We start from the raw sequence: 57671 nt of genomic DNA, 5'->3' as shown, positions 1-57671 counted from the left end.
TAATGCATATATCATTACGTACAACGTTAAAGAGTGTGCATAGGGTCCTAGTGCAACAAGTGTACACCGCTCATCTAATGTTTTTTCTATTAATGCGTCATTTTGTTCAAATGAGGCAATCCATGACGCTTCATTTCGGTAAAATGCCTTCGGTAACCCTGTTGTGCCGGATGTAAAGCCGATATGTAATAAAGGGCGCGTTTGTGTGTCGCATTGATAAGACGTGGCTTCGATACCTGACTCATTTAACACAAAACCGATATGATAACGTTCATATAACGCGTGAAGACGCGCTTCTGTCCATTTCGGATCAATAACACAAGGAATACCTCCCTTATGTAACACTGCCAAATAATGCACTACAAAGTCTTGAATTCGATTAAAAGAAAGCCCCACACGTTGACCTTTGCACGCATCTGGCAATTGCATTGCTTTCTGTTCTAATTGTTGTTGTAAGTGCTTATAATCTATGCGTTCATCATCAATATGTATAGCAATTGCATGCGGTTGACATGTCGCATACGTTTCAATACGTTCTAGTAATTGTGCCATCGTTTCACTTCTTTACTCACATTTGTTTCATTTTATCACACTGCATCTTAACCGCATATTAACGACATAAAAAACTTCTATCGCATGCCTTATATCGGCCTTATTGATAGAAGTTTGAGTAGTCTTTTATTCTAAATTGGCATGATTGTGTTGCATCGTTTCTTCAGAAATATTCAAACGTGTTTGTAAATTTAATACGAGACTATCTAAAAAGAGTTGCGCGCTTTGTTCAAATAAACTTCCTAACGGTTGGTCTGAACCTTCAGCATCATGTTTCGTGCCCGCCGGCAATTCAATTGCGAGATTCGCCAACTGTCCTATTGCAGAATCAGGTTTCGTAGTAATGAGTAACACGTCCGCTTCAACTTCTTTTGCTTTCTCAGCAAGTAATTTTAAATGCGCCGTAGAACCGGAACCGGATATAATGACAAAGACGTCTCCTTTTTGAATCGACGGCGTTGTCGACTCCCCTACAACATACGCTTTTTTACCAAGTTGATTTAAACGCATCGCAAAACCATTCGCCACAAATCCTGACCGCCCTTTACCTGAAACAAATACTGTAGGCGCATCAATCACCTGTTGTTCAAACTGTTGCGCTGATTCAGGATTCACTGAATTTAACGTCTGTTCGATTTCATTTAAAATGAGTTGGTAATTGAATACTGTCATTTTATTGACCATCCATGATTTCACGACATTGTTTAGCGGCTTCAGCAGGGTCATCTGCATTTGCGATACCCCCACCAACAATGATTAAATCCGGATTTTCAGCGACAACTTCTTTAATTGTGTCAGGCTTAATACCACCTGCAACAGCAACTTTGGATTGACTGATTGCTGATTTCACTTTACGCAAACTTTCAAGTGGTGATTGGCCTTGCGCTTGTAAATCATAACCTGTATGCACAGCAATATAGTCTGCACCCATTGCATCTATTTCTTTTGCACGTTTTTCTAAATCTTGAACTGCAATTAAATCCACAAGTAATTGTTTTCCATGTTTGTGTGCTTCCGCAATCGCATTTTTAATCGATTCATCTTCTGCAACACCTAAAATCGTTACAACGTCCGCACCAAATTTGATGGCTTGACTCACTTCGTAATCCGCAGCATCCATAATTTTTAAATCTGCTAATACTTTAACATCTCTATCTTCAACATTATCTTTTAAATGTTGGACTGCTGGGAGGCCTTCATTGATCACAATCGGCGTACCGATTTCTACAATATCTACATAATCTGTGACTTTTTTTGCTAATTCAGCCGCATCTTCTTTATTTAATAAATCAATCGCTAATTGTAATTCCATGTCTAGAATCAATCCTCCATATTTTTATCTTTACGAACTACATTTTCAGGATATACCCTAGAAATAGGAGTTTCAAACGATGCGCTTATAAGTTCGGCATTGCTTCATCATCAACAAAAACCTCCACATTGGGGTGGCGATGCAAAATAGAAGCTGGTAAATCTGGCGTCACTTCACCTGTCATCAAGCGTGTCATTGCCGCTTTTTTATGCGGACCCAGTGCGATTAAAATGATGCGTTTTGCTTTCATGATTGATTGAAGTCCCATCGAAATGGCCTGACGTGGTACATCACGCTTATTTTCAAAATAACGACTATTCGCTTCTATTGTACTTTCAGTTAAATTGACGCAATGTGTTTCTGTGTCAAACGGTGTCCCAGGTTCATTAAAACCGATATGACCATTTTGTCCGATACCTAAAATTTGAATATCAATGGGTCCTTCTTTATCTAAAATCGTCTCATATCGCATGGCTTCTTTATTAACGTCATCAACATCTCCATTTGGAATGTGCAAAAACGCTTCTGTAAATTTTGGATAATGATCAAACAAGATTTGGTGCATATAGTAATTGTAGCTTTCTGGATGTGTTGCATGTAAGCCTACATATTCATCGAGATTGAAAGTATGGATATGTGAGACATCGAGATTATTTTTATTTAATAAAGCTACTAAATGACCATACATATCGACCATCGTTCCCCCTGTCGCTAAACCGAGACGTGCATGTGGTTGGTGCAACATAAACTGATACAATTCAGTCGCAACATAACATGACACACGATCTTTCGTACCGAGATTTGTTACTTTCATTTGAATCATCCTCCGTGTAATGCATTTACAAAACGTTTCGTGATATCGCGCGGGCGCGTGATTGCTCCCCCAACAACAGACGCATAAACACCTTTATCCGTAACAATCTTTAGCATTTCCGGTGTCATGACATTCCCTTCAGCAATCACTTTTTGATTGACATGTTTTAAAATCTCATCTAAAAATTGAAAATCATTGGCATAGAGCACCTGTCCTTGTGTTTGTTCAGTATAACCATGTAATGTTGTGCCAATGTAATCAAATCCTAAATTTTCTGCATGTTGCGCTTCTTCAACCGTAGCGATATCTGCCATCAATTCAATATGCGGCGCTTGTTGACGCACATATGCCACTAATGTTTCTAAATCTTCTGCCGGTCGTTCGCGTAACGTTGCATCCATTGCGATCACTTCACAACCACTTTCTATTAATTCATCAATTTCCTTACGTGTCGCTGTGATAAACACGCTAGACCCTTCATAATCTCTTTTAACAATACCAATGACAGGTAAATCTACTTCTTGTTTAATCGCTAAAATATCTGCTTTCGTATTCGCTCGTATCCCTACAGCACCACCTTCTTTAGCTGCTAGCGCCATTTTACTCATAATAAACGATGAGTGCAGTGGCTCATCAGGTAAAGCTTGGCAAGATACAATTAATCCTTGAGGTAACATATACGTCGCTCCTTTATTTATAACTGTTCTTCAATTTCATTCTTAATACTTGTCACATGCGGTCCATACACAATCTGAACGCCATTACCTTGTTTAATAACCCCTTTCGCCTCGGTCATTTTTAATTGGGTTTCGTTTAATTTTCCACTATCATACAGTGTAACCCTCAAACGCGTTGCACAACAATCCACCACATTGATGTTGGCTTTACCTCCTAAAGCTTCTATAATGGTTTGCGCTCTTTCACTTTTACCGACAGAAACATTCATTTGCTCGTCTTCGCGGCCAGGCGTTTTAAAATTCATTTTAATAATGAGTAATTTAAATATGAAATAATACAAGCAAAACCACACGATGCCTATAGGTATCACATATAAGAAATTTGTCTTTTCATTTCCTTGTAAAACACCAAATAATATATAATCTATAAATCCACCACTAAACGTTTGACCAATTGTAATGTTAAAAATATCTGCCATCATAAATGCCAAACCATCTAATAACGCATGGATCACATATAATAACGGTGCAACAAATAAAAAACTAAATTCTAATGGTTCAGTAATCCCTGTCAGGAATGACGTTAGCGCCGCTGACAACATTAATCCACCCACAACTTTTTATTTTCGGGCTTCGACGTGTGGTAAATCGCCAGCGTTGCACCTAACAAACCAAACATCATAGTGATAAAACGACCAGACATAAATCTAGATACACCTTCATAATATTGGTGTACATTCGGATCACCTAATTGTGCAAAAAAGATGTTTTGCGTGCCTTGCACAAGATGTCCCTTTACTTCGAGCGAACCCCCTAAAGCTGTTTGCCAAAATGGAAGATAAAAAATATGATGCAAACCAAAAGGTCCTAACATTCTTAAAATAAACCCGTAAAAGAATGTCCCTATTACACCTGTTTTATTCACAATTCCACCTGCACCAAAGATAAGGTCTTGAATAAATGGCCATATAAAGTACATTAAGACACCCACAAATATAGCACTAAACGATGTGATAATAGGTATAAATCTCGAACCTCCAAAAAATCCTAAAAACTGTGGTAGCGTGACTTTATTATATTTATTATGTAAAAACGCAGTCATGATACCAATGATGATTCCTCCAAACACACCTGTTTCCACAGTTTGTATGCCTAGAACCATACCTTGTCCCTTTTTGGCAAGTTCTTCAGTTACCGCAAGATGATCATTGATAGTTAATAAAGCATTCATCGTTGCATTCATAATTAAAAAGCCTAATAAAGCAGCCAACCCAGCTGTACCTTTGTCACTTTTAGCTAATCCAATTGCAACACCTACCGCAAAAATAACGGGTAAATTTTGAAAGACAATACTACCCGCTGAACTCATTAAAACAAATATGTGCTGTAAAAATTGAACATCTAAGATGGGATAGGCTTTAATTGTGTTCGGATTACTTAAAGCACCCCCAATACCAAGTAACAAACCTGCTGCTGGTAAAATAGCAATTGGCAACATAAAAGACTTACCGAACTGTTGTGCCTTTTCAAACGCTTTTTTCATGATACCCCAAACCCCTTTCTCCCTTATGCTTCTAAGTTCAATATAGCACCGTGAAATAAACTGTCAATATGTTATATTGTTTTGAAAAAAATTTTCAATTATACTGAATAAAAGGAGCGCGATAAGATGAAACTTGAAAATCGTATTCAACATTTTTATCCTCATTTTACGAAATCTGAACGTATCATCGCAGCAGCAATTTTAAAATTAGACTGTGCTACGGATATTGGGAATATACAATCTTTTGCACGTGATATTGGTGTGTCTTCTTCAAGTGTGAGTCGCTTTGCGCATAAGTTAGATTATGATAGTTTTCAATCGTTACGTTTTGCGATTCAACATGAATTTCATCAAGATGTCATCGAAAACGAGCCTGCCATTCAAATTATGCATCAACATTATATGTCTATTTTGAATCATACAGGTGAATTTATTATTCAATCTGACTTGTTGGCACTCGTAGAAGCGATTCAACATAGTCAAAAAATCATATTTATTGGTATTGGTAGTTCTGGGTTAAGTGCCCAAGAATTTTATTTTCGTACCATCCGCATGGGCTTTAATGCGATGGCGATCACAGATGCACACTTAATGGCAGTAATTGAACAAATGTGTGATGAACAAACCACCGTCGTTGCCCTTACCAATAGTGGCGCAACAGCTGAAATATTAGATAGTTTAAGTCAGGCTCAAAAAGCAGGCGCTAAAATTTTAGCATTGTCACATTATAAAACCGCCGCATTAGAAAACGTGTGCGACCATATTATTTTGACAGCGGATCATCAATTTACCCACGATCATTATTTTATCAATTCACAATTAGCCACACATTTTATTATTGATTTGGTAAGCTATCATTTACTTCAAGACACATCCCGTTTACATCACTTTTCACAAAGTTATGAGACATTAGTTGCTAAGCGCAAACAGCGATAGGCTCAAATACTTTATGAATTTTGCAATATAAAATGAGCAGACATATACAAATTTGACACATTTTTTAGTAAAATAGAAAGATAATCATATCAGGGAGGCAGTGAACGCTTTGCAACCTATTCATGAAGACAAGCTTCAAGCTTTATTAAATCAATATGCAAATCAACCTGTCTATTTGCACGTTGAAACGACTAATGGTGCCTATGCCAACCATTTCGATCAACGTGTTTTCAATGCAGGGACATTTTTACGCAATATTCAAGTCAATTATCAACACGCACAATTAAAAGGCGGCGGCAAAGAGCCTTACCGTATTGGCCTTAAATTGGACAATCATGGCTGGGTGTATGTTCAAGGACTGACGCATTATGAAGTCGCTGACAATGATGCTTTGTTGATAGCGGGATTTAATTATGAAGGACAACTTGCGGCTGCACTTGAAATTAGTCGACAAGCGTTTGAAATTTAGGAGGGATGCATAATGGCTATGGAACGACATATTTTAGTGATATTTCCACATCCTGATGATGAAACATTTTCATCTGCAGGTACCCTTGCACGCTTTGTTGATGAGGGCGTCCCTGTCACTTATGCATGTTTAACATTAGGGCAAATGGGACGCAACTTAGGCAACCCTCCTGTAGCCACGCGTGAATCATTACCGCATATTCGTGAGCGCGAACTTGAAGAAGCGGCCAACGTTATTGGTATCACGCATTTGCGCAAAATGGGCTTACGTGATAAAACAGTTGAGTTTGAGCCTCATGATGAAATGGATGCAATGATACAAGGACTTATCGATGACACGAATCCTTCTACAATCATTTCATTTTATCCAGGTTATGCCGTTCATCCTGATCATGAAGCGACTGCAGAAGCTGTTGTTCGGACTGTTCAACGTCTCCCTGAAACAGAACGACCGAAATTGCAACTCGTTGCATTTAGTAATGACGCTGTAGATGCATTGGGCGAACCGGATATCGTCAATGACATTTCTGAGTATAAAGAACAAAAATTAAAAGCTTTTGAAGCACATCAATCACAAACAGGGCCGTTTTTAGAACAACTGGCAAATCCTCAAGGACGTGCTTCAGGCGTGCCGAGTGATGTGGCCGCATTTTTAACTACCGAAACATTTTGGACGTATCATTTTGATTAAATCCAAAACATTCGAATTGAAGGATTAAGCCAAAAATGATGTGTCTTAATCCTGAGCAAATATAGTGGAGGAAGTAACATGACTGAATTTGATTTATCAACCAGAGAAGGTCGTTGGAAACATTTTGGTTCTGTAGACCCTATCCAAGGTACAAAACCAACAACGAAAGCTGAAATGACCGATCTTCAAAGTACACATAAAAACTTTTTGTTTGAAATAGAAGAAGTAGGTATTAAAAACTTAGTTTATCCTGTATGGATTGATCAATTTCAAACAGCAGGCAACTTTAGTTTTTCTACAAGTTTAAATAAAGATGAAAAAGGCATCAATATGAGCCGAATTTTAGAAGCGGTTGAGGCTGAATATGATAATGGGATTCGACTTGAATTCGATACATTAACACAGTTGTTGAACCGTTTAAAATCGCATATGAAACAACATAGTGCAGGCGTCGATGTTTCAGGAAAATGGTTCTTTGAACGTAAAAGTCCTGTCACTGACATAAAAGCGGTTGGGCACGCTGATGTCACTTATGGCTTGGCGGTACGTGGAGATGAAATAACACGTAAAGAATTAACAATAGAAGCGGCTGTGACAACGTTATGTCCGTGTTCTAAAGAAATCAGTGAATATTCTGCGCACAACCAACGTGGCATTATTACGGTGAAAGCTTATATGAATAAAACTGCCAAATTATCAGATGACTATAAAGAGATTATTCTAGATGCGATGGAAGCAAATGCGAGTTCCATGCTCTACCCTATATTAAAGCGTCCAGATGAAAAACGTGTAACAGAGCGTGCATATGAAAATCCGCGTTTTGTTGAAGATTTAATTCGTCTCATCGCAGCTGACTTAGTTGAACTCGATTGGTTGGAGGGATTTGATATCGAATGCCGAAATGAAGAATCCATTCACCAACATGATGCCTTTGCTAAGTTAAAATATCGAAAATAAAAGAAAGGGTGAGTCACTTAAAATCGTGCTCACCCCTTTTTTATTACTGTGAATATCATGATATCACTTTCAATTTGCGTCATTTTATAAATATTGAAGGTGATTTTTTATTTTAAATGTTCATATGGACTATTTTTCGCAAACGATAAAATTTGATCAATAAATAATTTCGCACGTAGTTGAAATTCTTCATTAGATAGATATAACGTGCCATCTTCTAATTTGTCGTAATCCGAATCATGTGTTGCAATTTGTGTAGGTACAGCAATACCCAGTAATGAACGTACGATGAGTCTTAAGTGCGACAATGGTTCCGCACTTACGATACCTCCGCTATTATTCACTAATCCAACTGGTTTCATTTTGAAGTAATCCATATTCAAGTAATCTAGCGCATTTTTTAAACTTCCTGAATAAGAACCATGATAGTTTGGTGTACCGAGTATAAGAAAATCTGCTTCCATTGCTAAAGATTTTAATTGTTCTGCATTACGTTGATACGCCTCTGGTACTGGATTTTGTCCTGAAAAATCTAACATATGCAAAGGACGTTCAGCTAAATCAAAAATTTCAACTTCATGATGATGTGCTTCAATTTGTCCTTTTAGAAATTGAGCAAGTGCGCGTGTATGCGAATTGGGTGACGCACTTCCTACAATAATTAATCCTTTCATAATTGAACTGTCACTCCCTATTTCTTTGTCTCATCGATAATGTGATAAATCGCTTTCGCGACACCACTATTTTCATTAGTATCCGTCACAAATGACGCGATGTCTTTTAATTCCGGAAGCGCATTTGCCATCGCAACAGGATGACCCACTACTTCCAACATTGATTTATCATTTAAATTATCTCCCACCGCCATGACATCTTTCATTTCAATACCGAGTTGTTCCGCAATGGTGCGCACTGCTAATCCTTTTTGCGCATCAATATGTGTAATTTCGATATTTCCTCTTGCTGATGAAGATACAGCGAGGTTGCCACTTTTGGCCAACCGTTCTTTTGCACGATTAATTTTATCTAAATCAACATCGTGCGCTAATACTTTCATAATAAGCTCACCTGGAATATCTTCGACTTTATCGTAATTATCTACGACTTTTAAAGACCCCACTTCGATACGATGCTGAATATGTGCACGTATCTTTTCTACGTTAGGTATTTGCCCCATTTGTTTCGCAATATCAAGATATATCGCCAAGTCACGTTCAGGATCCTCAGTATAAATGCCTAAATTTGTATACACTTGATAAAAAATATTTTCTTCATCCAACACATTACGTATACGTTGGTATAATTCATGGTTTAAGTTTGATGTATGCACGATGTCGAAACATTCGTCTCGTACTTCGGCACCATTTAAACAAATATACGGTACCTTCAAACCCGTGGGCTGAATCGGGTCATGCGCTTCATAAAACGCACGTCCTGTTGCTATTACCACTGTAATCCCTAATGATTGTGCATATTGAATGGCTTTCACATTCTCTTCTGAAACTTCATGCCCCGCATTAAGTAATGTACCGTCCATATCTGTCGCAATTAATTTAATCATATGTTTACCTCACTCTATGCCAAATCATTTCACATTAAATTTGTTATATACATGTATCCATTAGCATCACATATTACATATGAAATGATTAATAACGTATTCACCTTTAATGAACCGCTTCGTACGCCATTCATTTTATCAAACTTTCGGTGGATTGTATTTTAATTTGTTTGTGCGCTTCTTATTTTCACGTAGACGTTTAAAAAACTGTTTTAATAATTCTCCACATGAATATTCTAATACACCTGTAATAAGATTAACGCGATGGTTCATTCGTGAATCTTGTATAAGGTTCATTAAACTGCCACTGCACCCACCCTTAGGGTCTTTCGCACCGTAGACTACGGTATCAATACGGCTCATAACAATCGTTCCAGAACACATGACACACGGTTCAAGTGTGACATATAGCGTACAGCCTTCAAGGCGCCAAGTTCCTAGTTTTTTTGCGGCACGCTCAATGGCTAAATGTTCCGCATGCGCCATTGGAAGTTGTGACGTTTCTCTTAAATTATAGGCTGTCGCAATAATTTCATCATCTTTAACAACGACTGCCCCTATAGGCACTTCCCCCAACTTTTCAGCCGCTCTCGCTGCTTCAATCGCGACTGACATATAAAATTCATGACTTCTCATACAGAAACACCCCAACATGTGATAAAATTTGTAATACTGATAAAATAAAAAATGGAGATAAAAAATATGGATAAACCTTTTATAGCAATTGAAGGCCCGATTGGTGTTGGCAAATCTTCGCTAGCACATAAGTTGAGTCAATCTTATCATTTTTATGAGGCAAAAGAAATTGTAGGTGAAAACCCATTTCTATCCGATTTTTATGAAGATATTTCTAAATGGAGTTTCCAAACAGAAATGTTTTTCTTATGTAATCGATATAAAGATTATCAAGATTTAGGTACGATGCATCAAGGTATTGTAAGTGATTATCATATTTATAAAAATAAAATTTTCGCACGAAATACCTTATCACCTATAGAATTTGATAAGTTTTCTCGAATTTATGATATATTAACTGAAGATTTAAGAATGCCAGATTATATCGTCTTTTTAGACGCCGAATTGTTCCGTTTAAAAGAGCGGATCAAAATTAGAAATCGTGATTTTGAAATACATATTGAAGATGACTATTTATTAAAATTAAAAGCGGATTATTTGGCTTATTATGAGTCATTAAAAGCAAATGGTCATCACGTAATACGTATCGATACCACTCATCTGGACTTTGTTAAAAACAGTCCAGATTATGACACAATTTTAAATCAAATTAATGAATTAATTGGAGGAAAAACATTTGAATAACTTTGGTATACCCTCAAATGCGGTCATCACGATTGCTGGTACAGTCGGTGTAGGAAAATCATCATTAACCCAAGCAATTGCTGACAAATTAAATTTTAGAACGTCATTTGAAAACGTCGATCATAATCCTTATTTAGATAAATTTTATGAGGATTTCACGCGTTGGAGTTTCCATCTACAAATTTACTTTTTAGCAGAACGTTTTAAAGAACAAAAGCGTATGTTTGAATATGGCGGTGGTTTTATCCAAGACCGTTCTATTTATGAAGATGTCGATATCTTCGCTAAAATGCATGAAGAACAAGGGACAATGACACCTGAAGACTTTGAAACCTATTCAAATTTATTTAATGCGATGGTGATGACACCTTATTTTCCTAAACCTGATGTTTTAATTTATCTTGAATCAGATTATAAAAGTGTCATTAATCGCATTCATGCGCGTGGGCGCGAAATGGAAATGAATACAGATCCAGAATATTGGAAAAAGTTATTTGCACGTTATGATAGGTGGATTAATCAATTTAATGCATGTCCTGTCGTACGTGTCAATATCAATGAATATGATTTATATGACGATCCTAATTCCATAGATGCTGTACTTGAAAAAGTTGGACATATTATTCAAACACACCGTCAAGTTGACCAACGTCAATAATTACGCAACCCATTGAAGCTATAACGCATTCAATGGGTTGTTTTTAATATACTCGGAAGTTCTGTAACTTCATTTAAAATAATATCCGCATCAGCAAAGGTAGCTTGATTTCCTAATCCTGTCCGCACACCGACGTTAAATAGTGCATGTGCATTTCGCCCTGTTTTCATATCATTATCGGTATCTACTATCATTATCATGTCGCGACCTTTTATCCCTCGCTCCCATAACGGCTCTAAAATACGTGGGTCTGGCTTTTCGTAATGATCACCATTGGTAGAAATAACGATGTCAAATAACGATTGCAGTTGTGTTTTCTCAAAAAAGTGCGCCATACCTGTACGATTGTCACTCGTCAAAATACCGAGGTGATATCCTTGTGATTTTAGCGTATGGAGCATAGAGACCACCCCTTCAAATAATATGACCTCGGGTTCACGTGCATGAATGAGCGCTTGGCTTCTTTGTGTCGTGTATGACGTCGTATCTTGATCTGTATATTGATTAAACACGGTCACCATTTCCTCTAACGTACCTGAAGCCATAATGCTTCCTGGTGAAAAGCCATCATTTACGATACCTAGTTCTTTTTTCACGTCATCTAACGCTTTAATATGAAAATGCGCACACACATTTTCAACGAGTTGAATACCAATTTTAATCCAACTTTGATCAAATTGAATTAATGTACCATCCTTATCAAACATTAACCATATCGCGTTTGGCATTTTGTCACCTCCATTACACATGAGATATTTCATTCTAAAGATGTTGTTAATTAAAAATCGCTTTATGTATATAGGTATGCCACTCTATGAAGCATATCATTACAGTGAATAGCTTGATAGTTATTAATATAAAGAGACTATATTTTATTACTCAAAACATTTAGTATCATTGTCTAAATGATTATAATAATTAATTCTATCCATCAGTGTTCCTGTATGAAGTTCTAATAAATAACCATCTGGATCCGTGAAATAAATAGAATTTTTCTCCTTAATATCTCTATTTCTCCCTTTTAAAATATTCACTTTGTTTACTTTTAACCAATAATACCAATCTTCAAAATCTTTTTCAGAAATAGATAATGCCAAATGTGTATAACCGATTTGCATATCATGTCTTGGGATATCTTTTTCTTCACTTTATATTCTTAATATCTTTATATTTTATGATAATAGTAATTAATTGTAAATTGTTGTTGCTGTATGCTTTTAGTAGTCAATTTGACGTGAATAACCGCTTCAATCTTACATATTTCTTTCAATATAATACTTGAAACTTACAGTATTGTAAGATATGTTGTTTGCTATTTAATTATTATCATAGTTGTGATTTAATGTGTTTGAGGAGGTGAATCATATGGAAACTAAAAGTAGCAAATTGCTATCCTGTATTAGTTATTGGAGCATTTTCTTCGCACCGTTTGTATTACCCATTCTTATATGGATTTTTTCAGATCGACCTACTTCTCATCATGCCAAGATTGCTTTATTGAATCATTTAGGAGGCGTAATATTTTATTTTTTAGGTATGACAGGCTTTTATTTTTCACAAGTCATATTAGAAAAACCGTATAATCATCAAATTATGTTCTCCAATATTCTATTAGGATGTACATTCATTTGCTTATTCATCGCTATTTCAATAGCAATTTACAACTTAGTGAAAGGTTTTCAATTATTACTACAAGGTTAATCGTCTTAAGACCATTGTTAAACGCCACAATAACTACATGGACGTCAATTTAACGACCACTCAAACGTTTTGATTGGTACGCTATGCGCCCATTCTAATAAAATTATTACTTACATGAATGCACTCATATTATATAATAATATTAACAATAAATTGTTTGTTTTTGATGTATGTCGTTGAGATGTATATAAGGGGGATAACAATGATTTTAATCAGTAGTTGTCTTGTCGGAGAAAATGTACGCTATGATGGTAAAAACAAATTACAACCTGCACTGCTAAAGTTAATAGAAGCCGGGCATGCTCGCGCCGTTTGTCCTGAGATATTAGGTGGCCTTCCTATCCCGAGAAACCCTGCAGAGATTGTCGGTGGTGATGGCTATGATGTATTAAATCATCATGCCCGAGTGATGGATAGTGATGGCAATGATGTGACGGCAATGTATTTAAATGGTGCTCAAAAAACTTTAGAACAATGTAAAGCCATGGCATGTAAGGCAGTCATTTTAAAATCAGATAGCCCTTCATGCGGGTCCAAACAAATTTACAGTGGTGCCTTTAATAGCACTAAAAAACAGGGTGTCGGCGTATGTACGGCACTTTTAAGACAAAACGGGATTGCCGTATATGATGAAGACGACTATTTAGCATTGTTATCACATAAATTATAAAAGCTAGAAACCTACGTAAATGAGGTTTCTAGCTTATATGTTCATCAATATTAATATTTCGGTACAACGACTCTCCAACCATATGGATCTTCTAACTTACCGCTTTGAATACCTGTATAGTGATCATACAATTTTTGAGTGATTGGTCCTGTTTGGTTGTCGTTGATGACTATTTTTTCATCTTTAAATAGTAATTCACCTACTGGAGAAATGACTGCTGCTGTTCCAGTTCCAAAAACTTCTTGAAGACGTCCTTCTTTGTGATATTGATAAAGTTCATCAATTGCCACACGACGCTCTTCAACTTCATAGCCTAATGATTTAGCGAGTTCAAGAACTGTTTTACGTGTAATACCAGGTAAAATACTACCGTTTAATTCAGGTGTTACTACTTTCCCATCGATTACGAAGAAGATGTTCATACTTCCAACTTCTTCAACGTATTTTTGTTCAACGCCATCTAACCATAATACTTGGTCAAAGCCTTCTGCATTCGCATTAGATTGTGCAAGTAAGCTTGCCGCATAGTTACCAGCGACTTTCGCATAGCCAACACCACCACGAACTGCACGAACATACTCGTCTTCAACATAAATTTTCGTTGGACGTAAGGAATCGCCACCATAATAAGACCCAGATGGAGACAAAATAATTAATAAACGATATTCATGTGATGGATGCACGCCAAGCCCTTCTTGCGTCGCGAAAACATATGGACGTATGTATAAAGATTGACCTTCCCCTTCTGGCACCCAGTCACGTTCGATATCAATTAATTGTTTTAAACCTTCGAGTAATAATGCCTCGTCCACTTCAGGCATTTTTAAACGTGATAGTGACATATTAATACGTTTAAAGTTTTCCTCAGGTCTAAATAAAACAACCTCATCGTCGTGCTTGTATGCTTTTAAGCCCTCAAAAACTGATTGGCCATAATGGATACATTGTGCTGCCGGTGAAAGTTCGATTGGACCATAAGGAATAATCTTTAAATCGTGCCACCCTTTGTCAATAGAATACTCAAAGCTAAGCATATAATCCGTAAATACTTTACCAAAAGTAAGTGAGGATTGATCTGGCTTTTCTTTAAGTTGTTCTCTTTGTTGAAATTGAATTTTGTCTGACATGATTATTCCTCCTATTTAAATGTAATATATGCATTATATCAATGTGCATACGACAATTCAATGAGTTTTCCGAAAATTAGAATTAGTCTGATTTCAAGAAAACGCTTACATAATTTAGACTCAAGCGATGAAACTGTTGATTTTATCATCACTCAGAATCCCATTATACAAATTTTGTCGAAGTTATGAAAATGATACGAAAATAAAAAGAGACATGCCCGTCACATGTCTCTTTGCTCTATATGAAATTGAGATTTTGCGCTTTAAATTTTAAATTGATGTACTACGTGTAATTAAGCTTTATGCGTTTCTTTTTCTTGAATGGCTTCAATCATACGTGATGTCATTGCTTTAAGGTCATATTTTGGATTAAAGCCCCATTCACCACGTGCACAGCTCGTATCAATACTATCAGGCCAGCTATCCGCAATACCTTGACGTACAGGATCAACATCATAATCTAATGTGAAGTTAGGCATATGTTCTTGAATCGCTTCTTTTACCATTTCGGGTTCAATACTCATTGCGCTTAAGTTATAGGCATTACGGTTAATTAATTTACCGCTATCTGCCTCCATTAATTGAATAATGGCGTCAATGGCATCGTCCATAAACATCATATCCATGTACGTATCTTTTGCGATATAACTTGTGTATTTACCTTCGCGTACGGCTTTAAAATAAATATCAACCGCATAGTCTGTCGTACCGCCACCTGGTTCTTTTACGTAAGAAATTAAACCTGGGAAACGAACGCTACGTGTATCAACACCAAATTTTGTAAAGTAATAATCGCAAAGCAATTCGCCTGAAACTTTGTTCACCCCATACATCGTGTTAGGACGTTGAATTGTGACTTGTGGCGTGTTTTTTTTCGGTGTATTCGGTCCAAATGCACCTATAGAACTTGGTGTAAAAAATTGTAAGTGATACTTACGTGCGACTTCAAGCGCATTCACTAAGCCACCCATATTCAAATGCCACGCTAAAAGTGGTTTTTGTTCCGCTGTTGCTGATAAAAGTGCAGCCATATGCATCATCGTATCTGGTTGGAACTTCTCTACTAATTGTTCCATTTTGTCAGCATCAGTCACGTCTAAAATTTCAAATGGCCCCTCAGCAACAATTGAGCCTGCTTCTGGCTCACGAATATCTGTTGCTAATACATTCTCATTCCCATAAATTTCACGACATTTTGCGACAAGTTCTGTACCAATTTGGCCCAGAGCACCTGTAATAAATATTTTTTTCATAAACACTCATTCTCCCTTTTTGTCTTTTTGAGACGGACATACGTCTATATCTTGCAGTCATTTTCTTGGTTTACAGGGACATTATAACATTTAAGCGCTTACTTGTACATCCTGAGAAAACAAAAAGCAAAGTAATTCTGCATGAATTACTTTGCTTATAAAATGATGATTATTGAATGACGTTCAGTTCTTTACCTACACGTTCATATACTTCTAATGCTTGATCTAACATGTCTTTAGTATGTGCTGCAGTAGGCATATTTCTCACACGACCTGTACCACGTGGAACTGTTGGGAAGACGATTGATTTTACATAAACACCTTCGTCCATTAAACGCTTACTAAATTCTTGCGTTTTCTTTTCATCGCCAATGATAACAGGCGTAATTGGTGTTTCTGAATCACCAATGTCAAAACCTAATTTTGCTAAACCATCTTTAAGGTATTTTGCGTTATCCCAAAGTTTATCGTGTAATTCTGTAGAAGCCATTAATTTATTTACCGCTTCAGTAATTGCTTTTGTATCTCCAGGTGCTAATGATGTAGAGAATAAGAATGGGCGTGATTGTGCTTTTAACCAATCAATTAATTGTTGTGATCCAGCAACATAACCGCCTACCACACCAATAGCTTTTGATAAAGTACCGATTTGGAAGTCTACTTTATCTTGTAAACCAAAGTGTTTCACTGTTCCAGCACCTTTACCCATGACACCAGAACCGTGCGCATCATCAACATAAATCATAATACCTAATGGCTCACAGATTTCAACAATTTCAGGGAGTTTCGCAACATCCCCATCCATACTGAAAACACCATCAGTAATGTACATCACTTTATTATATTGGCCTGATTCAACTGCTTCTTTCGCTTTTTCACGTAAGTCCTCCATATCAGAGTGTTTAACACGAATGATTTTCGCTTTAGATAAACGACACCCATCGATAATCGATGCATGGTTCAATTCATCAGATAAAATCGCATCACTTTTATTCATTACTGCAGAAATCGCAGCCATATTACAATTGAAACCAGATTGATAAGCGATAGCAGCTTCAGTACCTTTAAATTTTGCTAATGTTTGCTCGAGTTCATCATGTAAATCTAAAGTACCGTTAATTGTACGTACTGCACCAGCACCTACACCGTGAGAGTCAATCGCCTTTTTTGCTGCTGTTTTAAGATCTTCATTTGTTGCCAATCCTAAGTAGTTGTTTGATGATAGGTTAATATATGATTTGCCTTTGATTTTAATTTCCGGACCATTTGCCCCTTCAATTGAATCAATTTCATTATACAACCCATTGTCTTTAAGGTAGTTAATGTTTTCTTGTAAAAAGTCATTTAACTTTTGAACCATGTTCATTCCCCTTTCAATTTTCAATCACTTTAATAATAACGTATTTTGTACAAACTTCAAAGCATGTGTATAATATAAAGATAACGATTTAAAAAGGAGATGACACAGATGGATTGGTTCCAACTTGCACGCGAAAAAGAAGCGCGAATGATAGAAACGCGTCGTTATCTTCATCAATACCCTGAAGTTTCATTTTTTGAAAAACATACACACGCCTATATTGTTCAGCGTCTTGAACAACTCGACTTTGAAATTAATGACCATGTTGGGCAAAATGGGATCATCGCCAAAATCTCCGGGAATAAACAAGGCCCTACCATTGCCTTAAGAGCTGACTTTGATGCGCTACCGATTGAGGATTTAAAAGATGTACCGTATCGCTCTAAAGTGCCGGGCGTCATGCACGCATGCGGACATGATGGCCATACAGCGACGTTACTCACTGTCGCTGAACTCTTACATGAACATCAACAAAAACTTAAAGGTACTGTCGTTCTCATCTTTCAATATGGTGAGGAAGTAACGCCTGGTGGTGCACAAGAGATGATTGCTGATAATGCATTAATGGGCGTCGATAAAATATATGGCAACCATTTATGGAGCGGCTATCCTACGGGTACAATTCACACAAGACCCGGTCCAATGATGGCGCAACCTGATGAATTTAACATTAAGATCCATGGTAAGGGTGGACACGGTGCAAAACCGCATGAAACGATTGATCCCGTCGTCATTCTCGCTGAATTTATATTAAGTGCGCAAAAAATCGTTTCACGCACCATTGATCCTGTGAAACAAGCTGTCATCTCATTTGGCAAAATTCAAGCGGGTGAAGCTGATAATGTTATTCCAGATACTGCCATATGTAGAGGCACCGTCAGAACGTTTGAACCAGAAGTACAACAACATATTTATCATAAAATGGATAAACTGCTTCAAGGTTTGGCATTAGCAAATGATATCACATACGATTTTGATTACGTTAAAGGCTATTTACCTGTATATAATCATGAAGCATCTGCAAACATCGTTAAAGAAGCAGCCAATACGCTCAATTTTAGATATCACGATGCTGACTTAATGATGGTAGGCGAAGATTTCTCCTACTATTTAAAGGCACGTCCAGGTGCTTTCTTCTTCACAGGTTGTGGCAACCCTGAGAAGAATAGTGAATGGCCGCATCATAGCCCACATTTTGACATTGATGAATCTGCGATGAAGTACACTGTCAGTACATTTATGAAAATACTAGAGCTTGAAAACGTATTATAAATGATACAAAGACATGGGACATCGCAACCCTATTCACCAAAAACATCCAACATCATTCATGAGCTCATGAACGATGTTGGATGTTTTTTAATCTTTATGAATACATTTTGTCATTTTAATGGAAATGATAATGAATTAATATACTTTTTAATTAATACCTTATCCTAGACGCACAAAGCTTTAATCCGAAACTGTAAATCTATTTTAACCGCGAGATAACTAAAAAATTATAGTTAATATAAAATAATCGAAGACAGTATTTGACTGGATAACGTATGTGCTTGTAAGCATATCGCATCCCTAATTAAGAATCACCTTTAAAGAGTAACTTAGCATGCACAAAAAAAGAGTTGGCATGATGCCAACTCTTTTTATCTATCTCAAAGATAAATGATATTATTTTTCGATAGCTGTTACAACGCCTGATCCTACAGTACGTCCACCTTCACGGATAGAGAAACGTGTACCGTCTTCGATAGCGATTGGAGAAATTAACTCAACGTCCATTTCTACGTTATCGCCAGGCATAACCATTTCAGTACCTTCTGGTAAGTGAACAACGCCAGTTACGTCAGTAGTACGGAAATAGAATTGTGGGCGGTAGTTAGAGAAGAATGGAGTGTGACGACCACCTTCGTCTTTTGATAATACGTAAACTTCCGCTTTAAATTTAGTGTGAGGTGTGATTGAACCTGGAGCAGCTAATACTTGTCCACGTTGAACGTCTTCACGAGCAACACCACGTAATAATGCACCGATGTTGTCACCAGCTTCAGCGTAGTCTAATAACTTACGGAACATTTCTACACCTGTAACAGTTGTTTTAGAAGATTCTTCAGTTAAACCGATGATTTCAACTTCTTCACCAACTTTGATTTGACCACGTTCAACACGGCCAGTTGCAACTGTACCACGACCTGTGATTGAGAATACGTCCTCAACAGGCATCATGAATGGTTTGTCAGAATCACGTTCTGGAGTTGGGATGTAGTTGTCTACAGCTTCCATTAATTCTAAGATTTTACCTTCGTATTCAGCGTCGCCTTCTAAAGCTTTTAATGCTGAACCAGCGATTACAGGGATGTCATCGCCTGGGAAGTCGTATTCAGATAATAAGTCACGAACTTCCATTTCTACTAATTCTAATAATTCTTCGTCGTCAACCATGTCAACTTTGTTTAAGAATACAACTAATGCTGGTACACCAACGTTACGTGATAAAAGGATGTGCTCACGAGTTTGTGGCATTGGACCGTCAGCAGCAGATACTACTAAGATACCGCCGTCCATTTGAGCAGCACCAGTGATCATGTTTTTAACGTAGTCAGCGTGACCTGGGCAGTCAACGTGTGCATAGTGACGTTTTTCAGTTTGGTACTCAATGTGAGACGTGTTGATTGTGATACCACGTTCTTTTTCTTCTGGAGCGTTGTCAATCATGTCGTATGATTGTGCAACTGAGTCACCGTGCTTCGCTAATACTGTAGCGATAGCAGCTGTTAATGTAGTTTTACCATGGTCAACGTGACCGATAGTACCAATATTGGCATGTTCTTTTGAGCGATCGAATTTTTCTTTAGCCATTATGAAATCTCTCCTCTTCAAATTAAGAATTAATATTTTAAATATCTCTCATGAAAGTTACTCACCTTCATGAGATAGATAATCTTTATTACCTTTATAAATCATTTTACTGAAAAAATCAATTTTAAAAGAAGGTAAAGGCTTGATAACGCCACATGGGTCATTATCTCATAGACGGGTTGGGTAATCTATTATTCACCTTTGTTCTTTTTGATAATTTCTTCAGAGATTGATTTAGGAACCTCTGCATAGTGATCGAAGTACATTGTGTACGTACCGCGACCTTGCGTGTTAGAACGTAATGACGTTGCATAACCGAACATTTCTGAAAGTGGTACGTATGCGTTAACAACTTGAGCGTTACCACGTGGTTCCATACCGTCTACACGGCCACGACGTGCTGTAACGTCACCCATGATGTCACCCATGTACTCTTCAGGCATTTCGATTGTAACTTTCATCATTGGTTCTAAGATCACTGGGTTACATTTTTTAGCAGCTTCTTTAAGTGCTAATGATGCAGCAATTTTGAAGGCCATTTCAGATGAATCGACATCGTGGTATGAACCATCAAATAATTTTGCTTTCACATCGATTAATGGATATCCAGCTAAGACACCGTTTTCCATTGCGTCTTTAAGACCTTGTTCAACTGATGGAATGTATTCACGAGGAACGACACCACCAACGATAGCGTTTTCGAATTCGAAACCAGCACCTGTTTCGTTAGGTGTGAATTCGATGTGAACGTCACCGTATTGACCACGACCACCAGATTGACGAGAGAATTTACCTTGAACAGCAGCTGCTGATTTGAACGTTTCACGGTAAGATACCATTGGCGCACCAACGTTTGCTTCCACGTTAAATTCTTTCTTCATACGGTCAACAATGATGTCAAGGTGAAGCTCACCCATACCACCAATGATAACTTGACCAGTTTCTTCATCTGTATGCGCTTTGAATGTTGGGTCTTCTTCTTGAAGTTTTACAAGCGCTTGAGTCATTTTATCTTGGTCAGCTTTTGATTTAGGTTCTACTGATAAGTGGATAACTGGCTCTGGGAATTCCATTGACTCTAAGATGATGTCATTTTTCTCTCCACAAAGTGTGTCACCTGTACCAGTGTCTTTAAGACCTACAGCAGCTGCGATATCACCAGAATATACAGAGCTGATTTCTTCACGAGAGTTCGCGTGCATTTGTAGGATACGACCTACACGTTCACGTTTACCTTTCGTAGAGTTTTTAACATAAGAACCTGAAGTTAATGTACCTGAGTACACACGGAAGAATGTTAATTTACCAACATAAGGGTCAGTCATAACTTTAAACGCTAATGCTGCGAATTCAGCACTGTCGTCCGCTTTCGCGATAACTTCTTCTTCAGGGTTGTCAGCACGATGACCAACGATTGGCTTAACATCAAGTGGTGATGGTAAGTAATCGATAACGGCATCTAACATTAATTGAACACCTTTGTTCTTGAATGCAGTACCACATAATACTGGGTAGAATTCAACGTCAGTAGTAGCTTGACGGATAGCGTCTTTAAGCTCATCTACAGAGATTTCTTCTCCACCTAAGTATTTTTCCATTAAGTCATCGTTTGTTTCAGCTACAGCTTCGATTAATGCTTCACGCGCTTCTTCAGCACGTTCTTGCATATCTTCAGGAATATCAGTTTCCTCAATGTCTGTACCTAAGTCATTGTTATATTTGAAGCATTTCATTGTTACTAAGTCAATGATCGCTTGGAATTCATCTTCAGCACCAATTGGTAATTGGATTGGAGCTGCATTCGCTTGTAAACGGTCATGTAAAGTGCTTACAGCGTAATCGAAGTTCGCACCCATTTTGTCCATTTTGTTTACGAATACGATACGAGGAACGCCGTATGTTGTTGCTTGACGCCAAACTGTTTCAGTTTGAGGTTCAACACCTGATTGCGCATCAAGTACAGTTACCGCACCATCAAGTACACGTAATGAACGTTCAACTTCTACTGTGAAGTCTACGTGTCCAGGTGTGTCGATGATGTTAACACGGTGACCATTCCAAGCAGCTGTTGTTGCAGCTGATGTAATCGTAATACCACGGTCTTGCTCTTGCTCCATCCAGTCCATTTGTGAAGCACCTTCATGTGTTTCACCAATTTTATGGATACGTCCAGTGTAATAAAGAATACGTTCAGTAGTAGTCGTTTTACCAGCATCGATGTGGGCCATGATACCGATATTACGCGTGTTCTTTAAAGAAAAGTCTCTTCCCATGGGTATTCTTTCTCCTTCCAGAATATAGGATAATATGATCAGATATAGCTTTACCCTAAGCAAACGCATGACAAACGTTCAATATGCGATGTGCACGTTGATGGTTGCCAATGACATGTATGCTCAGGGAATAGGCGTCTATCTTACCAACGGTAGTGAGCGAATGCTTTGTTCGCTTCAGCCATTTTGTGCGTGTCTTCACGTTTCTTAACGGCACCACCAGTGTTGTTAGCAGCGTCTAAGATTTCGTTAGCTAAACGCTCTTCCATAGTTTTTTCACCACGAAGACGCGCATAGTTTACTAACCAACGTAAACCTAAAGTAGTACGACGCTCTGGACGAACTTCTACAGGTACTTGGTAGTTAGAACCACCTACACGGCGAGCTTTAACTTCAAGTACTGGCATAATGTTGTTGATCGCTTCATCGAAAACTTCCATTGCATCGCGACCTGAACGTTCTTGAACTAAGTCGAATGCAGAATAAAGAATACGTTGAGCTGTTCCACGTTTACCATCTAACATGATCTTATTGATTAATTTTGTCACTAATTTAGAGTTGTGAATTGGATCTGGTAACACATCTCTTTTAGGTACTGATCCTTTACGAGGCATAATACAAGTCCTCCCTTCCTATTATAGTATATTTATAATCTATCAGTCATTGTAACCGACGAAATTTACATTAATTTAACCTTATTTCTTAGGTTTTTTAGTTCCGTATAATGAACGTCCTTGCATACGTCCATCAACACCAGAAGTATCTAACGCACCACGTACGATATGGTAACGCACACCAGGTAAGTCTTTTACACGTCCACCACGAACAAGTACAACACTGTGCTCTTGTAAGTTGTGTCCGATACCAGGGATGTATGCGTTGATTTCAATGTTGTTTGATAAACGCACACGTGCATATTTACGTAACGCTGAGTTAGGTTTTTTAGGAGTCATAGTACCAACACGAGTACACACACCACGTTTTTGTGGAGAGTTTAACTTCGTGAATTGTTTCTTTTGACTGTTGAAACCTCTGTTTAAAGCTGGTGAGTCAGATTTCTTAGTTTTGCTTTGTCTTGGTTTACGTACTAATTGGTTAATAGTAGGCATTTATGTTTCCTCCTCTCTCGATTTTTAATCCCACACATCCAGGTGGTTCATTTTTAGATTAAATAAAATTTAGTAAGTCCTCATTGTCCTTACTAATCTCATTTGAGCAAAGCAACAACCGTTGCCTTTACGTTAATACCAACATGTTCTCCTAAAGCTTTTTGGCTTTCAAAAAACGTAATTGGTACGTTATTTTGATTGGCAAAGCTTAACACGCGCGCTAAGAGATGCACATTAACATCTTCGCCGATAATCAATTGTGATACGTTATGATTTTTCAACGCTTTAAGCGTCTGTTTCAAACCAACAACGTAGGCTTGTTTGTTTAAGCGTGTGACTTTTTCATTAGACATTTGCATATCCTCCAAAGTACTGCTTGCATCAACCTTTTCTATATTATCATCTCAATTGTATAACGTCAACAATTTTTCAATGATAAATCAAAAAAGTAAAAGGCGCAGCAATGGTCAGATCACTGCGCCTTTTTAAACATTTTATTATTCCGTCACAATGTGTTCTTGTGCGTCAATCGTTGATTTTTCTTTTTCGATATCTACTTGGCTATAACGTTTCATACCTGTACCCGCTGGAATCAGCTTACCGATAATAACGTTTTCTTTAAGACCAAGTAAGTCATCACGTTTACCTTTAATCGCAGCGTCAGTAAGTACACGCGTTGTTTCTTGGAATGATGCCGCAGATAAGAAACTTTCTGTTTCAAGTGATGCTTTTGTGATACCTAAAAGTACTGGTTTAGCCGTTGCTGGACGTTTACGTTCTTTAAATGCTTCACGGTTCGCATCTGTAAAGTGATGGATATCCACTAATGAACCTGGTAATAATTTCGTGTCACCAGCTTCGATAATGCGAACTTTACGTAACATTTGACGAACCATAACTTCAACGTGTTTGTCGTCGATTTCTACCCCTTGCATACGGTAAACTTTTTGAACTTCTTTCAGCAAGTAGGCTTCAGTTGCAGTAAGACCTGCAATTGCTAAGAAGTTTTTCGGCTCAATAGAACCTTCTGTTAACACTTCACCACGTTCAACTGCTTGTCCGATTTCAACTTTCAAGCGTGACGTACCTGGCGCGAGGTATGAACGTGTTTCGTTCGCACCTTTAACCACGATTTCTTGTTGTCTATCTTTACCAATTGTAATGTTATCAATTGTACCTTCGATTTCTGTAATCACGGCTTGACCTTTCGGGTTACGCGCTTCAAAAATCTCTTGGATACGTGGTAAACCTTGTGTGATATCGCTACCGGCTACCCCACCTGTATGGAAGGTACGCATTGTTAACTGTGTACCAGGTTCACCGATAGATTGTGCAGCGATTGTACCCACTGCTTCACCAACTTCAACTTTTTCACCAGTTGCTAAGTTTTTACCATAACATTTTTCACATACACCGTGACGTGTGTTACATGTAAATGCTGAACGGATGTACATCTCTTCGATGCCTGCATCTGTAATTTCTTTCGCAATATCTGGTGTGATTAATTCGTCTGGACGGATAATAACTTTATCAGTCTCTGGGTGACGAATCGTTTCTTTAGCATAACGACCTTCGATACGCTCGATAAATGGTTCGATCATTTCAGTACCTTCTTTGATATCTGAAACGAGTAAACCACGGTCAGTACCACAGTCTTCTTCACGCACGATAACATCTTGTGCCACGTCAACAAGACGACGAGTAAGGTAACCTGAGTCCGCTGTTTTAAGGGCTGTATCGGCAAGTCCTTTACGCGCACCATGAGTAGAGATGAAGTACTCTAATACGGTTAAACCTTCACGGAATGATGATGTGATTGGAAGTTCGATGATTTTACCTGATGGTGCGGCCATCAATCCACGCATACCCGCAAGTTGCGTAAAGTTAGATGCGTTACCACGGGCACCAGAGTCACTCATCATGAAGATTGGGTTTGTTTTTTCAAGTGATTGCATTAACTCTTCTTGAATTTGGTCTTTTGCATTTGTCCAAATTTCAATAACCGCATTATAGCGCTCTTCTTCAGTTAATAAACCACGGTTAAATTGTTTTTGTACGCGTTCAACAAGTTTTTCTGATTCATCAAGAATTTCTTTCTTGTCTGGTAATACCACGATGTCAGCAACACCTACAGTAATACCTGCTTTAGATGAATACTTAAATCCTAAGTCTTTCATTAAGTCAAGCATCATAGATGTATCTGTAATGCTGAAGCGATTGAACACTTCTGCGATAATGTTACCTAAGAATTTTTTGTTGAATGGTGGAACAAGTTCAGTGTTTTCAAAGTATTCCGCTAAACCGCCTTCACCAAGATCAGACGCATCAACAAAGTATTTGTCTGGTGTGTTCTTCTCTAAGTTTGTCGCAGTTGGCTCATTGATATATGCAAATGAATCTGGAATGATTTCATTGAAAATCACTTTACCTACAGATGTTGTTAAAATCTTACGGTTTTGTTCTTCAGTAAATGTTGGGTTATTGAATGATGCTGCTTGAACACCAATACGTGTATGAAGATGTACATAGCCATTTGCATACGCTTTGATTACTTCATTGGCATCGTTAAATAATAAACCTGTATTTACCGCATCTTTACGTTCTAAAGTTAAGTAGTAGTTACCAAGTACCATATCCTGAGATGGTGTTACAACTGGTTTACCGTCTTTAGGGTTCAAGATGTTTTGCGCCGCAAGCATTAACATACGCGCTTCTGCTTGTGCTTCTTTTGATAAAGGTACGTGAACGGCCATTTGGTCACCGTCAAAGTCCGCATTGTAAGCTGTCGTTACAAGTGGGTGTAGACGAATCGCACGTCCTTCAACAAGCGTTGGTTCGAACGCTTGGATACCTAATCTGTGAAGCGTAGGGGCACGGTTAAGAAGTACTGGGTGTTCAGTGATGACGTCTTCTAAAACGTCCCAAACTTCATCTTCCGTACGTTCAATTTTCGTTTTCGCATTTTTAATGTTTGTAGCAATTTCACGTTGAACTAATTCTTTCATTACGAAAGGTTTGAATAATTCTAACGCCATTTCTTTAGGTAAACCACATTGGTACATTTTTAAATTTGGACCTACCGCGATAACCGAACGACCAGAATAGTCAACACGTTTACCAAGTAAGTTTTGACGGAAACGACCTTGTTTACCTTTTAACATATGCGAGAGTGATTTTAATGGACGGTTACCAGGACCTGTAACAGGACGACCACGGCGACCGTTATCGATTAATGCATCAACAGCTTCTTGTAACATACGTTTTTCGTTTTGAACGATGATGCCAGGTGCACCAAGGTCTAATAAACGTTTTAAACGGTTGTTACGGTTAATGACACGACGATATAAATCGTTCAAATCACTTGTCGCAAAACGTCCACCATCTAATTGCACCATTGGACGAATTTCTGGTGGAATAATTGGAAGTACGTCTAAAATCATCCATGCAGGGTTGTTGCCTGAATTACGGAATGATTCCACAACTTCTAAACGTTTGATCGCACGTGTTAAACGTTGACCTGTAGCAGATTCAAGTTCATCACGTAACATTTTTAATTCTTCATCTAAGTTGATTTCTTCTAATAAATCTTTAATCCCTTCAGCACCCATTTTTGCAGTGAATTGACCAGGGAATTTGTCATAGTACTCACGGAATTCAGCTTCTGAGAGTAATGTTTTCTTTTCTAAACCAGTTGGACCTGGATCGACCACAACGTAAGAAGCAAAATAAATGACTTCTTCTAAGGCACGTGGTGACATATCTAGCAATAAGCCCATACGACTTGGAATGCCTTTGAAATACCAAATGTGTGATACAGGTGCCGCAAGCTCGATGTGACCCATACGTTCACGACGTACTTTTGATTTTGTAACTTCAACGCCACAACGGTCACAAATCATACCTTTATAACGTACACGCTTGTACTTACCACAACTACATTCCCAGTCTTTTGTTGGTCCGAAAATACGTTCACAGAATAGACCGTCTTTTTCTGGTTTTAAAGTACGATAGTTAATTGTTTCTGGCTTTTTAACCTCACCGTATGACCAAGAACGGATTTTTTCAGGTGAAGCGAGTCCTATTTTCATGTAATGAAATTTATTTACATCAATCAAGGAGCCTACCTCCTTTATTTTAATTAGCTGTGCTAGTTGATTGATTCCTTAAAACAATGGCATACATGTGTATCGCAGGAGAAAGAAGTTGCATAGAAACTGTTATGATTCTGTCATACAACACCTTCCTCTTACGTATGTCACATGTGTTTATTTATTATAATGATGTCAGTATTATTCAGTGATATCTCTTTGTGATTCTGGAACGCTTGGTTGTTGTAAATTGACTTTGCGATCAGGCACATCGTCCTCTTCTAAGTCACGCATTTCAATTTCGTTATCTTGCTCATCCATCACTTTGACATCTAATCCTAAACTTTGAAGTTCTTTCATCAATACGCGGAATGATTCAGGAACACTTGGTCTAGAAATGTTTTCACCTTTAACGATAGATTCGTAAGTTTTCACACGACCTACAGTATCATCTGATTTGTATGTGAGGATTTCTTGTAATGTGTAAGCAGCACCATATGCTTCAAGTGCCCATACCTCCATCTCACCAAATCTTTGTCCACCGAATTGTGCTTTACCACCAAGTGGTTGTTGTGTAACGAGTGAGTATGGTCCAGTTGAACGCGCATGAAGTTTATCATCAACCATGTGCGCAAGTTTCAACATGTACATAACCCCAACAGAAATACGGTTATCGAATGGTTCACCTGTTCGACCATCGTAAAGTACTGTTTTACCGTCACGTGCCATACCAGCTTCTTCGATTGTTGACCATACGTCATCATCGTTCGCACCGTCAAATACTGGTGATGCAACATGGATACCTAAGTTTTTAGCCGCCATACCTAAGTGTAGCTCTAATACTTGTCCGATGTTCATACGTGATGGTACACCAAGTGGGTTTAACATGATATCGATTGGACGTCCGTCTGGTAAATATGGCATATCTTCTTCAGGAACGATTTTAGAGATGACACCTTTGTTACCGTGACGACCACACATCTTATCTCCTACGTGAATTTTACGTTTTTGTACGATGTAAACACGTACAAGTTGGTTAACACCTGGAGATAAAGAATCATCGCCATCTTCACGGTTGAAGACTTTAACGTCTAGAACGATACCGCCTGCACCATGTGGTACACGTAATGATGTATCACGTACTTCACGTGCTTTTTCACCAAAGATAGCGTGTAATAAACGTTCTTCAGCAGTTAATTCCGTTACACCTTTAGGCGTTACTTTACCCACTAAGATGTCTCCATCTTTAACTTCAGCACCGATGTAGACAATACCACGATCATCTAAGTTTTTAAGTGCATTTTCAGATACGTTCGGAATATCACGTGTGATTTCTTCAGGTCCAAGTTTCGTATCACGTGCTTCTGATTCATATTCTTCAATATGAATAGATGTGTATACGTCATCTTTTACAAGACGTTCACTCATGATTACGGCATCCTCATAGTTATAACCGTCCCACGTCATGAATCCAACGACAACGTTACGACCTAATGCCATTTCACCAAGTTCCATAGAAGGACCATCCGCAAGAATTTCGTTTTTCTCAACGACGTCTCCTGCAGCGATGATTGGGCGTTGGTTGTAACATGTACCTGAGTTTGAACGTTTAAACTTCGCTAATGGGTAGCGATCTAATTCGCCTTCAACTTCAATACCGTTATCATCTACAAGACGGCGTACAAGGATTTCACTTGATTGAACGTGTTCAACACGTCCGCGATGTTTCGCAAGTACTGCAGCACCTGAGTCACGTGCAGCGACGTGCTCCATACCTGTACCTACAAACGGTGACTCTGGGTTCAATAAAGGTACGGCTTGACGTTGCATGTTCGCACCCATTAATGCACGGTTCGAGTCATCGTTTTCTAAGAATGGGATACATGCTGTCGCCGCAGAAACAACTTGCTTAGGCGATACATCCATGTAGTCCATTTTTTCTTTAGCCATTGTTGTATTGTTACCACGGAAACGACACACAATTTCGTCATCGATAAAGCGGCCATTTTCGTCTAAACGAGAATTCGCTTGGGCAACAACGTAACTGTCTTCTTCATCCGCAGTTAAGTAATCAATTTGGTCTGTAATTGTATTCGTTTCAAGGTCCACTTTACGGTAAGGCGTTTCAATGAAACCAAATTCATTGACACGCGCATAACTAGAAAGCGAGTTAATTAAACCAATGTTTGGTCCCTCTGGTGTTTCAATCGGACACATACGACCATAGTGAGAGTAGTGAACGTCACGCACTTCCATTTGTGCACGCTCACGCGTTAAACCACCAGGCCCTAATGCAGATAAACGACGTTTGTGTGTTAACTCTGCTAATGGGTTCGCTTGGTCCATGAATTGTGATAATTGAGAACTACCAAAGAACTCTTTCACTGATGCGATAACTGGGCGAATGTTGATTAATTGTTGTGGCGTAATCGATTCTGTGTCTTGAATAGACATTCTTTCACGCACCACACGTTCCATACGAGATAAACCGATACGGAATTGGTTTTGTAACAATTCACCAACTGAACGTAAACGACGGTTACCTAAGTGGTCAATATCATCCGTATAACCAATGCCGTGTAATAAGTTGAAGAAATAAGACATTGACGCAACGATATCTGCTGGCGTGATACATTTCACTTCAGAATCAGGGAATGCATTACCAATTACTGTCGTTGTACGTGCTTCATCGTCATTAGGTACATACACTTTAATAGATTGAACTTCTACAGGTTCATCTACAATGCTATTTGGAAGCTCATAGACTTGCGCGTTTGCATTTGATTCTAATACGTCCATGATTTCGTCTAATTTACGACGATCTAAGACTGTACCTTCTTCAACAACGATTTCACCAGTTTCAGTATTCACGATTGGTTCAGCTAATTTTTGATTGAATAAACGGTGTTTTAAATGTAATTTTTTATTTGCTTTATAACGTCCTACGCTAGCTAAATCGTAACGTTTAGGGTCAAAGAAGCGAGAGTATAATAAGCTCTTCGCATTTTCTACAGTTGGTGGTTCACCTGGGCGTAAACGTTCATAAATTTCAAGTAAAGCTTGTTCTGTGTTTTCTGTGCTATCTTTTTCTAATGTGTTACGTAAGTATTCGTTATCTCCTAATAAATCAATAATTTCTTGATCTGTGGAGTAACCTAATGCACGTAATAACACAGTTAATGGTAATTTACGTGTTCTATCGATACGTACGTAGACAACGTCTTTTGCATCTGTTTCGTATTCCAACCAAGCACCACGGTTAGGAATTACAGTTGCATCGTAGTTTACACGTCCATTTTTATCTAATTTTTCATTGAAGTAAACGGATGGTGAACGTACTAATTGTGATACAATAACACGCTCTGCACCATTGATGACGAAAGTGCCCGTTTCAGTCATTAATGGGAAATCTCCCATGAATACTTCTTGATCTTTCACTTCGCCAGTTTCTTTAATAATTAAACGTACTTTAACGCGTAATGGCGCTGCATAAGTCGCATCGCGGTTTTTTGATTCTTCTAAATCGTACTTCGGTTCACCTAGTCTATAATCAACAAATTCTAAAGAAAGGTTTCCTGTGAAGTCCTCAATTGGAGAAATGTCGCGAAGCATTTCTAAAAGTCCTTCTTTTAAAAACCAATCATATGATTTTGTTTGAATCTCAATTAAATTAGGTAATTCTAATACTTCTGAGATTCTTGCGTAGTTTCTACGTTTACGATGTCTTCCATATTGGACAAATTGACCTGCCAAACAGATTCACCCCTCAAAAATTGTGTGTCTCTCTAATAAAAGTGTTATGCAACAAGACAAAAAGAAAACGGTTGTTCACGATACGATGACACCATTTTCTATTCTAATTGCGTATTTATGAAATGTTACAATGAAACTTTAGCGGTAAAAGTACACACTTATTGAACATAATTTTTTCATCTTAATACTTTATCATAAAAAAAGGTTTAAATCAACCCTTAATACTCTTCAAAATGTGATACCCTTTACTGTTTTTAATAGATGCGACATTACCAAAAACAGCTTCCATTTTCTTTTTCGCAGATGGCATACCTTGCTTTTTCTGAATCACCACATACAATGCACCTTCAGGTTTCAAACATTGAAACGCATCTTCTAAAATTTGGTGTACCACTTGCTTACCAGCGCGAATTGGTGGATTAGTCAATATATAATCTGCTTGATTCGCAGCAATGACAGACAAGCCATCGCTTTCCTGCACTGTAACATTATGGATATCATTGTGTTGTGCATTTTTCTCGACGAGTGACAGCGCGCGATGATTAACATCTAGCATGGTAATTTGGTCATGCGGCGCTACTTTAGCAAGCATCAGACCAATCGGACCATAACCACAGCCTACATCAATTATATGTTTTACCTCACCCGGTGGATGTGCATTGAGAAATGTTCGGATTAATAAATCTGATCCAAAATCCACACGATCTCTTGAAAACACGCCAGCATCAGTCGTTAAAGTTAATTGATGATGTCCTGTGTCATAAGTGATTGTTTTTTCATTCGTTTCACTATCTGGATGTGAATCATAGTAATGACTCATCGCATTCACACCTTTTTATATAATATTGATAAAACCCGCTATTTACATGAAATAGCGGGTTTTCACTTATCAAAAGAATTATTTTAATTCTACTGAAGCGCCAACTTCTTCTAATTGTTCTTTAAGTTTTTCAGCTTCTTCTTTTGGTAAACCTTCTTTGATTACGCTTGGAGCGCCGTCTACTAATTCTTTAGCGTCTTTTAAGCCTAAGCCAGTAGCTTCTTTAACTGCTTTAACAACTTTGATTTTTGATGAACCAGCTGAAGTTAACTCAACGTCAAATTCAGTTTTTTCTGCTGCTGCGTCTCCGCCTGCTGCACCTGCTGCTGCAACTGGTGCTGCTGCAGTTACACCAAATTCTTCTTCAATTGCTTTTACTAAGTCGTTTAATTCTAAAACTGACATTTCTTTAATTGCTTCAATGATTTGTTCATGATTAGCCATTTTTATATTCCTCCATTATTTTAAAAATTAGTTTTTACTTTACGTAAATTAGATTATTCTGCGTTTTCTTCTTTGCTTTCACCAACAGCTTTAACTGCATAAGCGAAGTTGCGCATTGGTGCTTGTAATACTGATAATAGCATAGAAACAAGACCTTCGTGTGATGGTAAAGAACCCACTGTCTTAACTTGTTCAGCTGAGATAACGCTTCCTTCCATAACACCTGTTTTGATTTCTAAAGCTTCGTGTTCTTTTGCAAATCCAGCGATAACTTTTGCTGGTGCAACAACATCTTCAGTTGTGAACGCTACAGCAGTAGGACCTGCTAAGTACTCATCTAAACCTTCGATACCGGCTTTTTCAGCTGCACGACGTAACATCGTGTTTTTGTACACTTTGTATTGTACACCTGCTTCACGTAATTGCTTACGTAATTCAGTAACTTCAGCTACTGTTAAACCACGGTAGTCAACGAAAACTGTAGAAACAGAACTTTTAAGTTGTTCAGAAATTTCATCAACATGTTGTTTTTTAGCTTCAATAATTCCAGACATTTAGACACCTCCATCAAATTATTTGGTGCTTTGTATATTTGTTTAATAACAAATAAAAAAGCACTTTTTACCCACAGCAAAAAGTGCTTGAATGTTTTCACGTTCAAGTCAATTTTAGCCTCGGTAGGATCTTGTATTAAGTTCTCAATGAACTCCTACTGTCTTAGGTAAAATATACAACATATATAAATATAACGGCTTTTGTGTAAATAGTCAACCGTTATTTTATGAAAACACCCAAAAATTTAGCGAGATACGATTATGCATCTCGCTTCATCTATAGATGTAATAATTAGTTTAATTTAAAGCTAGAAGTATCTACTTTAATACCAGGGCCCATTGTTGTTGTTACAGCAACAGATTTGAAGTACGTACCTTTAGCTGAAGATGGTTTTGCTTTCGCTAATACATCTTGTAATGTTTTGAAGTTATCAACCAATTTGTCTGTATCGAATGATACTTTACCAATTGATGCGTGGATGATACCAGCTTTTTCAGCACGATATTCTACTTTACCTGCTTTGATTTCTTCAACCGCTTTTTTAACGTCCATTGTTACTGTACCTGTTTTAGGGTTAGGCATTAAACCTTTAGGTCCTAATACACGACCTAATTTACCAACTTCGCCCATCATATCTGGTGTAGCTACCACTACATCGAAGTCGAACCAACCTTGTTGGATTTTGTTAACATATTCAGCATCGCCAACATAGTCAGCACCTGCTGCTTCTGCTTCTGCAATTTTGTCGCCTTTAGCGAATACTAATACACGTTGTGTTTTACCAGTTCCGTGTGGTAATACTACAGCACCACGGATTTGTTGGTCGTTTTTACGTGTATCGATACCTAAACGGAATGCTACTTCTACTGAAGCATCGAAGTTAGCAACGCTTGTTTCTTTAGCTAAGTTGATTGCTTCTTCTACTGAGTAGAATGCTTGACGGTCAACTTTACTTAAAGCTTCTTGATACTTTTTACCTTTTTTAGCCATCGTTTTTTCCTCCTTTAGTGGTTTTAGCGGAATGTCCTCCCACGTTGGGAGCGGGTCAGAAATCAATTTATGATTCAATTTCTGAGTCCCGCCCCTCGAGCGTAGATAAACTGTCATGTTATCTTTTATCTACGAGTGTCTTCTTTCAATAAATGATACTCAAAATGCATCATTAATGTTCTTGTTTGCTTTATGGTCATTAATTACGAGAATTACTCAACAATGATACCCATGCTACGTGCAGTACCTTCAACGATACGCATAGCCGCTTCTTCGTCAGCAGCGTTTAAGTCAGGCATTTTAGTGTTAGCAATTTCACGTACTTGATCTTTAGTTACTGTAGCAACTTTGTTTTTGTTTGGTTCACCAGAACCTTTTTCAATACCAGCTGCTTTTTTAAGTAATACTGCTGCAGGTGGTGTTTTAGTGATGAATGTAAATGAACGATCTTCATAAACATAAATCTCAACCGGAATAATTAAACCTGCTTGTTCTTGCGTACGTGCATTGAATTCCTTAGTGAAAGCCATAATGTTCACACCGGCTTGACCTAATGCAGGACCAACTGGTGGTGCTGGGTTTGCTTTACCTGCAGGAATTTGTAATTTAACTACTTTTTCTACTTTTTTAGCCACGATGTGCACCTCCTTGATATCGTGATGTGGTCACAGGGCTCAGTTTTGCCCTCCCACTCATTTAACATTTCGTGACGAAATGTAGCGCTATTTACGCGCGACTTCGTTATTATAACATTTGTAATTTTACTTGACAACAAAAATTTTTAAGTTTCACAAAACCACACCAAAGTACTCATTGTTACACTTTTAAATTCAGTTACATAGACGCGATAGCGAGATGGACGTTAATCATCAACAATTATATTTTCATTTGATATGCTATGAGGTATGCTCAAAACTAAGATAGATAGAAAAAGAGGCGAAACTTTACGTTCCACCCCGCGTCACATTATAATTTTTCGATTTGATCAAATTCTACTTCTACTGGTGTTTCACGACCAAACATGTCCACCAATACTGTAAGTTTAAATTTATTCATTTCAATTTCATCAATTTCGCCCACTTGGTTTGCGAATGGGCCAGAAGTAATACGAACTTGTTCGCCTAATTCCACTTCTACATCGATTGTTTTTTCTTTCATACCCATTTGCTTTAAGATAAAGCGTGCTTCTTCAGGTAATAATGGGTTTGGTTTTGAGCCTGCACCTGCTGAACCGACAAACCCAGTCACGCCTGGCGTATTACGTACAACGTACCATGATTCATCTGTCATAATTAATTCAACTAAAACGTAGCCAGGGAACGTTTTTTTCATTTGTTTTTTTGCTTTGCCATCTTTAACTTGTGTTTCCTCTTCTTCAGGAATCACAACTCTAAAAATTTGCTCAGTCATGTTCATTGATTCAACACGTTTTTCTAAATTCTTTTTGACTTTGTTTTCGTAACCTGAGTAGGTATGAACGGCATACCAACGTTTAGCCCCTAACTCTTCAGACATGCTGACAACTCCTCATTTCTATTTTATCATTTCAATTATTTGGCCGATTCCAATATCTAGACCCCAGAAGAATACTAAGAAAAAGATTACTGTAAACACGACAATTGTCGTATATTTCACAAGTTCCGGACCAGTAGGCCAACTTGTTTTTTCCATTTCAGTTTTAACGCCTTGGAAGAAGTTTTCTTTTTTAGCCATTCGGATTCCCTCCAATTTTTAAATTATAATCGCATTTGTAACATTACTTTATAACGCTTTTAAGCCCATTACATCATTTCGACTCTTTATGTAATGTATGCATCTGGCATGTGGCACAGAATTTTTTAAGCGCTAGTCGTGTCGTATGTTGGTTTGATTTCGGTACGTGATAATTACGCATTCCACATTTTTCACAATTGAGCGGTACTTTTTTCACATGAACTCACCTTACTCCTATAATACCAGTTTACTATACATAAGATTGTGTCCAATTGTCAAACGCCATTTCTTTACAATCATGAGAAGCATTTACTCACTTTGTTTTAAAATATGCATCTTTCGTCTAAGTCTATAAATTGCATTGTAAACCCGCTTTACTGGTACATTGAGTTGTTGTGCAATTTCATTTGGGACCCATTCATCAATTAAATAATAAAGCACTTTGAGTTCAAATGCGCTTAACGTTTGCGCTGAATTTTTAACATCTTCTAAGCATTCATTAAGCGTTAGCGTCATATGGTGCCGATACGTTTGCTGATGATATTGCATCGAAACGTCCTCAATCATATGTGAAATGAAAGATTGATAGTACACACGTTTACGACGATAATCCATCTTTTTATAGAAAAGCGTTTTATTAATGTAATGTTCTAATGGAATGTTCATATGAAAATCAGGCTGACATACTTTTTGATAAATCGACCAAATCGACTCTTGAACGATATCTTCAAAATCTTGCGGGGTGATGCGAAAGTCTCGCAGAACGACCTGCGCACATCGGCGCACCACCGCTATCAATTCTCGTAATGCGTCGGGACGATGGGCTTTGAGCTCTTTAATCAATTGCTGACGTTCAACTTCACTGATAGGATTTAAAGTCATTAACGTTCCTCGCCTTTCACTCGATTTGCCTCATCATACCGAGTGAAGACCTTTTGAATCAAGGCGAGAAATTAACGCTTTTTGGATTGACCACGTCTAATTTTTTCAAATTCTGACAATACATCATCTGATAATTGAATACGCGTTCTAGGTTTACGCGCTTCAAACGATGACATTGATTGAGAAACATGATTTTCGTTTTCTTTTAGGTCACGCCACATTTCTCTTGAGGACATGCGGTAGGCGCCTGTACCAAATATCGCATGTTGTTCACTCATATCACTTGTCACAACAGTAATATGCGTCGTGTATTTGTTGTAGATATTATAAACATAACGTTCAATAAAACTATCTGCCGTTTCGTTTTCTTTCGTGAAAATAACGTTTACTCCATGATAAACCGTTTCGGATTGGGGTGTATCCGTATCATAGGCATCAAATACACAAATCACTTTGCCTTTTATGTGTGCATTGTAATTTGAAATCGCAATGAGCAATTGTTCTCTTGCTTCTTCTAAATTTTCTTTCGCATAGCGACTTAACTCAGGGGATTGACCAATCATGTTATAGCCGTCAATAATCACATAATAATCAATCATTATGCGTTGTCACCACCAATGGGCGTGCGTTTACGTAACACTTCATACATTAATAAGCTCGCTGCGACAGAGGCATTTAAACTATTCACATGACCCACCATAGGTATTTTAATGTAAAAATCACACTTATCTTTGACGCGCTTACTCATCCCTTGTCCTTCACTACCAATGACCAATGCTAAGGGCATATCCGCTTGCATGTTACGGTAATCCGTCGCATTATTCGCTTCGGCACCTGCCACCCAGTAACCTTGGTCTTTCAACGTATCAATGGTTTGTGATAAATTCGTCACACGTATGACTGGGACGTGTTGAATCGCACCTGTAGATGCTTTAGCAACTGTTTGCGTTAACGCCACCGAACGTCTCTTTGGAATGATAATGCCATCTACACCAGTTGCATCCGCCGTTCTTAAAATCGATCCTAAGTTATGCGGATCTTCTAGACCATCTAAAATAATGACTGTTGATAAGGTCTCTTTTTGCGCTTGTTTAGCCAAGAAATCATCTAACGCTACATATTCATATGGTGCAACATACGCAGCTACACCTTGATGAGGCGCATTCGCGATTTGATCTAATTTTGATTTAGGAACCGTTTGTACAACCAGTTTTTGAGATTTTGCAGAATTTAAAATATCTTCAATCTGTTGCTTTTTTACGCCTTCTTGAATGAGCACTTTGTTAATGGCGTGCCCTGTTTGAATCGCTTCTCTTACTGCATGGCGTCCTACAATGACTTCAGTTTCCAATGTACTCAACTCCTTTCTTCAACGATTAATACGATTTTATTTAATAAAGCTGTGACACGTTCATGTTGACCATCTAAATATAAATAGCCGATGACCGCTTCTAATGCTGAACTTTTACGATATGTTTGAATATCTGTATTTTTTGCTTTCGTATAACTTTTAGCATTACGACCGCGCTTTAAAACGTCTAATTCTGCTTCTGTAAACCAATCACCAGCTAGTAGTACCTCTAACGTCGCTGCTTGACTTTTAGCAGACACAAAACGTGTTGTTGCTTGATGTAGCCGGTTCGGTTTGCTTTGTTGTTTCAAGATGATATGCGTCCGTACATGCTGATCTAGCACCGCATCACCAACATAAGCTAAGGATAACGGATTTAACAATTTAGCGTTTAACGATTTATCCACGTTTATATCTCACACCTTGTGGCGTATCCTCTAAGATGATATTTTGCGCCTTTAATTGATTGCGAATTTCATCGGCACGTGCAAAATTCTTTGCTTTTCGCGCTTCATTACGTTCTTCAATTAGTTTCTCAATCTCTTCATCTAATAATGCGTTCGCATTTCGAGATACTAATGGTACGCCTAATACGTCACTAAAGATTTCAAAAACTTCTTTGAAACGCGCAATTACTTTTGTAGATGTTTGATTTTCAAGTAAATATTTATTCGCTAATTTGACTAAATCATACCAAGCTGTAATGGCGTTTGCTGTATTAAAATCATCATTCATTACCTTTTCAAATTGTGCTAAAGTTGCCTCAATTTGTTCTAAATAACGGTGATCTTCAGTTAAATCTGTCGCAATGGCTTCACGTTCAGATAACGACTGATAGCTGTTGCGAATACGCTCTAAACCACTACGTGCTGCTTCAACCAATTCAATATTATAATTAATTGGACTACGATAATGCACGCTAATCATGAAGAAACGTAAGACATCAGGGTCAACTTCTTTAATAATGTCATGAACTAAAATAAAGTTACCAAGTGATTTACTCATTTTTTCGTTATCAATATTAATAAAACCATTGTGCATCCAGTAATTCGCAAACGGCGCATGGTTGTGGGCTTCTGATTGTGCAATTTCATTTTCATGATGTGGGAATTGCAAATCACTTCCACCCGCATGAATATCAATCGTTGGCCCTAATTTTTCAAACGCCATAACCGAACATTCAATATGCCATCCTGGTCGTCCCTCCCCGAATGGACTGTCCCAGCTAATTTCACCTGGTTTTGCCTTTTTCCATAACGTGAAATCTAATGCGTCTTCTTTTTGTTCACCTTGTTCAATACGCGCGCCCACTTTTAAATCATTTAAAGATTGGTGACTGAGTTTACCGTAATCTTCAAATTTACGTGTGCGGAAATACACATCTCCGCCACTTTCATAGGCATACCCTTGGTCTACTAAATTCTTAATAAATTTAATGATATCATCCATGTGGTCCATGACGCGTGGGTTGGATGTTGCTTTTTTTATATTTAACGCTTCTGTATCCTCATGAAATGCTTTAATATAACGATCTGCAATTTCAGGTACGGTTTCACCTAATTCTTGTGAGCGTTTGATTAATTTGTCATCTACGTCAGTGAAGTTTGAAACATAATCAACCTCGTACCCTTTATATTCAAAGTAGCGACGCACAACATCATAATTGATAGCAGGCCTCGCATTTCCGATATGAATATAGTTATATACGGTTGGGCCACAGACATACATTTTTACTTTTCCAGGTTCTAAAGGTTTAAACGGTTCTTTTTGACGTGTCAGTGTATTATATAATGTAATCATCTTTGATCTCTCCATTTTTAGTTTGTTCCAATTGTCGCTCAAGTTGCTTAAGTTGTTCATAAATCGGGTCAGGTAAATTGAGGTGGTCAAACGTTTTACCAATGCGTTGGCCATCTTGACGGACAATGCGTCCAGGTATACCTACAACTGTTGTGTAACTCGGTACATCTCTTAATACAACTGAATTCGCACCAATATTGACGTTTGAAGCAATTTTTATATTCCCCAACACTTTCGAACCTGCTGCGATTAAAACATTGTCCCCAATATCTGGATGACGTTTGCCTTTTTCTTTTCCAGTACCTCCAAGTGTCACACCTTGATAAATCGTCACGTTATCACCAATCGTGCATGTTTCACCGATCACCACACCCATGCCGTGATCGATAAATAAACGGCGCCCAATTTTAGCACCAGGGTGTATTTCAATGCCAGTAAAAAACCGTGAAATCTGAGAAATCGTCCGCGCTAACGTATAGTGTTTTTTATTGTATAGACGATGTGCAATTAAATGGGACCATACGGCATGTAATCCAGCATACGTGGTAATGACTTCAAACGTAGAGCGTGCTGCGGGGTCTTGTTCAAAAACCATCTTTACATCATCCATTATTCTTTTTATCACAGCAAATCCTCCTTTAAAAATAAAAACACCCCTAACAAATGTCAGAGGTGCTTGTGCACGGTTCCACTCTTAATTAGTACATGCTATTCATGTACTCACTTTTAGAAATTATTCAACTACATCCATAAAGGTGCATTCAACAAAATTCGTGGTGTACTCGCAGCAACCGTACACTCTCTGAAACACAGCATTTGCTTACTTATCCTTTATGTTTAAAATCACTCTAATCGTATGCTATTTGTACATTGATTGCAAGTTAAAAAACTTACACATCTATGAAACCATGTAATTGTCTATTCGGGCTAATAAAAGCTTTACAATAATTGTTTTAAACGCGTTAACACTTTCTCTTTACCTAATACTTCCATTGTATTTGGTAATTCCGGACCATGCATTTGACCAGTCACGGCCACACGAATTGGCATAAAGAGTTGTTTCCCTTTTATACCTGTTTCTTTTTGTACAGCTTTAATCGTCTTCTTAATGTCAGCTGCTTCAAACGGTTCTAATACCTCAAGTTTGCTATACAATGTGCGCATTAATTCAGGCACTTGTTCGCCATTCAATACTTCTTGAGACGCTTCATCTAACTCTTTCTCATCTCGGAAGAATAATTCTGATAAAGGTACGATTTCGCCTGCATAACTCATTTGCTCTTGATACAATGCTACGAGCTTACGTCCCCAATCTAACTCTGCTTCAGAAGGAGATCCTGGTAATAGACCTGCTTTAATCATATGCGGTAATGTCATTTCAAATACCGTATCTGTATCTTTTTCTTTCATATATTGATTGTTTATCCATTCTAACTTTTGTTTATCGAAAAAGGCAGGCGATTTTGATAAACGTTTCTCAGTGAAAATCTTAATAAATTCATCCTTACTAAAGATTTCTTCTTCACCTTCAGGAGACCAACCTAATAAACCAATAAAATTAAATAACGCTTCTGGTAAATAGCCTAAATCACGATATTGTTCTATGAACTGTAAAATTTGTCCATCACGTTTACTTAATTTTTTACGTTGCTCATTTACAATCAATGTCATATGTCCAAAACGTGGTGGCTCCCAACCAAATGCCTCATAAATCATTAATTGTTTAGGCGTGTTAGAGATGTGATCATCTCCGCGAATAACGTCTGAGATTTCCATATAATGATCATCGACAGCAACCGCAAAGTTGTATGTTGGAATACCATCTTTTTTAACGATAACCCAATCGCCAAAATTATCAGATTCAAATGAAACATCGCCTTTAACCATATCCTCAAATCGATATGTTTTATTTTGAGGTACACGGAAACGGATTGAAGGTTGACGTCCTTCCGCTTCAAATTGTTGACGCTCATCTTCAGTTAAATGCGCATGTTGACCACCATAACGTGGCATTTCTCCGCGTGCAATTTGCGCTTCACGTTCTGCTTCTAATTCTTCTTCAGTCATATAACATTTATACGCTTTATCTTCAGCTAATAATTGATCAATTAACGGTTGATAAATGTGGCCACGTTCAGATTGGCGGTAAGGACCGTAGCCTTTATCTTGATCTACAGATTCATCCCAATCTAATCCTAACCATTTTAAGTTATCAAACTGAGACGTTTCGCCATCTTCTAGATTACGTTTCGTATCTGTATCTTCAATACGAATCACAAAGTCTCCATCATAATGTTTAGCGAATAAATAGTTAAATAATGCAGTACGTGCATTACCAATATGCAAGTAGCCTGTTGGACTTGGTGCATATCTTACTCTTACTCGGTTACTCATCTTGTTCACTCCTGTTTTCATTTTCAATATTTCTATTATAGCATGTGACACCGAAACTAAAATCTAAAATTTTATAAATTTAAGCGCACTATTTTTGTGTCAAAGAGACAATGGCTTGTGCTGCGATACCTTCTTCACGCCCTGTAAATCCTAGCTTTTCACTCGTAGTCGCCTTAACATTAACGCCCCCAATCTCCACATCGAATAAATCTGCAATCACTTGACGCATCGTATCGATGTGCGGTCGGAATTTAGGTTTTTCGGCAATAATAGTTGCATCAACATTATTCATGATGAAACCTTCTTTTTTTACTGCAGCATAAGCCTCAACAAGTAATTGTTTTGAATCTGCATCTTTAAATGCTGGATCCGTGTCTGGGAATAACTTACCAATATCTCCTAAAGCACACGCACCTAACATCGCATCTGTAATCGCATGTAATAACACGTCCGCATCGCTATGTCCTTTGAGTCCTTTCGTATGTGGTACTTCAATCCCACCAATGATCAATGGTCTATGTTCATCAAACGCATGTACGTCATAACCTAACCCTACTCTAAACATGTTGATTTCTCCTTTTCTCTAAAAATGCGCGACCTACCCATAAGTCCTCTTCAGTCGTTATTTTAATATTGTCATATTCACCTTCAACAATATGTATAGCTTGTCCTGCATTTTCTAATAGCGACGCATCGTCTGTCCCTTCAAAATGCTCTTGGTCTGCCTTGTCATACGCCTTCATCAACATATCATATGTTGCACCTTGAGGTGTTTGCACTTGCCACAATAACGCACGATTTAAAGTCTGAACAACCATGCCTCTTTCAACGACTTTAATCGTATCTTTCGCTTTCACACCGACTATAGCTGCACCATACTCACGAACACCCTCACTTAATTGACGGATGATGTGATGTGAGATAAAAGGACGTGCGCCATCATGAACAAACACAACATCTTGAGCATCTAAATGACATTGTTTAAGTGCGTTATAAATACTCTCTTGACGTGTATCGCCACCATCTACTATCGCCTTAATTTTATCAAACCGCGCACAAATGGCCGTCATACGCTCACGGTCTCTAGGATGAATCGCTAAATAAATTCCTTTACACGCTGCATCCGATTGAAAAGCTGTAAGCGTATGTTCAAGTATTGTCATCGTTTCTAATTTAATGAACAATTTATTAAATTCACGTTTCATACGTGTACCTTTACCTGCTGCTGGAATAATAACGTGATAACTTTGCATGCTTATTCCTCCACCTTTTTAGCAAAAATAATACGACCTGACGCAGTTTGAAGCATACTAATCACTTCTAATTCTAAAGTCTCATTGATATGTTGTTTCGCATCATCAACCACAACCATCGTGCCATCTTCAAAATACCCTACCCCTTGACCAGGTTCCTTACCAACTTTCGTGATCATCAATTCAAAACGATCACCTTGATGTACTTCTGGTTTTATCGCATCAGATAAATCATTTACATTGAGTACTTTAATATCTTGAATCGCACAAACCCGATTTAAATTGTAATCTGTTGTAATAACATGCGCACGAAAGTGTTGCGCTAACTTCACAATGAGGTCATCAATATCATGATGACTTTTTTGAGGATAAATAATACGCGTCGGGTGTTTGGAGTCATGTATCGCATTTAAAATTTCTAAACCTCTACGCCCCTTATCGCGTTTAATACTGTCATTGGCATCGGCAACGACTTGAAGTTCATTGATGACGCCTTGAGGAATTAAAATCTCACCATCAATAAAGCCTGCTTCCATAATTTTATAGATGCGTCCATCAATAATGGCACTAGTGTCAATGATTTTAGGCACTGCATTCCGAGCGTTAATGGACATTGAACGCGCCATGTTTTCTGGTAAAAACAGAAGCATTTCGTCAAGTTTTTTCAAACCAAATTGAAACCCGAGGTAACCGAGTAATAACGTAATGATAAGCGGTACAATGCGATTGATAAAATTCGTACCGATAAATTCTAAAATAAATGAAATCATGACTGAAATTGTTAATCCTGTAAACAATCCTATTGTTGCGAAAATGATCTCTATTGCACTGTAACTTAAAATAAATTGTTCTATATTTTTCAGCATATTGGCGATGCGCGGTATAAACCAACCAAATATAAGAAAGAAAACGACCATACCAATAAATGCTGTCACATAATTATTATCTAGAATAGGTGGATGATTGACATGAAAATCAACAAGTAACTCAGGAATTAAAAATATTCCTACTACACTGCCAATAATCATATACGAGATAACCACTAGAAATTTCACAAAGTCCATTCTAAGCCTCCTTTTTATCTTTGTTTTAAGGCATGCTTTAATGCTTCATTTGTTGAAGACACACCGATTACTTCTATATTTTCTGGGAATGTCCACCCACCGATATTGGTTTTCGGAATAATGACGCGTTTGAATCCCAACTTTGCCGCTTCTTGAACCCTTTGTTCAATACGGGAGACTCTGCGCACTTCCCCGGTTAAACCTACTTCACCTATAAAACAATCTAATCCATCAACAGCTTGATCTTTAAAACTCGAAGCTGTCGCAATAATGATACCTAAATCAACAGCGGGTTCACTTAATTTGACACCACCTGCTACTTTAATATATGCATCTTGTTGCTGGAGTAAATACCCTTCTTTTTTCTCTAAAACAGCCATTAACAAACTTAGGCGATTATGATCTATACCTGTAGCCATTCGTCTAGGATTGTTAAAAGTTGTTGGTGTGACTAAAGCTTGCACTTCAATCAGTAACGGACGGGTTCCTTCCATTGTTGCCACAATCGTAGAACCTGGTACATTTGTAGAGCGTTCTTCTAAAAACATTTCAGACGGATTCGGCACGCTTTTTAAACCTGATTGTTTCATTTCAAATATTCCCATTTCATTTGTAGAACCAAACCGGTTCTTCACCGCACGCAAAATGCGATATGCATGATGTGCATCGCCTTCAAAATAGAGCACAGTATCCACCATATGTTCTAACAATCGAGGACCCGAAATTTGGCCTTCTTTCGTAACGTGTCCAACGATAAATGTAGCGATATTCATTTGTTTGGCAATATGCATGAGGCTTTGTGTACTCTCCCTCACTTGAGATACTGACCCCGGTGCAGAACTGATTTCTGGGTGATAAATGGTTTGAATGGAATCTACAACGATTAACTCAGGTTCCACTTTTTTTACTGCATCATGAATGACTTCAAGATCCGTTTCTGCAAACACATTGAGTGCACTAGCATCTTCATCTAAACGGTCGGCGCGTAGTTTCGTTTGATTTAGCGATTCTTCACCGGTAATATAAAGTACTTTCTTAGTTTTAGATAACGCAGCACACATTTGAAGGAGGAGTGTTGATTTACCGATACCTGGATCGCCCCCGATGAGCACGAGAGAACCTTGAACAATTCCGCCTCCAAGCACACGGTTAAATTCTTCACTTTTAGTAAGAATACGTGGTGTCTGTTCATTTTTAATTTCATTTAATGTTTGCACTTTTGCATGTGTTTTTTGCGCACGCACGCCATGTTTAGGGTGAGCTGTTTTTTGTTCCAATGATTCTTCCATTGAATTCCATGCACCGCAATTTGGGCATTTCCCCATCCATTTTGGAGACTGGTATCCGCATGCAGTACACTCAAATGTAATCTTTTTTTTGGCCACGTTGTCGCCTCCTTATTTAGCTATAACAAATCTATTTTATACTTGTCCCCGCAATCTGACAAATGAAGTATCTAAAAAATTAGGAATCTAAGCACCCTATTTGCATTAACCTTCCTCACACACTGAAATCATGGCACACATTAAACAAAAGAGGCTAGAACACGACCTACATGTTCTAACCTCTATCTGTTTAACTAACGATTAAGATGTTACTTCATTTTTATCTTCTGTTGATGTGTCACGGCCTTGAATGTCATATTGGAATGATTTTCCATCATAATCCACCGTCACATCTTTTCCATCTAATTCTTTACCTTCTAAAATCAATTCACTTAAGTTATCTTCAACTGTTTTTTGAATCGCACGAATAAGTGGTCGTGCCCCATATTCAGGATCATAGCCTTCATAAGCAATTTGATCTTTAGCAACATCTGTAACTTTAATATTGATGTTTTGTTCAGATAAACGTGTCGTTAATTTGTTTACCATCATTGTTACAATTTCTTTTAATTCTTCTTGGCTTAATTTATGGAAGACAATCGTATCGTCCACACGGTTTAAAAATTCTGGGCGGAATGCATTTTTTAATTCTTTCATCATTGTTTTACGAATCGTTTCGTAATCTTCACCGCCACCTTGACCACCGAATCCGGCAAAACGTTGATCTTGAAGTTCTTGTGCGCCGACATTGGAAGTCATAATGATGACTGTGTTTCTAAAATCGACACGACGTCCTTTTGTATCTGTAAGATGTCCGTCATCTAAAACTTGTAACAAAATGTTAAAGACATCTGGATGTGCTTTTTCAATTTCATCAAATAAGATAACTGAATACGGTTTACGACGTACTTTTTCAGTTAGTTGTCCACCATCATCATGTCCTACATATCCAGGAGGTGCTCCGACTAATCGACTTACGGCGTGTTTTTCCATGAACTCGCTCATATCAACACGAATCATCGCATCTTCTTCACCAAACATTGTCTCAGCTAAGGCACGCGCAAGTTCTGTTTTACCCACACCAGTAGGCCCTAAGAAGATAAAACTACCGATTGGACGCTTCGGATCTTTAAGACCTGCACGTGCACGACGTACTGCTTTAGAGATTGCAGTAACGGCGTCTTTTTGACCTATCACGCGTTCATGAAGTGTGTCTTCGAGGTGGAGTAAGCGTTCTGATTCCGTCTCATTTAAGCGTGTTAACGGAATGCCTGTCCAACCTGCAATAACTTCAGAAATATCTTCAGCATTTAAGGTTGTATGTTGACCACCTTGGTTGTTTTTCCATTCGTTTTTCGCTTCTTCATATTGTGTTTCTAGTTTTGTTTGTTTATCACGTAAATTCGCTGCATTTTCGAATTCTTGTGCGTGTACAGCTGCATCTTTTTCTTTTTTCACTTGTTCAATTTGTTGCTCAATTTCTTTTAAATTGGTAGGTGTTGTGTGGTGGCGTAAACGTACTTTAGAACTTGCTTCATCGATTAAATCGATGGCTTTATCAGGTAAGAAACGATCTTGTACATAACGATCGCTTAATTTCGCTGCCGCTTCAATCCCTTCATCCGAGATGTTGATGCGATGATGTGCTTCATAGCGGTCACGTAAACCTTTTAAAATTTTAATCGTGTCTTCAACACTTGGTTCATCAACTTGAACAGGTTGGAAACGACGTTCTAAAGCTGCATCTTTTTCAATATGTTTACGGTACTCATCTAACGTTGTAGCACCGATACATTGTAATTCACCACGCGCAAGTGCAGGTTTTAAAATGTTAGAAGCATCAATAGCTCCTTCAGCACCACCCGCGCCAATTAACGTGTGCAATTCGTCAATAAATAAAATGACATTGCCTGCTTGATGAATTTCTTCCATCACTTTTTTCAAACGTTCTTCAAATTCACCGCGATATTTCGTACCCGCTACAACTGTCCCCATATCTAAAGACATGACACGTTTGTCTTTTAACGTTTCAGGCACTTCATTGTTCACAATCGCTTGCGCAAGGCCTTCTGCAATTGCAGTTTTACCCACACCAGGTTCACCGATAAGCACTGGATTGTTTTTCGTACGGCGACTTAATACTTCAATGACACGTGTAATCTCTTTCGTACGCCCAACGACAGGATCTAGCGTACCGTCTTTAGCAATGACTGTTAAATCACGGGCCAAACCATCTAATGTCGGTGTATTATTAGATTTAGTCGCTTGTGCATTTTTGTTGGACATCTCAGGATTACCTAACGCTTTCACAACTTGCGCGCGTGCTTTCGTAATATTTAAATCTAAATTCGCAAAGACACGTGCCGCAACACCTTCATTTTCACGGATTAATCCAAGTAAAATATGTTCTGTGCCTACAAAGTTATGTTGTAATTTGCGTGCTTCATCCATTGAAAGCTCAATTACTTTTTTGGCTCTAGGCGTGTAATGAAGCGTGCCCATACTATCCTGGCCGTGGCCAATCAATTTTTCAACTTCAGCTACTACTTTTTCTTCAGTGATATCAAAGCTTTCTAAAACTTTAGCTGCTATGCCTTCTGGTTCTTTCATTAAACCAAGTAATAAATGTTCTGTTCCAATATTTGAATGATTCAGTCGAATTGCTTCTTCTTGCGCATGTGCTAACACGCGTTGCGCACGTTCTGTAAGTCTTCCAAATAACATAATCGAACCTCCTTATATGTGTGTTCGTAATATTTCTGCTCTTTTAGCTTCTATAGATTGTGTTTCATCATCATCGATGAGAAATGGCGATTGAATGGCAATCATTAATTCATCAAATTGAAAATCGTCCATATCTAAAATGCCTAAATCAACACCAAGTTTAATGTCGCTCAAACGATATGATGCTTCTTCTACTGAAATTAACTGACTGTATTTTAAAATGCCTAACGAGCGATAAATACGGTCGAGTGTTTCGGTTTCTTTGTGCGTGTGTAAACGCGTTCTAAACTCTAATTCTTCATTAATAATTTGTTGTACGAGTTCTGTTAAAGCTTCGATGATTTCTTGTTCACTTTTGCCGAGTGTCAGTTGATTTGAAACTTGGTACACATGGCCATACACTTGTGAGCCTTCACCGTAAATACCTCGGATTGTAAAACCAAAACGGTTAATGGATTGTGCAATACGTGACATACGCTTCATAATGGATAACCCTGGTAAATGGAGCATGACACTCGCTCTCATCCCAGTTCCTACATTTGTAGGACATGTCGTTAAATAACCTAAATCATCGTCATAACTAATCGCAGTTGCCGCGTCGAGTTCGTCGTCAATTGCAGATGCTTTTTCATATAGGTCATTCAGTGACAAATCTTTCCCCATCACTTGAATACGAATGTGATCTTCTTCATTTACCATCACGCTGACGGACTCATCTTCATTGAGTAAAACTGCTGACGCCGGTTGCTTAGTTAATTCAGGGCTAATCAAATGTTTGGCCACTAATTTGTACTTATTTTGTTGGTCTAATTCATCAAGCCGTACAACTTTCAAGCTGGATAATGCATCTTGCACTTCATTGATGACGCGATGCCCTTCTTCTTCAGATGGAAACATGAGCGGATGCACATAGTTTTCAAGGTTACGTGCTAAGCGAATACGAGATGACATCACCACTGGTGACGTGTTTGATGCTTGTAACCAACCACTCATATGATGTTCAAGATGATCAGTCATCGTGAGACACCTCGCTTTGCGCTGCTTCAAGCGCTTTTATTTCATCACGGACCACCGCAGCTTGCTCAAACTCTTGAGCTTCGACTAGTTGTTGAAGCGTGTCACGTTTAGATTCAATTTGTTGTTTTAACGCGCGCTTACGGTGTGAAGACAGTGGATATTTCCCAGAATGCGTTGTATGACCACCTTGTACGCGTCGGACAATGTCATAAACATCATCTTTAAATGTGGCATAACAATCATGACAACCAAACTTTCCAACATGGGCGATATCTTTAAGCGACATTTGACATGTCGGACATCGTTTTTCCTCACGATATACAAGTTGATCCACATTAATCCCATACTTTGCTGCAAGATGTTGTAAAATTTGTTGAACAACAAACGTTCCTTCAACATCTTCACCTTGTTGCCAATCATCAGCTTGATTCTGAATACCGTCTTGTTTCAGCATATCTGTATTACGTTTATGCTGACGGGGTTGCGTTAATTTCAGTTCATATTGTGTCATAGCATCACCTTCTAGTAATAATTTATGACTGGAAGTAATCGTTTTAAAATATTAGCACGAATGATATCTCTTGATGCGACATCCATCGTTAATGTTTCTCTATCGACAACTGCAGCAATTAATTTCGCTTCACGTTCAGTAATCAGTTGATTATCTAATAAGCCATCAATAATATAATAGGCTTGTTGTTGAGATATAGATGGACCGATTAAGTCCATTAAACGTTTAATATATGAGGCGTGATCTTTTGTTTCAATCTTAGTAATTCGAATATATCCGCCACCCCCACGCTTACTTTCAATTTCGTAACCGTGTTCATTCGTAAAACGTGTTTTAATTACATAATTCAGCTGAGATGGTACGCAATCAAATCGTTGTGCGATATTGGCGCGCTGAATTTCAACGACATCATCTTTCGTTTCTTCAAATAATTGCTTAATGTACTGTTCTATGATGTCAGACATATTATGCATGGTATCACCTCTTTTGACCATCTTTGACTATATTATAAAAGTTGGTTTGACCTTTTTCAACCAATTTGATTATAAGTGACATAAAATTGTTATGTTACTGCTTACATATTTGGTGTATGATAGTCTTAGTAAATATTTATAAATTAGACAGAGGTGTTTATTTCATGCACATTTTAATTGGGATAGTCGGGATACTTGTGTTTTTGGCATTGGCTTGGGTTGCAAGTTCTGACAAGAAAAATGTTCGCTGGCATTACATTGGTTTAATGTTAGTCATCCAAACTATTTTAGCCTTTATTTTATTAAAGACTACTATTGGTATTACCATTGTTGGAGGCATTGCAAAAGGGTTTGAATACTTATTGAAACAAGCCGCTGAAGGTGTGAATTTCGTATTTGGTGGATTAGCTAACGATGGTGCAATGTCATTTTTCTTAAATGTATTACTTCCTATCGTTTTCATTTCAGCGTTAATTGGTATTTTACAGTATCTCAAAATTTTACCTGTAATTATTAATGTTTTAGGGTTTTTAATTTCAAAAGTGAATGGCATGGGACGTTTAGAATCTTACAATGCTGTTGCTTCAGCGATCTTAGGGCAATCTGAAGTATTCATTTCACTAAAAAAACAACTTCCATATATACCAAAACATCGTTTATATACATTAACAGCGTCAGCGATGTCTACTGTATCAGCATCAATTATTGGGGCATACTTCACGATGGTTAAACCTGAATATGTCGTAACAGCAGTCGTCTTAAACTTATTTGGTGGTTTCATTGTAGCGTCAATTGTAAACCCTTACAAAGTAAATGAAAAAGATGACAAATTATTAATTGAAGAAGAGAAAAAACAACAATCATTCTTTGAAATGTTAGGCGAATATATTTTAGATGGTTTCAAAGTAGCAGTGATTGTTGGTGCAATGTTAATTGGTTATATTGCGTTAATTACATTCTTAAATAGTACGATTGGTGGCATTATCCACAATGTTTCTGGTGGTACATTAGATTGGAACTTCCAAACATTAATTGGTTTTGTTTTCGCCCCACTTGCCTTCTTAACGGGTATTCCATGGAGTGATGCAGTGGATGCGGGATCAATTATGGCAACAAAATTATTATCGAATGAATTCGTCGCAATGACAGAATTAGGTAAAGCGAACGGATTATCAGAACGTGCATTAGGTATTGTATCTGTATTCTTAGTATCATTCGCTAACTTTAGTTCTATCGGTATCATTTCTGGTGCAATTAAATCTTTAAATGACGAAAAAGGTGACGTGGTTGCCCGCTTCGGTCTTAAATTATTATTCGGTGCAACACTTGTATCATTTATTTCAGCTACTATTGCAGGATTCTTTATTTAAATATAAATACAAGACAACCTACAATTTTTGAGCGGTAGCCGATAAAAGACATGACAACATAAATCGGGCTGATGATATGTATTATCATATCACCAGCCCGATTTTTTATATTTCACAAGCGCTATCACCTTAATAATGAAAGTAACCATAAAAAGATGATGCGCTAAACTATTTTTAAATGTAAACGAACATATTTAGGCTTTGGCTACAATGTCATTGATGAAATAATCAATAATACTGTAATCATCAGTCAGTTCCGGATGAAAAGACACACCTAAATACTTCCCTTGACGCACTGCAATGATTTTGTTATCAATGATGCCAAGCACATCTACTGTATCTTCAACAGATTGAATATGTGGTGCACGGATAAACACACCTTCAACAGGCGCCTCGATGCCTTTAATCGTTAAGTCTGCTTCAAAACTATCTACTTGGCGACCAAATGAATTACGTTCAACGGTAATATCGAGCTTTTGAAGGTATCCTTCTTCTCCAACGATATCTTTTGCAAGAACAATTAACCCAGCACAGGTGCCAAACATCGGTAACTCCGATTGTTGAAGGGCTTCTTTAAAACCATATAAAGTCATTAGACGACGTAACGTCGTTGACTCGCCACCTGGAATAATCAAACCATCGATATCATTTAATTGTTCTACTTTTTTTACGTAAATGCCTTCATGACCACTCTCTTCAATATGACGAATATGTTCACGTACAGCACCTTGTAAAGCGAGTACACCTATTTTCATCTTACCAACCACGCTCTTGCATACGTTCTTCTAATGAAAGGGAATTAATATCTAATCCTTTCATTGCTGTGCCAAGTTCCTTCGCTAATTTACCAATTAATTCGTAATCTTGGTAATGTGTTGTTGCTTGAACAATTGCTTTTGCGAATGTTTCAGGATCCTCAGATTTGAAAATACCTGAACCTACAAAGACACCATCCGCACCTAATTCCATCATTAACGCTGCATCTTGAGGTGTCGCTACACCACCAGCCGCAAAGTTAACAACTGGAAGACGTCCTGTTGATTTAATGATTTTTAGAACATCGTATGGTGCGCCTAAGTTTTTCGCTTCTGTCATTAACTCATCGTCGCTCATCACAGTGATGCGGTTCACTTCTTGATTCACTTGACGCATGTGACGTACTGCTTCAACAATATTTCCTGTACCTGGTTCACCTTTCGTACGTAACATCGCAGCACCTTCACCAATTCGACGTGCCGCTTCACCTAAATTACGACATCCACATACAAATGGGACAGTATAATCACTCTTCTTAAGGTGGAATACTTCATCCGCAGGCGTTAATACTTCAGATTCGTCGATATAGTCGACACCCATTGCTTCTAAAACGCGAGCTTCTGTAATATGACCAATACGACATTTCGCCATAACTGGAATAGATACTGCATTCATAACTTCTTCTACGATTTTAGGATTACATGCACGTGCCACGCCACCAGCTGCTCTGATGTCAGATGGCACACGTTCAAGTGCCATAACTGCTACAGCACCTGCTTCTTCCGCAATTTTAGCTTGTTCAGCGTTAACCACATCCATGATTACGCCGCCTTTTTGCATTTCTGCCATACCGCGTTTAACGCGATCTGAACCTACTTGTTTAGACATATGAATATTGCCCCCTTTTCGAATATACAAGAGTAGCTTATACTATAATCTGAACCTATAAAAGAGTCAGAAATAAACAAATTAAAGTGGTCAGTTTGGAGTGATAGACATGGAAATGCTGATGTTTCATATAGATAAAAAACGTAATCAACCCATTTATATACAGCTTTATGACAATATTAAAGAAAGTATAATCGAAGGTACGTTACGTGAAGGTGAGAAACTTCCTTCTAAACGGCATTTAAGCCAATATTTGTCAGTGAGTCAAACGACCATTGAACATGCTTATTTACAGTTGATTGATGAAGGATTTATCGTGAGTAAACCAAAATCTGGATATTATGTAAGTGATATCGAATCCTTACCCTTTATCGCTAGACCGTCAAAAACACCCGTCACATTTCAAGCATCTTCCCAGAATGCCATTTCTTACCAATATCGCTTTCAATTAGGCGCGATTGATCAAGCACACTTTCCATTTGCTATTTTAAGAAAGTTTGCCAAAGAAGCATTTGAAGATTTACAACACCATCTCGTTGAAACAGGACATAAACAAGGAGAGTATGCCTTACGCAAAGAAATCAGTCACTATCTTTTCCATAGTCGCGGTGTCCAAGCCACACCTGAACAAGTCATTGTTGAATCATCAACCGATCAAATTTTATCGATTATTACGGATCTCTTATCACCCAAAAGTCATTATCTCTTAGAAGATCCCTTGTATCCTCAAGTCCATCAATTGTTAAAACGAAAACACATTCATTATTCATTTCTTCAAGTACATCATGATGGTTTGCACGTTGATGATCATCATGGTGAAAAAGATGTGGTCTATATCACACCGAGTCACCAATTCCCGACCGGTGTCACGATGAAACTTAAACGCCGAATCGCTTTGTTGAAATGGGCACACGCCACACCCACACGCTATATCATTGAAGATGATTATGATTCAGAATTTCGCTATGAAGGAAAACCCATTCCTGCACTTCAAAGTTTAGATCAATCAGGAAGCGTCATTTATGTCAGTACGTTTTCAAAATCCATCGCCCCTTCCATTCGAATCGCCTATGCAGTTTTACCCGAAACACTTCAAAAGCAATATCAACAGACACAAAATATAGAAGGTGGTAGTGTACCAAGGCATACACAATATATGGTCAGTCAATTTATGGCATCACATCATTTTGAACGTCATCTGAACAGAATGCGTAAAATCTATCGTCAAAAGCGCGACAAACTGATTACCATACTGCGCGAGTACCCAGAGCATATCGAAATCTCGGGTGAAATGACAGGGATGCATTTCGTAATAACAATCAAAAACGGCTGGACCGAGGACCAATGTCTTAAACAATTTCAACGCCATCGTATCGATTTAAAACCTTTATCCGCCTATTGTTATCATTCAACACCACACACACCACAATTTGTATTAGGATTTGGCGGTATTCCAATGGAAGAAGTGGAAGCACATGCTACACAGTTACTGAAGAGTCTAGAAATAGAAGCTACTTGTACTTAAAAATACAAAAACCGTTCAGCCCCTTAACTGCAGGAGTTAAACGGTTTTTGTATTTTATGTAGCCATATAGTTTAAGTCGTTTTTAATCTTTTAATAAATGCGGATTTCTTTCATTTTGATAATCATATAGTTCAATTTCTTGAAGTTGCATTAAAAACTGGCGCAATTGGACATAATGTTTTAGTTCAGGTAGATTAATCACCTCATTATGATATTTCCCACATTCAAATAATTTCGCAATGTTTTCAAAGACAACCAAGTAATCACCTAACGCGCGATCATCTAAATAAACACCACGATCATCATGTAAAATTTGAGTGAGTTTGAAGTGAATTTGTTGCAGTAAGAAAATTGCAGGATAGTAATACTGCGTTCGCTTATGATTCGAAGAGATTTCACCGTAAGCGCGCGTATACATCATCTCCATATTTTCAACTTTTAGTTTCATACGTAATTTATCTTTACGTGGGTTATATCCTTTGAATACTTTTGGATATTGTTGCTTTGAGAATACATAGTGAAAGATTTGAGCTTCCACACGTGCAACATCTGCCATAATGATAGGTAAATGTTTCGAAGCAATATGACGACCAATTAGGAGTACCCCTATAACAGCAATAAGAACTCCTACCGTTGTATCTAAAAACCGAGGTATCGCGATCATCGGCGTAAACACACCTTGCGCCAGCCCACTAAGCAATAAAACTTGGGATGTAATGGTAATCATCGCAAGTGCATAATTTGCACCTACCAAGGCCTCAGTCAAAGCTCCACTTAAGGCAAGTAACACAATCACCACACCAATATGAGGCTCTAAACTTAGAAAACCGGCCGTTAGTATCACACCGACCATTGTACCAAGCCAACGAGCCAACGCTCGCTGTAGACTCGCAACATTGGTAACACCGATAAGCACTGTATGTGCACTTAAAGGCACCCAATACGCACGTTCAAGATTAAATACAAGCGCGACTAAGATAGATACACCCATAATTAATGAATATTTCATTGTCGCCACAAAAGCAGCTGATTCAGGTGTGAGATGATTGAGAAGACGATGTTTATACTGAGGCGAACGAATTTCTATATTCTCTTTCACTTTAATGTCTGTAGAAGCTAATGTTTCATCTATTTTAAATATCAACATCACTAACTCATCAAATTTCCCGTCAATTTCAATACGTTTTCTCCACATTTTACGTTTTTCATTTGGATGAACAACCGCATTGCTGACATGGTCTATCATATCTTTGATCACTGAGGGCATCGGACGAATACCTTTTGCGTTCAATTCCAGCAGTTCTGAATAGACCCCTTCTGCCCATTGATGTAATAGCACTGCTCTTTGATAAGCGACAGACCGTTTTTGTAAAGATGAGCCTGTCGTGTTTAAAGTTTCGGAAGTCGCTATAAACGTCTTAACCGCGACTTTCGTTAAATCATTAAATTGTGCTTGGTCATTAAACTGTTGCACCAACTTTTGTAATAGTTGGTACTCATTTTTAATCGCATTCGCTTCATGAGTATCACGTTTCAACAAATGATCTACTACAATAACGATGAGTGATAGTAACCCCCCAACCCCCACCATGGCGCCGCGATATAAAAATTCTTCCGGCTGTTGCGGCATGACTAAAGACAGACTATAAGCAATGATAAAAAAAGTAGAAGACGGTCCTGGTACATTGAGCGTCGTAAAAATATAATACGGAATGACCGAAAAGACAAGTAAAAAAATCGCAAACACAATGGGATTCCCAGACGTCAAAGTACCTAGCATCATCGCAATGACAAAACTAAATGACGTCAATGACACGATACGCATGCGTGAGGTAAATGTCCAATCAAAGGCATAAACATGTGCGAGTGTCCCAATCGATATGAGTAATGCTGAAGGAAAATCATTAAACAATAGCCCATATAGCAAAGGAATGAACATGAGCATTCCTTGACGTAACCCTTTTCGAATATCTATCTTTTTCTTATCAATAAATGTGAGTTGCTTCATATATCCTTTCAATATTATTCACCTAAACTCTCTTGATATTTCTACACGTCATCCTTTATTAGAATATCATTTTTAGATAAAAAAAAGAGACCTCTCGGTCTCGATTCGGCTCATCGCATCACTTAATGA

General features: G+C 38.0%; 56 protein-coding genes, 2 pseudogenes and 1 other annotated feature (1 of these 59 running past the window's edge). Of the genes and pseudogenes, 11 read left to right on the top strand and 47 right to left on the bottom strand.

Annotated features, from left to right (window positions below; all coding sequences use genetic code 11):
- From G8Y85_RS09500 to G8Y85_RS09475, 6 genes and pseudogenes are all read right to left on the bottom strand, one after another.
- Window positions 1-552, bottom strand: partial view of an AMP-binding protein gene (locus G8Y85_RS09500; protein WP_107371167.1) — the 5' portion only. Its footprint begins 807 nt before the window's first position; the window shows 552 of its 1359 coding nt (coding positions 1-552); the start codon lies at window positions 550-552; its stop codon lies off the left edge, out of view.
- A gap of 126 nt (window positions 553-678) precedes the next feature.
- The gene (hxlB, locus tag G8Y85_RS09495; protein WP_105994903.1) at window positions 679-1224 is read right to left on the bottom strand and encodes a 6-phospho-3-hexuloisomerase; all 546 of its coding nucleotides are present in this window, start codon (window positions 1222-1224) and stop codon (window positions 679-681) included.
- Between the two features lies 1 nt (window position 1225).
- A complete protein-coding gene (hxlA, locus tag G8Y85_RS09490; RefSeq protein WP_037566341.1) occupies window positions 1226-1864 on the bottom strand; it encodes a 3-hexulose-6-phosphate synthase in 639 nt (212 codons plus the stop codon).
- A gap of 85 nt (window positions 1865-1949) precedes the next feature.
- Window positions 1950-2678: a glucosamine-6-phosphate deaminase gene (gene nagB / locus G8Y85_RS09485; RefSeq protein ID WP_060552348.1), complete on the bottom strand. Its 729-nt coding sequence runs from the start codon at window positions 2676-2678 to the stop codon at window positions 1950-1952.
- Window positions 2679-2683: 5 nt separating this feature from the next.
- A complete protein-coding gene (locus tag G8Y85_RS09480) occupies window positions 2684-3355 on the bottom strand; it encodes an N-acetylmannosamine-6-phosphate 2-epimerase (RefSeq protein ID WP_060552347.1) in 672 nt (223 codons plus the stop codon).
- Between the two features lie 17 nt (window positions 3356-3372).
- Window positions 3373-4898 (bottom strand): annotated as a pseudogene (locus tag G8Y85_RS09475) (PTS transporter subunit EIIC).
- A 126-nt stretch (window positions 4899-5024) separates the two neighbouring features.
- On the opposite strand from G8Y85_RS09475, the gene G8Y85_RS09470 reads away from it, so the two are divergent.
- From G8Y85_RS09470 to folE2, 4 genes are all read left to right on the top strand, one after another.
- Entirely contained in the window at window positions 5025-5834 is an 810-nt protein-coding gene (locus G8Y85_RS09470) for a MurR/RpiR family transcriptional regulator (RefSeq protein ID WP_165805749.1), read from the top strand.
- A 109-nt stretch (window positions 5835-5943) separates the two neighbouring features.
- The gene (locus tag G8Y85_RS09465) at window positions 5944-6303 is read left to right on the top strand and encodes a YojF family protein (protein ID WP_037566337.1); all 360 of its coding nucleotides are present in this window, start codon (window positions 5944-5946) and stop codon (window positions 6301-6303) included.
- A gap of 12 nt (window positions 6304-6315) precedes the next feature.
- A complete protein-coding gene (bshB2, locus tag G8Y85_RS09460; RefSeq protein WP_107368309.1) occupies window positions 6316-6993 on the top strand; it encodes a bacillithiol biosynthesis deacetylase BshB2 in 678 nt (225 codons plus the stop codon).
- Between the two features lie 78 nt (window positions 6994-7071).
- The gene (gene folE2 / locus G8Y85_RS09455) at window positions 7072-7950 is read left to right on the top strand and encodes a GTP cyclohydrolase FolE2 (RefSeq protein ID WP_107368310.1); all 879 of its coding nucleotides are present in this window, start codon (window positions 7072-7074) and stop codon (window positions 7948-7950) included.
- A 107-nt stretch (window positions 7951-8057) separates the two neighbouring features.
- On the opposite strand, the gene G8Y85_RS09450 is transcribed toward folE2, so the two are convergent.
- From G8Y85_RS09450 to tadA, 3 genes are all read right to left on the bottom strand, one after another.
- A complete protein-coding gene (locus G8Y85_RS09450; RefSeq protein ID WP_060552342.1) occupies window positions 8058-8624 on the bottom strand; it encodes an NADPH-dependent FMN reductase in 567 nt (188 codons plus the stop codon).
- A 17-nt stretch (window positions 8625-8641) separates the two neighbouring features.
- Window positions 8642-9511, bottom strand: a complete 870-nt coding sequence (locus tag G8Y85_RS09445; protein WP_165805748.1) for a Cof-type HAD-IIB family hydrolase — start codon at window positions 9509-9511, stop codon at window positions 8642-8644.
- Between the two features lie 138 nt (window positions 9512-9649).
- Window positions 9650-10147, bottom strand: coding sequence for a tRNA adenosine(34) deaminase TadA (gene tadA / locus G8Y85_RS09440; RefSeq protein WP_107371172.1), 498 nt, complete (start codon window positions 10145-10147; stop codon window positions 9650-9652).
- Between the two features lie 66 nt (window positions 10148-10213).
- Here tadA and G8Y85_RS09435 point away from each other — a divergent pair, with 66 nt between their 5' ends.
- Both G8Y85_RS09435 and G8Y85_RS09430 read left to right on the top strand, forming a co-directional pair.
- A complete protein-coding gene (locus tag G8Y85_RS09435) occupies window positions 10214-10831 on the top strand; it encodes a deoxynucleoside kinase (protein ID WP_107371173.1) in 618 nt (205 codons plus the stop codon).
- The gene (locus tag G8Y85_RS09430; RefSeq protein ID WP_107371174.1) at window positions 10824-11489 is read left to right on the top strand and encodes a deoxynucleoside kinase; all 666 of its coding nucleotides are present in this window, start codon (window positions 10824-10826) and stop codon (window positions 11487-11489) included. Before G8Y85_RS09435 ends, G8Y85_RS09430 begins: the two co-directional genes overlap by 8 nt.
- 29 nt (window positions 11490-11518) lie before the next feature.
- Here the strand turns inward: G8Y85_RS09430 and G8Y85_RS09425 are convergent, their stop codons facing one another.
- A complete protein-coding gene (locus G8Y85_RS09425) occupies window positions 11519-12217 on the bottom strand; it encodes an HAD family hydrolase (protein ID WP_165805747.1) in 699 nt (232 codons plus the stop codon).
- A gap of 147 nt (window positions 12218-12364) precedes the next feature.
- Window positions 12365-12637, bottom strand: a pseudogene (locus G8Y85_RS09420) (VOC family protein); the annotation flags it as partial.
- A 217-nt stretch (window positions 12638-12854) separates the two neighbouring features.
- Here G8Y85_RS09420 and G8Y85_RS09415 point away from each other — a divergent pair.
- Complete coding sequence (locus G8Y85_RS09415) at window positions 12855-13190, top strand: hypothetical protein (protein ID WP_107371392.1); 336 nt, start codon at window positions 12855-12857, stop codon at window positions 13188-13190.
- 202 nt (window positions 13191-13392) lie between these two features.
- Window positions 13393-13860, top strand: a complete 468-nt coding sequence (locus G8Y85_RS09410) for a 2-thiouracil desulfurase family protein (protein ID WP_107401149.1) — start codon at window positions 13393-13395, stop codon at window positions 13858-13860.
- A 50-nt stretch (window positions 13861-13910) separates the two neighbouring features.
- On the opposite strand, the gene G8Y85_RS09405 is transcribed toward G8Y85_RS09410, so the two are convergent.
- The 3 genes from G8Y85_RS09405 to G8Y85_RS09395 form a co-directional block, all read right to left on the bottom strand.
- Window positions 13911-14987, bottom strand: coding sequence for a branched-chain amino acid aminotransferase (locus tag G8Y85_RS09405; RefSeq protein ID WP_107371394.1), 1077 nt, complete (start codon window positions 14985-14987; stop codon window positions 13911-13913).
- A gap of 293 nt (window positions 14988-15280) precedes the next feature.
- Complete coding sequence (locus G8Y85_RS09400; RefSeq protein WP_060552333.1) at window positions 15281-16240, bottom strand: L-threonine 3-dehydrogenase; 960 nt, start codon at window positions 16238-16240, stop codon at window positions 15281-15283.
- A 169-nt stretch (window positions 16241-16409) separates the two neighbouring features.
- Window positions 16410-17600: a glycine C-acetyltransferase gene (locus G8Y85_RS09395; RefSeq protein WP_165805746.1), complete on the bottom strand. Its 1191-nt coding sequence runs from the start codon at window positions 17598-17600 to the stop codon at window positions 16410-16412.
- Between the two features lie 99 nt (window positions 17601-17699).
- On the opposite strand from G8Y85_RS09395, the gene G8Y85_RS09390 reads away from it, so the two are divergent.
- Window positions 17700-18872, top strand: a complete 1173-nt coding sequence (locus G8Y85_RS09390; protein WP_165805066.1) for a M20 family metallopeptidase — start codon at window positions 17700-17702, stop codon at window positions 18870-18872.
- A gap of 396 nt (window positions 18873-19268) precedes the next feature.
- Here G8Y85_RS09390 and tuf read toward each other — a convergent pair whose 3' ends face one another.
- The 30 genes from tuf to G8Y85_RS09240 form a co-directional block, all read right to left on the bottom strand.
- Window positions 19269-20456, bottom strand: coding sequence for an elongation factor Tu (tuf, locus tag G8Y85_RS09385; RefSeq protein WP_037566322.1), 1188 nt, complete (start codon window positions 20454-20456; stop codon window positions 19269-19271).
- 191 nt (window positions 20457-20647) lie between these two features.
- Window positions 20648-22729: an elongation factor G gene (gene fusA / locus G8Y85_RS09380; protein ID WP_060552331.1), complete on the bottom strand. Its 2082-nt coding sequence runs from the start codon at window positions 22727-22729 to the stop codon at window positions 20648-20650.
- Between the two features lie 143 nt (window positions 22730-22872).
- Window positions 22873-23343, bottom strand: a complete 471-nt coding sequence (gene rpsG / locus G8Y85_RS09375) for a 30S ribosomal protein S7 (protein ID WP_014614746.1) — start codon at window positions 23341-23343, stop codon at window positions 22873-22875.
- 81 nt (window positions 23344-23424) lie between these two features.
- A complete protein-coding gene (rpsL, locus tag G8Y85_RS09370) occupies window positions 23425-23838 on the bottom strand; it encodes a 30S ribosomal protein S12 (protein ID WP_037566320.1) in 414 nt (137 codons plus the stop codon).
- A 98-nt stretch (window positions 23839-23936) separates the two neighbouring features.
- Window positions 23937-24191 (bottom strand): ribosomal L7Ae/L30e/S12e/Gadd45 family protein, encoded by a 255-nt coding sequence (locus G8Y85_RS09365; RefSeq protein WP_037566319.1) that lies wholly within the window; start codon window positions 24189-24191, stop codon window positions 23937-23939.
- 144 nt (window positions 24192-24335) lie between these two features.
- A complete protein-coding gene (rpoC, locus tag G8Y85_RS09360) occupies window positions 24336-27953 on the bottom strand; it encodes a DNA-directed RNA polymerase subunit beta' (RefSeq protein WP_060552330.1) in 3618 nt (1205 codons plus the stop codon).
- Between the two features lie 174 nt (window positions 27954-28127).
- Window positions 28128-31679 (bottom strand): DNA-directed RNA polymerase subunit beta, encoded by a 3552-nt coding sequence (gene rpoB, locus G8Y85_RS09355; protein ID WP_165805745.1) that lies wholly within the window; start codon window positions 31677-31679, stop codon window positions 28128-28130.
- A 211-nt stretch (window positions 31680-31890) separates the two neighbouring features.
- On the bottom strand, window positions 31891-32499 hold the full coding sequence (locus tag G8Y85_RS09350; protein WP_107401150.1) for a class I SAM-dependent methyltransferase: 609 nt from the start codon (window positions 32497-32499) through the stop codon (window positions 31891-31893).
- Between the two features lie 78 nt (window positions 32500-32577).
- Window positions 32578-32943, bottom strand: coding sequence for a 50S ribosomal protein L7/L12 (gene rplL, locus G8Y85_RS09345; protein ID WP_037566315.1), 366 nt, complete (start codon window positions 32941-32943; stop codon window positions 32578-32580).
- A gap of 53 nt (window positions 32944-32996) precedes the next feature.
- Window positions 32997-33497 carry a 50S ribosomal protein L10 gene (gene rplJ / locus G8Y85_RS09340; protein ID WP_037566314.1) on the bottom strand — a complete coding sequence of 167 codons (501 nt, stop codon included), beginning with the start codon at window positions 33495-33497 and terminating at the stop codon, window positions 32997-32999.
- Window positions 33498-33542: 45 nt separating this feature from the next.
- Window positions 33543-33683 (bottom strand) — a sequence feature (ribosomal protein L10 leader region).
- A gap of 106 nt (window positions 33684-33789) precedes the next feature.
- Window positions 33790-34488: a 50S ribosomal protein L1 gene (rplA, locus tag G8Y85_RS09335; RefSeq protein ID WP_037566313.1), complete on the bottom strand. Its 699-nt coding sequence runs from the start codon at window positions 34486-34488 to the stop codon at window positions 33790-33792.
- A 212-nt stretch (window positions 34489-34700) separates the two neighbouring features.
- Window positions 34701-35123 (bottom strand): 50S ribosomal protein L11, encoded by a 423-nt coding sequence (gene rplK / locus G8Y85_RS09330; RefSeq protein WP_037566312.1) that lies wholly within the window; start codon window positions 35121-35123, stop codon window positions 34701-34703.
- A gap of 331 nt (window positions 35124-35454) precedes the next feature.
- Complete coding sequence (gene nusG, locus G8Y85_RS09325) at window positions 35455-36003, bottom strand: transcription termination/antitermination protein NusG (protein WP_037566311.1); 549 nt, start codon at window positions 36001-36003, stop codon at window positions 35455-35457.
- Between the two features lie 18 nt (window positions 36004-36021).
- The gene (secE, locus tag G8Y85_RS09320) at window positions 36022-36201 is read right to left on the bottom strand and encodes a preprotein translocase subunit SecE (protein WP_037566310.1); all 180 of its coding nucleotides are present in this window, start codon (window positions 36199-36201) and stop codon (window positions 36022-36024) included.
- Between the two features lie 73 nt (window positions 36202-36274).
- Window positions 36275-36418: a 50S ribosomal protein L33 gene (gene rpmG, locus G8Y85_RS09315; RefSeq protein WP_081858204.1), complete on the bottom strand. Its 144-nt coding sequence runs from the start codon at window positions 36416-36418 to the stop codon at window positions 36275-36277.
- A gap of 92 nt (window positions 36419-36510) precedes the next feature.
- Entirely contained in the window at window positions 36511-37083 is a 573-nt protein-coding gene (locus G8Y85_RS09310) for a sigma-70 family RNA polymerase sigma factor (RefSeq protein WP_085622190.1), read from the bottom strand.
- A gap of 71 nt (window positions 37084-37154) precedes the next feature.
- Window positions 37155-37682 (bottom strand): NYN domain-containing protein, encoded by a 528-nt coding sequence (locus G8Y85_RS09305; protein WP_085622192.1) that lies wholly within the window; start codon window positions 37680-37682, stop codon window positions 37155-37157.
- A complete protein-coding gene (gene rlmB / locus G8Y85_RS09300) occupies window positions 37682-38434 on the bottom strand; it encodes a 23S rRNA (guanosine(2251)-2'-O)-methyltransferase RlmB (RefSeq protein ID WP_037566307.1) in 753 nt (250 codons plus the stop codon). Before rlmB ends, G8Y85_RS09305 begins: the two co-directional genes overlap by 1 nt.
- A gap of 5 nt (window positions 38435-38439) precedes the next feature.
- Complete coding sequence (locus G8Y85_RS09295) at window positions 38440-38841, bottom strand: ribonuclease III domain-containing protein (protein WP_165805744.1); 402 nt, start codon at window positions 38839-38841, stop codon at window positions 38440-38442.
- The gene (gene cysS, locus G8Y85_RS09290; protein WP_165805743.1) at window positions 38834-40234 is read right to left on the bottom strand and encodes a cysteine--tRNA ligase; all 1401 of its coding nucleotides are present in this window, start codon (window positions 40232-40234) and stop codon (window positions 38834-38836) included. Before cysS ends, G8Y85_RS09295 begins: the two co-directional genes overlap by 8 nt.
- Window positions 40218-40844 carry a serine O-acetyltransferase gene (gene cysE, locus G8Y85_RS09285; protein WP_168429109.1) on the bottom strand — a complete coding sequence of 209 codons (627 nt, stop codon included), beginning with the start codon at window positions 40842-40844 and terminating at the stop codon, window positions 40218-40220. Before cysE ends, cysS begins: the two co-directional genes overlap by 17 nt.
- Before the next feature lie 329 nt (window positions 40845-41173).
- Window positions 41174-42628, bottom strand: a complete 1455-nt coding sequence (gene gltX / locus G8Y85_RS09280; RefSeq protein WP_107370765.1) for a glutamate--tRNA ligase — start codon at window positions 42626-42628, stop codon at window positions 41174-41176.
- An 88-nt stretch (window positions 42629-42716) separates the two neighbouring features.
- Complete coding sequence (ispF, locus tag G8Y85_RS09275; protein ID WP_165805742.1) at window positions 42717-43193, bottom strand: 2-C-methyl-D-erythritol 2,4-cyclodiphosphate synthase; 477 nt, start codon at window positions 43191-43193, stop codon at window positions 42717-42719.
- Entirely contained in the window at window positions 43186-43881 is a 696-nt protein-coding gene (gene ispD / locus G8Y85_RS09270; protein WP_060552321.1) for a 2-C-methyl-D-erythritol 4-phosphate cytidylyltransferase, read from the bottom strand. Before ispD ends, ispF begins: the two co-directional genes overlap by 8 nt.
- Window positions 43882-43883: 2 nt before the next feature.
- Window positions 43884-44945, bottom strand: coding sequence for a PIN/TRAM domain-containing protein (locus tag G8Y85_RS09265; protein ID WP_165805741.1), 1062 nt, complete (start codon window positions 44943-44945; stop codon window positions 43884-43886).
- Between the two features lie 14 nt (window positions 44946-44959).
- A complete protein-coding gene (gene radA / locus G8Y85_RS09260) occupies window positions 44960-46330 on the bottom strand; it encodes a DNA repair protein RadA (protein ID WP_165805740.1) in 1371 nt (456 codons plus the stop codon).
- A gap of 201 nt (window positions 46331-46531) precedes the next feature.
- Window positions 46532-48994 carry an ATP-dependent Clp protease ATP-binding subunit gene (locus G8Y85_RS09255; protein ID WP_165805739.1) on the bottom strand — a complete coding sequence of 821 codons (2463 nt, stop codon included), beginning with the start codon at window positions 48992-48994 and terminating at the stop codon, window positions 46532-46534.
- A 12-nt stretch (window positions 48995-49006) separates the two neighbouring features.
- Entirely contained in the window at window positions 49007-50011 is a 1005-nt protein-coding gene (locus G8Y85_RS09250) for a protein arginine kinase (RefSeq protein WP_085622202.1), read from the bottom strand.
- Window positions 50004-50522, bottom strand: coding sequence for a UvrB/UvrC motif-containing protein (locus G8Y85_RS09245; protein WP_060552317.1), 519 nt, complete (start codon window positions 50520-50522; stop codon window positions 50004-50006). Before G8Y85_RS09245 ends, G8Y85_RS09250 begins: the two co-directional genes overlap by 8 nt.
- A gap of 11 nt (window positions 50523-50533) precedes the next feature.
- A complete protein-coding gene (locus G8Y85_RS09240; protein WP_037566295.1) occupies window positions 50534-50995 on the bottom strand; it encodes a CtsR family transcriptional regulator in 462 nt (153 codons plus the stop codon).
- Window positions 50996-51159: 164 nt separating this feature from the next.
- On the opposite strand from G8Y85_RS09240, the gene G8Y85_RS09235 reads away from it, so the two are divergent.
- Window positions 51160-52365, top strand: coding sequence for a NupC/NupG family nucleoside CNT transporter (locus tag G8Y85_RS09235; protein ID WP_085622206.1), 1206 nt, complete (start codon window positions 51160-51162; stop codon window positions 52363-52365).
- Between the two features lie 194 nt (window positions 52366-52559).
- Here the strand turns inward: G8Y85_RS09235 and pdxT are convergent, their stop codons facing one another.
- Both pdxT and pdxS read right to left on the bottom strand, forming a co-directional pair.
- Entirely contained in the window at window positions 52560-53120 is a 561-nt protein-coding gene (pdxT, locus tag G8Y85_RS09230) for a pyridoxal 5'-phosphate synthase glutaminase subunit PdxT (protein WP_060552315.1), read from the bottom strand.
- Window position 53121: 1 nt separating this feature from the next.
- Window positions 53122-54009, bottom strand: coding sequence for a pyridoxal 5'-phosphate synthase lyase subunit PdxS (gene pdxS / locus G8Y85_RS09225; protein ID WP_037566292.1), 888 nt, complete (start codon window positions 54007-54009; stop codon window positions 53122-53124).
- Window positions 54010-54118: 109 nt separating this feature from the next.
- Here pdxS and pdxR point away from each other — a divergent pair, with 109 nt between their 5' ends.
- Window positions 54119-55534 carry a MocR-like pyridoxine biosynthesis transcription factor PdxR gene (gene pdxR, locus G8Y85_RS09220; RefSeq protein WP_165805738.1) on the top strand — a complete coding sequence of 472 codons (1416 nt, stop codon included), beginning with the start codon at window positions 54119-54121 and terminating at the stop codon, window positions 55532-55534.
- An 82-nt stretch (window positions 55535-55616) separates the two neighbouring features.
- Here pdxR and G8Y85_RS09215 read toward each other — a convergent pair whose 3' ends face one another.
- On the bottom strand, window positions 55617-57542 hold the full coding sequence (locus G8Y85_RS09215; RefSeq protein WP_165805737.1) for an FUSC family protein: 1926 nt from the start codon (window positions 57540-57542) through the stop codon (window positions 55617-55619).
- Window positions 57543-57671: the final 129 nt, after the last annotated feature.

It is taken from the genome of Staphylococcus sp. 11007852 (assembly GCF_011394325.1).
In the GTDB taxonomy this organism is placed as follows: Bacteria; Bacillota; Bacilli; order Staphylococcales; family Staphylococcaceae; genus Staphylococcus; species Staphylococcus agnetis.
The sequence above is the reverse complement of the archived record's forward strand: the minus strand, read 5'-3'. Positions and strand labels throughout refer to the sequence as shown.

Bases quoted from the DNA above. Each gene is read 5' to 3' on its own strand.
- rpsL (WP_037566320.1), bottom strand. From the start codon at position 23,838: ATGCCTACTATTAACCAATTAGTACGTAAACCAAGACAAAGCAAAACT.
- G8Y85_RS09255 (WP_165805739.1), bottom strand. From the start codon at position 48,994: ATGTTATTTGGAAGACTTACAGAACGTGCGCAACGCGTGTTAGCACAT.
- secE (WP_037566310.1), bottom strand. From the start codon at position 36,201: ATGGCTAAAAAAGAAAACTTCTTCCAAGGCGTTAAAACTGAAATGGAA.
- G8Y85_RS09245 (WP_060552317.1), bottom strand. From the start codon at position 50,522: ATGACACAATATGAACTGAAATTAACGCAACCCCGTCAGCATAAACGT.
- G8Y85_RS09240 (WP_037566295.1), bottom strand. From the start codon at position 50,995: ATGCATAATATGTCTGACATCATAGAACAGTACATTAAGCAATTATTT.
- tadA (WP_107371172.1), bottom strand. From the start codon at position 10,147: ATGAGAAGTCATGAATTTTATATGTCAGTCGCGATTGAAGCAGCGAGA.
- G8Y85_RS09250 (WP_085622202.1), bottom strand. From the start codon at position 50,011: ATGACTGATCATCTTGAACATCATATGAGTGGTTGGTTACAAGCATCA.
- G8Y85_RS09395 (WP_165805746.1), bottom strand. From the start codon at position 17,600: ATGGTTCAAAAGTTAAATGACTTTTTACAAGAAAACATTAACTACCTT.
- tuf (WP_037566322.1), bottom strand. From the start codon at position 20,456: ATGGCTAAAGAAAAATTCGATCGCTCAAAAGAACATGCCAATATTGGT.
- ispF (WP_165805742.1), bottom strand. From the start codon at position 43,193: ATGTTTAGAGTAGGGTTAGGTTATGACGTACATGCGTTTGATGAACAT.
- G8Y85_RS09305 (WP_085622192.1), bottom strand. From the start codon at position 37,682: ATGATTGATTATTATGTGATTATTGACGGCTATAACATGATTGGTCAA.
- G8Y85_RS09405 (WP_107371394.1), bottom strand. From the start codon at position 14,987: ATGTCAGACAAAATTCAATTTCAACAAAGAGAACAACTTAAAGAAAAG.
- G8Y85_RS09265 (WP_165805741.1), bottom strand. From the start codon at position 44,945: ATGGACTTTGTGAAATTTCTAGTGGTTATCTCGTATATGATTATTGGC.
- pdxT (WP_060552315.1), bottom strand. From the start codon at position 53,120: ATGAAAATAGGTGTACTCGCTTTACAAGGTGCTGTACGTGAACATATT.
- folE2 (WP_107368310.1), top strand. From the start codon at position 7,072: ATGACTGAATTTGATTTATCAACCAGAGAAGGTCGTTGGAAACATTTT.
- G8Y85_RS09310 (WP_085622190.1), bottom strand. From the start codon at position 37,083: ATGACTTTAAATCCTATCAGTGAAGTTGAACGTCAGCAATTGATTAAA.
- pdxR (WP_165805738.1), top strand. From the start codon at position 54,119: ATGGAAATGCTGATGTTTCATATAGATAAAAAACGTAATCAACCCATT.
- G8Y85_RS09415 (WP_107371392.1), top strand. From the start codon at position 12,855: ATGGAAACTAAAAGTAGCAAATTGCTATCCTGTATTAGTTATTGGAGC.
- G8Y85_RS09470 (WP_165805749.1), top strand. From the start codon at position 5,025: ATGAAACTTGAAAATCGTATTCAACATTTTTATCCTCATTTTACGAAA.
- nagB (WP_060552348.1), bottom strand. From the start codon at position 2,678: ATGAAAGTAACAAATCTCGGTACGAAAGATCGTGTGTCATGTTATGTT.
- G8Y85_RS09365 (WP_037566319.1), bottom strand. From the start codon at position 24,191: ATGTCTAATGAAAAAGTCACACGCTTAAACAAACAAGCCTACGTTGTT.
- fusA (WP_060552331.1), bottom strand. From the start codon at position 22,729: ATGGGAAGAGACTTTTCTTTAAAGAACACGCGTAATATCGGTATCATG.
- hxlB (WP_105994903.1), bottom strand. From the start codon at position 1,224: ATGACAGTATTCAATTACCAACTCATTTTAAATGAAATCGAACAGACG.
- bshB2 (WP_107368309.1), top strand. From the start codon at position 6,316: ATGGCTATGGAACGACATATTTTAGTGATATTTCCACATCCTGATGAT.
- rplL (WP_037566315.1), bottom strand. From the start codon at position 32,943: ATGGCTAATCATGAACAAATCATTGAAGCAATTAAAGAAATGTCAGTT.
- G8Y85_RS09400 (WP_060552333.1), bottom strand. From the start codon at position 16,240: ATGAAAAAAATATTTATTACAGGTGCTCTGGGCCAAATTGGTACAGAA.
- hxlA (WP_037566341.1), bottom strand. From the start codon at position 1,864: ATGGAATTACAATTAGCGATTGATTTATTAAATAAAGAAGATGCGGCT.
- G8Y85_RS09235 (WP_085622206.1), top strand. From the start codon at position 51,160: ATGCACATTTTAATTGGGATAGTCGGGATACTTGTGTTTTTGGCATTG.
- pdxS (WP_037566292.1), bottom strand. From the start codon at position 54,009: ATGTCTAAACAAGTAGGTTCAGATCGCGTTAAACGCGGTATGGCAGAA.
- nusG (WP_037566311.1), bottom strand. From the start codon at position 36,003: ATGTCTGAAGAGTTAGGGGCTAAACGTTGGTATGCCGTTCATACCTAC.
- G8Y85_RS09480 (WP_060552347.1), bottom strand. From the start codon at position 3,355: ATGTTACCTCAAGGATTAATTGTATCTTGCCAAGCTTTACCTGATGAG.
- rpsG (WP_014614746.1), bottom strand. From the start codon at position 23,343: ATGCCTCGTAAAGGATCAGTACCTAAAAGAGATGTGTTACCAGATCCA.
- G8Y85_RS09215 (WP_165805737.1), bottom strand. From the start codon at position 57,542: ATGAAGCAACTCACATTTATTGATAAGAAAAAGATAGATATTCGAAAA.
- G8Y85_RS09350 (WP_107401150.1), bottom strand. From the start codon at position 32,499: ATGAGTCATTACTATGATTCACATCCAGATAGTGAAACGAATGAAAAA.
- cysS (WP_165805743.1), bottom strand. From the start codon at position 40,234: ATGATTACATTATATAATACACTGACACGTCAAAAAGAACCGTTTAAA.
- cysE (WP_168429109.1), bottom strand. From the start codon at position 40,844: ATGGATGATGTAAAGATGGTTTTTGAACAAGACCCCGCAGCACGCTCT.
- G8Y85_RS09450 (WP_060552342.1), bottom strand. From the start codon at position 8,624: ATGAAAGGATTAATTATTGTAGGAAGTGCGTCACCCAATTCGCATACA.
- ispD (WP_060552321.1), bottom strand. From the start codon at position 43,881: ATGCAAAGTTATCACGTTATTATTCCAGCAGCAGGTAAAGGTACACGT.
- G8Y85_RS09390 (WP_165805066.1), top strand. From the start codon at position 17,700: ATGACACAGATGGATTGGTTCCAACTTGCACGCGAAAAAGAAGCGCGA.
- rplJ (WP_037566314.1), bottom strand. From the start codon at position 33,497: ATGTCTGGAATTATTGAAGCTAAAAAACAACATGTTGATGAAATTTCT.
- rplA (WP_037566313.1), bottom strand. From the start codon at position 34,488: ATGGCTAAAAAAGGTAAAAAGTATCAAGAAGCTTTAAGTAAAGTTGAC.
- gltX (WP_107370765.1), bottom strand. From the start codon at position 42,628: ATGAGTAACCGAGTAAGAGTAAGATATGCACCAAGTCCAACAGGCTAC.
- G8Y85_RS09445 (WP_165805748.1), bottom strand. From the start codon at position 9,511: ATGATTAAATTAATTGCGACAGATATGGACGGTACATTACTTAATGCG.
- G8Y85_RS09410 (WP_107401149.1), top strand. From the start codon at position 13,393: ATGATTTTAATCAGTAGTTGTCTTGTCGGAGAAAATGTACGCTATGAT.
- G8Y85_RS09425 (WP_165805747.1), bottom strand. From the start codon at position 12,217: ATGCCAAACGCGATATGGTTAATGTTTGATAAGGATGGTACATTAATT.
- G8Y85_RS09435 (WP_107371173.1), top strand. From the start codon at position 10,214: ATGGATAAACCTTTTATAGCAATTGAAGGCCCGATTGGTGTTGGCAAA.